The following is a 57671-nucleotide window of genomic DNA, read 5'->3' as shown; positions in this document are numbered from 1 at the left end:
CCGTGCCGTTCGTGACTCGAACATCGAGCTGGAAGAAGTCGAGGCGGTGGTCATGGTCGGTGGTTCGACCCGTGTGCCGCGTGTTCGCGAAGCAGTGGCCGAGTTGTTCGCTCGCCAGCCGCTGACCAGTATCGATCCGGATCAGGTGGTGGCCATCGGTGCTGCGGTCCAGGCCGATACCCTGGCCGGCAACAAGCGCGATGGCGAAGAATTGTTGCTGCTCGATGTGATTCCGCTCTCGCTGGGGCTGGAAACCATGGGTGGCCTGATGGAAAAGGTCATTCCGCGCAACACCACCATTCCAGTGGCTCGCGCCCAGGAGTTCACCACCTACAAGGACGGCCAGTCGGCCATGATGATTCATGTCCTGCAGGGCGAGCGTGAACTCATCAGCGATTGCCGTTCCCTGGCGCGCTTTGAGCTGCGCGGCATCCCGCCTATGGTGGCTGGTGCGGCGAAGATTCGGGTCACCTTCCAGGTCGACGCCGATGGTTTGCTCAGTGTGTCTGCCCGCGAACTGGGTTCGGGTATCGAGTCGAGCATTCAGGTCAAGCCGTCCTATGGCCTGACTGATGGCGAGATTACCCGCATGCTCAAGGATTCGTTCGAGTACGCCGGTGACGACAAGGTTGCCCGGGTGCTGCGTGAACAGCAGGTCGATGCCCAGCGTCTGGTCGAGGCGGTCGAGGCGGCGCTTGAAGTTGACGGCGAGCGTCTGCTCGATGCCGAAGAGCGGATGGTGATCGAGCTGCAACTGAAAGATTTGCGTGAATTGATGCAAGGCACCGATGGCCCGGCCATCGAGCAACAGACCCGACGTCTGTCGCAGGTGACCGATGCATTTGCTGCCCGACGCATGAATTCGACGGTGAAAGCCGCACTCGCGGGGCGCAACCTGAATGATATTGAGGAATAAGTAATGCCGCAGGTGATTTTTCTGCCCCACGCCGAGCATTGCCCGGATGGGTTGGTTGTAGAGGTTGAGCCCGGTACGTCTATTCTTGAAATCGCTCACGATAACCATATCGAGATCGAGAGTGCCTGTGGCGGTGTCTGTGCCTGCACAACCTGCCACTGCATCATTCGCGAGGGTTTCAACTCGCTGAACGAGGCGGACGAGCTGGAAGAAGATATGCTGGACAAGGCCTGGGGCCTTGAAGTGCATTCTCGCCTGTCCTGTCAGGCAATCGTCGGAAATGAAGACCTGACCGTTGAAATTCCGAAGTATTCGCTCAACCATGCTGCCGAAGCGCCGCATTGATTCAAGGAACGCTCATGAGTCTGAAATGGGTCGATGTGCTGGAAATCGCGATTCAGTTGTCTGAAACCAGACCTGATGTCGATCCGCGCTACGTGAATTTTGTCGATCTGCGCAACTGGGTAGCCGAGCTGCCCGGCTTCGACGACGAACTCAATCGCGGCGGAGAAAAGGTCCTGGAAGCCATTCAGGCGGCCTGGATCGAAGAAGCTGACTGAACCTGTAACGCAAGCAGTTAGGCAATACACCAGAACCCGCGTATAATTCGCGGGTTTAATTTTTCGCTTTAATCACCGTTTCTGGAGTTTCACATGGCTGTTCAACGTACTTTCTCCATCATCAAGCCTGACGCCGTTGCTAAAAACGTAATCGGCGAGATCACCACTCGTTTCGAAAAAGCCGGTCTGCGCGTCGTTGCTTCCAAGCTGAAGCAACTGTCCAAGGCTGAAGCTGAAGGTTTCTACGCTGAGCACAGCGCTCGTGGCTTCTTCGGCGACCTGGTTGCCTTCATGATCTCCGGTCCTGTCGTTGTTCAGGTTCTGGAAGGCGAAAACGCTATCGCTCTGAACCGTGAGCTGATGGGCGCTACCAACCCTAAAGAAGCTGCTGCCGGCACCATCCGTGCTGACTTCGCTGATTCCATCGACGCCAACGCTGTTCACGGCTCGGACTCCGAAGCTGCTGCCGCTCGCGAAATTTCGTACTTCTTCGCAGCTACAGAGGTAACCGCTCGCTAAGTCCTGCCGACTAACGAGTGAAGGGTGAATTCATGATTGCATCGACTGGTAAAACCAACCTCCTGGGCCTGACTCAGCAGGAAATGGAGAAATTCTTCGACTCTATCGGGGAGAAGCGCTTCCGTGCCGGTCAGGTCATGAAGTGGATTCACCACTTTGGCGTCGATGATTTCGACGCCATGACCAACGTCAGCAAGGCATTGCGCGAAAAGCTCAAGGCCTGTTCCGAAATCCGTGGTCCTGAAGTCGTCAGCGAGGACATTTCCAGCGATGGCACCCGTAAATGGGTAGTGCGTGTGGAGTCCGGCAGCTGCGTCGAAACCGTCTATATCCCCCAGGGCAAGCGCGGCACCTTGTGTGTTTCGTCCCAGGCGGGCTGTGCCCTGGATTGCAGTTTCTGCTCCACCGGCAAACAAGGCTTCAATAGCAACCTGACCGCCGCCGAAGTCATCGGCCAGGTCTGGATTGCCAACAAATCCTTTGGCAGTGTCCCGGCAACCGTCGACCGTGCCATCACCAACGTGGTGATGATGGGCATGGGTGAGCCGCTGCTGAACTTCGACAATGTCATTGCCGCCATGCATCTGATGATGGATGACCTGGGCTATGGCATTTCCAAACGCCGCGTGACCTTGTCCACTTCCGGCGTGGTACCGATGATCGATGAGCTGTCCAAGCACATCGACGTGTCGCTGGCCCTGTCGCTGCATGCGCCCAATGACGCACTGCGCAACCAGTTGGTGCCAATCAACAAGAAATACCCGCTGAGTGTCCTGCTCGATTCCTGCCGTCGCTACATGTCCAGCCTGGGCGAGAAGCGCGTGCTGACCGTCGAGTACACCCTGCTCAAGGATGTCAACGACAAGGTCGAGCATGCCATCGAGATGATCGAGCTGCTCAAGGACACCCCGTGCAAGATCAACCTGATCCCGTTCAACCCGTTCCCGCATTCCGGTTACGAGCGTCCGAGCAACAATGCGATACGTCGTTTTCAGGACCTTTTGCATCAGGCAGGCTATAACGTCACTGTGCGTACTACTCGTGGCGAGGACATCGATGCTGCATGCGGCCAGCTGGTCGGGCAGGTAATGGACCGCACACGCCGTAGCGAACGCTATATTGCAGTGCGTGAGTTGCATGCCGACGCCGACGTGGCTCCAGGCACTGCTGCTCGAACCTGACCGAGAGGACTCCATGTCTGTGCGTGCCTTGTTGTTGTCATGCTTCGTTATCTTGCTGGTAGGGTGCGTTTCGACAGGGCATGTCGATCCCCTCAAGACCCCTCAGGGGCGTGACGAGGCTCGCAAGGCATATGTGCAGCTGGGGCTTGGCTATTTTCAGCAGGGCCAGACCGAACGCGCCAAGGTTCCGCTGAAAAAGGCGCTGGAGCTCGACAGCTCCGACCCTGCCGCCAATGCTGCGCTGGCGCTGGTGTTCCAGGCTGAAATGGAACCCGAACTGGCCAACCAGCATTTTCTCAAGGCACTTTCCGCAAGCAACAACGACGCCCGTATCGTCAACAACTACGGCAGTTTCCTCTACGAACAGAAGCGTTATCAGGAAGCCTACGAACGTTTCCAGCAGGCAGCTGCCGACAACCTGTATCCTGAGCGGTCACGGGTCTTTGAAAGCCTGGGCATGACCGCCCTGAAGCTGAACAAGCGCGAGGAAGCGCGGGAACACTTCACCAAGGCCCTGCGCCTTGATCGTCAACAGCCACGTTCCTTGCTGGAAATGGCTGAGTTGTCTTACGAAGACGGGCATTATGTGCCGTCGCGTGACTATTACGACCGTTTTAGCCAACTCAGCGAGCAGAATGCACGTAGTCTGTTGCTCGGCATTCGATTGGCCAAGGTCTATGACGACCGTAACAAGGCAGCCAGTTTTGGCTTGCAACTAAAAAGACTCTATCCCGGTACGCCGGAATATCAGCAATACCTGTCGGAGCAATGATGAAAGCGGCGCATCCCGAAGTTGTAGCAACCACTCGCGTGAATCCTGGTGAAACCTTGCGTCAGGTCCGTGAGAGCAAAAACTGGTCGCTGCCAGATGTGGCTTTGAGGCTGAATCTCACCGTGACTTCCCTGACCCATCTGGAGAACGGGAATTTCGACAAGCTGCCCGGCCATACCTTTGCCCGGGGCTATGTGCGTGCCTACGCCAAACTGCTGGAGCTCGATCAGGCCGCGCTGGTCGATCAGTTCGATCAATACACCGGTACCGACGGCAAGGGCAGCTCCGTGCATGCTCTGGGCCGTATCGAAGAGCCGGTGCGTCTTTCCCACAACATCCTGCGCATTGTCAGCCTTCTGCTGTTGATGGTTCTGGTCGGTGGTGGCTTCTTCTGGTGGCAGGATCAGACGTCCATGCGTGGCAAGGATCAGGCTGGTCTGAGTCTGGAGCATGTCGAGGTCGAAAGCGCCGATGGCACCACCCAGATCCATCCGCTGGATGAGGCGGAAGACCAGGCCGTTGCCGAGAACAAGCCGGCCAACGAAGCGCCACTGCCTCTGACGCCAAGCGCGCCAACTGAAACCCCGGCTACTGCGCCAGCGCCACAGGCTCAGGCACCGGTTGCCCCTGCACCGACTGCTCCGGCACCTGCTCCGACTCCAGCAGCGCCTGCGGTTGCCGCTACACCTGCGCCGTCTGTCGCGCCGGTTGCCCCGGTCGTGCCTTCAACGCCTGCCGAGCCTGTCGAATCAGCATCGATACCTGCCGGTTCCGGCCAGATCAAGGTGCAGTTCACTGCCGATTGCTGGACCCAGGTTACCGATGGCAATGGCAAGGTGCTGATGAGCGGCCTCAAGCGCAAGGGTGATAATCTGGACGTCGCTGGCAAGCCGCCGCTGACCTTGCGTCTTGGTTACGCACGGGGTGCGCAAGTCAGTTATAACGGCGAGCCTGTAGACGTAGCTCCCTTTACCAGCGGCGAAACTGCTCGCCTGAAACTAGGGCAATAAGTCATGCACGGCGAATCTCCCATCAAGCGTCGCGAATCCCGCAAGATCTGGGTCGGCTCCGTTCCAGTCGGCGGCGATGCGCCGATTGCCGTTCAAAGTATGACCAACAGCGACACCAACGATGTCGCTGCCACCGTTGCGCAGATCAATCGTCTTGAAGCCGCTGGCGTCGATATCGTGCGGGTTTCTGTCCCCGATATGGACGCTGCCGAGGCATTCGGCCGGATCAAGCAACTGGTCAAGGTTCCCCTGGTCGCCGATATCCACTTCGATTACCGCATTGCCTTGCGCGTGGCCGAGCTGGGTGTCGACTGCCTGCGTATCAACCCCGGCAACATTGGCCGCGAAGACCGTGTGCGCGCGGTGGTCGATGCCGCCCGTGATCGCGGCATCCCGATCCGCATCGGCGTGAACGCCGGTTCGCTGGAAAAGGATCTGCAGAAGAAGTACGGCGAGCCAACGCCCGCAGCCCTGGTCGAGTCTGCCATGCGCCATGTCGAGCATCTGGATCGCCTGGATTTCCAGGACTTCAAGGTCAGTGTCAAGGCGTCCGACGTGTTCATGGCCGTCGAAGCCTATCGCCTGCTGGCCAAACAGATTGTCCAGCCGCTGCACCTGGGTATCACCGAAGCTGGCGGATTGCGCTCAGGCACGGTGAAATCGGCGGTCGGCCTCGGTATGCTGCTTGCCGAAGGGATTGGCGATACTATCCGCATCTCGCTGGCCGCTGATCCGGTCGAAGAGGTGAAAGTCGGCTACGACATCCTCAAGTCCCTGCACCTGCGTTCCCGTGGTATCAACTTCATCGCCTGCCCGAGTTGTTCGCGGCAGAACTTCGATGTGGTCAAGACCATGAACGAGCTGGAAGGGCGTCTTGAAGATCTGCTGGTGCCGCTGGACGTGGCGGTCATCGGTTGTGTGGTCAACGGTCCCGGCGAAGCCAAGGAGGCGCATATCGGCCTCACGGGTGGTACGCCGAACCTGATCTACATCGACGGCAAGCCTGCGCAGAAACTGACCAACGACAATCTTGTGAACGAGCTTGAACGCTTGATTCGCGAGAAAGCGGCCGAAAAAGCTGAAGCCGACGCATCCGTTATCGTGCGTGGCTAATCAAGATTGCTAAGGATTTTTTGTGAGTAAGTCTCTGCAAGCCATTCGTGGCATGAACGACATCCTGCCCGAGCAGACCCCGCTGTGGCGTCATTTCGAGGGCACTGTTGCGCGTTTGCTGGATAACTACGGTTATCGGCAGATCCGTATGCCGATCGTCGAGTTCACCGACCTGTTCAAGCGCTCCATCGGCGAAGTCACCGATATCGTCGAAAAAGAGATGTACACCTTTGCCGACCGCAACGGTGATTCCCTGACCCTGCGCCCCGAAGGCACTGCCGCGTGCGTGCGTGCGGTTCTTGAGCACGGCATCACCGGTGGCGGTCAGGTGCAGAAACTGTGGTACATCGGCCCGATGTTCCGCCACGAACGTCCTCAGAAAGGCCGTTATCGCCAGTTTCACCAGATCGGTGTCGAAGTCTTCAACCTCGACGGTCCCGATATCGATGCCGAGCTGATTGTCCTGACCTGGCGCCTGTGGGGCCTGTTGGGTATCCGCAATGCCGTCAAGCTGGAGCTCAACAGCCTGGGCACCAGCGAAGCGCGTGCGCGCTATCGCGATGCGCTGGTGGAGTTCCTGTCGGCGCGTCTGGAGCAACTGGACGAAGACAGCCAGCGTCGCCTCAAGACCAACCCGCTGCGGGTGCTGGATACCAAGCATCCGGATACCCAGGCCGTACTGGTCGATGCGCCGAAGCTGGCCGACTATCTGGACGACGAGTCGCGCATTCACTTTGAAGGCCTCAAGGCGCGTCTGGATGCTGCCGGTATTCCTTATGTCATCAACCCGAAACTGGTGCGTGGCCTGGATTACTACAGCAAGACCGTTTTCGAGTGGGTGACCGATCAACTGGGCGCTCAGGGCACTGTATGTGCCGGTGGCCGTTACGACGGTCTGGTCGAGCAGATGGGCGGCAAGCCGACGGCAGGCGTTGGTTTCGCCATGGGCATCGAGCGTCTGGTGCTGCTGCTGGAAACCCTTGAACAGGTCCCGGAAGAAATCTCCCGCCAGGTCGATGTCTACCTGTGTGCCTTCGGTGAAGCTGCCGAACTGGCTGCACTGACACTGGCCGAGCGTGTGCGTGACCAGTTGCCGAATCTGCGCTTGCAGGTCAATGCCGGGGCTGGCAGCTTCAAGAGCCAGTTCAAGAAGGCCGACAAGAGCGGTGCGCTGTATGCGCTGATCCTCGGTGACGAAGAACTTGCCCGGCAGCAGATAGGCGTCAAGCCGCTGCGTGGGCAGGGCGAACAACAAGATATTGCCTGGGATGCTCTGTCCGAGCACCTGGCCTCCTGCGTCGTGCAGGGTTGAAGCTGATTAACAGCCGATTTAGCGAATAGGAGTATTGGGGTGTCGCGTACCGAAGATGAAGAGCTGGCGGTAATGAAGGACTGGTGGCAGCGTAACGGCAAACCCCTGGTAACTGGCGGTCTGCTGGCGTTGGTCGTGGTCTTTGGCTGGCAGGCATGGCAGAAGTATCATAGCAACCAGTCGCAAGGCGCCTCGATGCTTTACCAGCAACTGCTGGAAACCTCGCTGACGCCAAGTGGCCAGGCCGATACTGCTCAGGTTGCCGAAATTGCCGGCAAGCTCAAGAGCGAATTCGGTGGCACTGCCTACGCCCAGTTCGGTAGCCTGTTCGTCGCCAAGGTTGCGGTCGATGCCGGCAAGCTCGACGATGCCGCGGCCGAATTGAAGACCGTGGCCGACAAGCCTGCCAGCGAGACACTGGGTGAAATCGCCCGTCAGCGTCTTGCCCGTGTGCTGGCTGCCCAGAACAAGGCCGATGATGCACTGAAGCTGCTTGCAGGCGATGCCCAAAAGGCGTTCCTGGCCAGCCGCGAAGAACTCAAGGGTGACCTGCTGGTGCAACTGGGTCGTACCGACGAGGCACATGCCGCATACCAAAAGGCCAAGTCCGCTTTGTCTGAAGACGCAGCGGTAGGTGGCCTGCAAATGAAGCTCGATGACCTGGCGAAAGGGGATGCGTGACGTGATTCGTTGGAAACATGCAGCATTGCTGGCTCTGGCCATTCTGGCCGCGGGTTGCAGCAGCAACAGTAAAAAGGAATTGCCTCCGGCCGAGCTGACCGACTTCAAGGAAGAAGTGGTTCTGCAAAAGCAATGGAGCCGCTCCATCGGTGACGGCCAGGGCAAGACCTACAACATGCTGGTTCCAGCTGTTGACGGTGACCGGATCTACGCTTCGGATGTGACCGGGATCATCATGTCCCTGGATCGCCTGAACGGTGACGTGATCTGGAAGAAGGATCTCGAGCTGCCTGTTTCCGGCGCTGTCGGCGTCGCCTATGGCCTGGTCACGATCGGTACCGAGAAAGGTGAAGTGGTTGCCCTGGATTCCTCCACCGGTGAGGAAAAATGGCGCGCCCATGTGACCAGCGAAGTCCTGGCTCCGCCTGCGAACAACGGCGATGTAGTCGTGGTTCAGACTCAGGACGACCGTGTCATCGGCCTGGATGCCGTTACCGGCTCCCAGCGCTGGATCTACGAAAGCACGCCAGCGGTCCTGACCCTGCGCGGCACCGGTGCTCCGGTGGTGACCAACCGTCTTGCCGTTGCAGGCCTGTCGACCGGTAAGGTCGTGGCCCTGGACATCAGCAATGGCGTGCCGGTCTGGGAGCAGCGTGTTGCTATCCCGCAAGGCCGTTCCGAACTGGATCGTGTAGTCGACATTGACGGCGGCCTGCTGCTGTCGGGCGGTACTCTGTACGTTGCCAGCTATCAGGGCCGGGTTGCCGGTCTGGATCTGGAAAGCGGCCGTGTGCTTTGGCAGCGCGATGCGTCAAGCTACGCGGGTGTTGCTCAGGGTTTCGGTAGCGTTTACGTGAGTCTGGCCTCCGGCACTGTCGAAGGTATCGACGAGCGTTCGTCCACAGCACTGTGGAGCAACGAATCGCTGGCTCGCCGTCAGTTGGGCGCGCCGGAAGTGTTTTCCAGCTACGTGGCGGTTGGCGACCTGGAAGGTTATCTGCACCTGCTGAGTCAGGTAGATGGCCGTTTCGTAGGGCGTGAGCGCATCGACAGCGATGGCTTGCGTGCGCGTCCGCTGGTGGTTGGTGACATGATTTATGTGTTTGGTAACAGTGGCAAACTGGAAGCCCTGACCATCAAGTGATGATTGTCCAAGCCCGCGGCCAAGGCTGCGGGCGACCTTGCTTCGGCAAGGCTGCGGCGCCCGCGGGCGCTGCTCCGAACTCCGGCCGCTGCCCTGCAGCGGCTTTTGTATTTTCTGAAATAACGAAGTGGAGAGCCGCATGGTTCCCGTAATTGCCCTGGTGGGTCGACCGAACGTCGGCAAGTCCACCATGTTCAACCGCCTGACCAGGACCCGCGACGCCATTGTCGGCGATCTGTCCGGTCTGACCCGTGATCGCCAGTACGGCGAGGCGAAGTGGCAAGGGCGCTCTTATATTCTGATCGACACCGGCGGTATTTCCGGCGACGAGCATGGCATGGATGAAAAGATGGCCGAGCAGTCGCTGCTGGCCATCGAAGAAGCCGATGTCGTGCTGTTCCTGGTAGACGCCAAGGCGGGTTACACCGCTGCCGACCAGATGATCGGTGAGCACCTGCGCAAGCGCAACAAGCGTTCCTACGTGGTTGCCAACAAGATCGACAACATCGACGAAAACCTGGCCCGCGCCGAGTTCAGCCCGATGGGCCTGGGCGATGCGATCCCGGTTGCCGGTGCTCATGGTCGCGGCATCTCCCAGATGCTGGAAATCGCCCTGAAGGATTTCCCCAAGGACGATGACGAGATCGAAGAAGGCGAAGCCGAGGACGTCGCAGAAGGCGAGGAAGCCAAGCGCATTCCTGGCCCGAGCGAAAAGGACGGCATCAAGATCGCGATCATCGGTCGCCCGAACGTCGGCAAGTCGACACTGGTCAACCGCATGCTCGGTGAAGACCGGGTTATCGTCTATGACCAGCCGGGCACCACGCGCGACAGTATCTACATCCCGTTCGAGCGTAACGACGAGAAGTACACGCTGATCGACACCGCGGGTGTGCGCAAGCGCGGCAAGATCCACGAGGAAGTCGAGAAGTTCTCGGTGGTCAAGACGTTGCAGGCCATCAAGGACGCCAACGTGGTGATCTTCGTGATGGACGCCCGTGAAGGTGTGGTCGATCACGACCTCAACCTGCTGGGTTTTGCACTGGAAGCCGGTCGGGCAATGGTTATCGCACTGAACAAGTGGGATGGCATGACGCCGGGCGAGCGTGACTACGTGAAGACCGAGCTGGAACGCCGGCTGTTCTTCGTCGACTTCGCCGACATTCACTTTATCTCGGCCTTGCACGGCACGGGCGTGGGTAACCTGTATCAGTCGGTACAGAACTCCTTCAAGTCGGCGGTTACCCGCTGGCCGACCAGCCGCCTGACCCAGATTCTCGAAGATGCGGTCAGCGAGCACGCGCCACCGATGGTGGGCAGCCGCCGTATCAAGCTGCGCTATGCGCACTTGGGTGGCGCCAACCCGCCATTGATCGTGATCCACGGTAACCAGGTCGAGAAGGTACCCAAGTCCTACGTCCGTTACCTGGAAAACACTTATCGCCGGGTTCTGAAACTGGTCGGTACGCCGATCCGGATCGAATTCAAGGGCGGTGAGAACCCGTACGAAGGCAACAAGAACACGCTGACCGACCGCCAGGTCAACAAGAAGCGTCGCTTGATGTCGCACCACAAGAAGGCTGACAAGAAGCGCCGCGACAAGCGCTGAGTCTTCTTCAGAAAAAGGCACCTTCAGCGGTGCCTTTTTTTATGCGCACTCGATGGGCTATCCTGCTGGACCCGCGCCGCCGTGATGCCGGGGGTATTGCAGGGAAGGGCCCTATGATCGACAGCAAGTTGCCTAATGTTGGCACCACCATTTTCACCGTCATGTCTCAGCTCGCCGCCGAAACCGGCGCAATCAATCTGTCCCAGGGCTTTCCCGATTTCGATGGGCCGCAGGCGCTGCGCGATGCCTTGAGCCGCCACGTCGCAGAAGGCCATAACCAGTATTCACCGATGACCGGCCTGCCAGCGCTGCGTCAGCAGGTTGCCGCCAAGATTGCCTGCAGTTACGGGTGCCAGGTTAGCCCGGACAGTGAAGTCACGATTACGCCGGGGGCGACCCAGGCGATCTTCTGTGCGATTCAGGCCGTGATTCGTCCCGGCGATGAAGTGATCGTCTTCGACCCGTGCTACGACAGCTATGAACCCGCTGTGGAGCTGGCCGGTGGCCGTTGCGTGCATGTGCAACTGGGCCTGAACGATTTCTCCATCGATTGGCAAAAGCTGGGCGATGCCTTGAGCCCGCGTACGCGGATGATCATTCTCAACAGTCCGCATAACCCAAGCGGTGCCCTGATCAGCCGTGCCGAGCTGGACCAGTTGGCCGCGCTGATCGCCAGTCGCGACATCTATCTGATCAGTGACGAAGTGTACGAACATCTGGTGTTCGATGGCGTCCGGCACGTCAGCGTATTGGCCCATGAAGAGCTCTATCAGCGTGCCTTTGTGGTCAGTTCGTTCGGCAAGACCTATCACGTGACGGGCTGGAAGACCGGTTATGTCGTCGCACCACCGGCCTTGAGCGCCGAGCTGCGCAAGGTCCATCAGTATGTGAGCTTCTGTGGCGTCACGCCGTTGCAGTGGGCGCTGGCTGACTTCATGGCCGAGCATCCCGAACATGTCGAGGAACTGCCGGCGTTCTATCAGGCCAAGCGTGATTTCTTCTGCGACCAGTTGGCGTCGTCGCGTTTCAGTTTCGAGCGCGTTGGCGGCACTTATTTCCAGTTGGTGGATTACTCGCAGATCCGTCCGGACCTCAACGATGTCGATATGTCGTTGTGGATGACCCGTGAGCACGGTGTGGCCAGCATTCCGGTATCGGTGTTTTACCAGACCCCGCCCGAAGGCCAGCGGCTGATTCGCCTGTGCTTCGCCAAACGAGAGGAGACGCTGCGTCAGGCAGCGGAAAAACTATGCGCGATTTGAGCCAGTTGCCGGATCTGAATCTGGCATTGATCCAGACCACCCTCGTCTGGCATGACCGGCAGGCCAATCTCGACCATTTCAGTGCGTTGCTGGAGCCGGTAAAGGATGTCGATCTGGTGATTCTGCCGGAGATGTTCACTACCGGATTTTCCATGGACTCCGAAACCCAGGCTGAGCCCGAGGGCGGCCCGACTTCAGAGTGGATGGTGGAGCAGGCCAGGCGCATTCAGGCGGTGATTACCGGCAGCGTGATCATTCGTGCCGCCGATGGCAGCCATCGCAACCGTCTGCTCTGGGCGCGTCCCGATGGCGAGGTGCTGTATTACGACAAACGCCACCTGTTCCGCATGGCCAATGAGCATGAGCATTACAGCCCTGGCGAGCGGCAGGTGATGTTCGAGTTGAATGGCTGGCGGATTCGCCCGCTGATTTGCTATGACCTGCGCTTTCCGGTCTGGAGCCGTGATGCGCAGGACACCGATCTGTTGCTCTACACCGCGAACTGGCCGGGTGCGCGGCGTCAGCACTGGAATCGTCTGCTGCCGGCTCGTGCAATCGAAAACCTTTGCTATGTGGCGGCAGTGAACCGGGTTGGCAGTGATGGCAAGGGCTTTACCTATACCGGTGATAGCCAGGTGCTGGATTTCGAGGGTGAAAGACTGCTCGACAGCGGCGATGCCGATGGAGTCTTTCAGGTATGCCTGAGTGCTGCGAAGCTGCGCGAATATCGCACGCGCTTTCCGGCCAATCTGGATGCCGATACATTCGAGATACAATAAATTCATAAAGTTGTGTGTAAATGTGTCGATATCGGTCTCATATAGCCAGGAGTTCGTCATGACTACTATCAACACTGCATCACTGAGTGCCTATTCAAGCGCTTTGACGCTGACCGTCAAGAGCAAGGACGCCGAGAAGGTGACTTCGACTGCAACCGACAGTGCGCAAGAGACAGGTGTAAGCGTTTCGTTTGAGGGGGCCAAGGTGGGTGGTGCTGCTTCGGCGGGTGGTGCAGGTGGTTCTTCCAGTGCTACTGGGGTTGATAAAACCATCGAAAGGATCAAAGAGCAGATCAAGCAGGCCCAACAGCAACTGGTTCAGCAGCAGGCTCAACTGGCTGCCGCTCAGAACAGCAAAGGCTCGGCAGAGGAAAAGGCTGCACGTATTCTGGCCATTCAAGGACAGATCGCCCAGACCTCCTCAACGATACAGACCCTGCAGGGGACCTTGATTGAGCTGACAACCAGTGGCGGTATCAAAACCACGGCCTGACAGCACAGAAAATAAAGCCTCCATCCGGAGGCTTTTTTATCGCTTCAATTGGTCAGTACAGCGCTCTCACTCGTTCACGTTCATGAACTTTTTGGCCCACTCAACATAATCTTCAGGTTGGGTGTAAGTGTGGGTCAGTTCTGTGGCGTTCATGTCGCTGGTGCTGCTTAGAATCTGGCGCTGTTCTCTCAGGCAATCGTAGGTTGCCTTGATCGATGCGAAATAGGCTGCATGGCCATGCACGCAGATTCGCACGCCCATCTCGGCCAGACGCTTGTTGTCGTGCAGCTCCGGGTTGCCGTAAGTCACCAGCATCAAGGGAATGGTCAGCCCTTCGGAAATCTGTTCCAGGTGCTCGAAGTCACGCACGCCGACGATGGTAATGCCGTCTGCACCTGCGCTCTGATACTGCTGAACCCGGCTGATGGTTTCCTGCACGGGAATGATGGCAGCGTTGGTACGGGCAAAGATCGACAGTTCAGGATCGACGCGAGCTTCCAGGGCTGCGCGGATCTTGCCGACGCCTTCTGCAGTGGAAATCAGGTCGGTGGACTTGCGGCCGAACTGCGCGGGCAGCAGGGTATCTTCGATGGTCAGTGCAGCAACGCCTGCTCGTTCCAGTTCGGTGATGGTGCGCATGACATTCAGCGCGTTGCCATAACCGTGGTCGGCATCTGCGATGAAGGGAAGCTCTGCGACACGGCCGATGCGGGTGGCCTGTTCTACGAATTCGCTGAGGGTAATCAGCGCGAAATCGGGGGCTGCCAGTACTTGCAGCGAGGCGACGGAGCCACCGAGGATGCCCACTTCAAAACCCAGGTCCGCGGCGATGCGTGCAGACATCGGGTCGAACACAGAGGCTGTGTGGTAGCAGGAAGTCGAGGAAGTCAGCGCGCGAAAGTTGCGGCGCAGATCTTGATGGGAAGCCTTAGGCATAATCGCTCCAAATATGATTGGATCAGCTCAGCGTTACCGAGGCCGATGGTTTTTCAATGCACGGTTGGTCTGCCCGTGCATTCTTTTCGTCCGAAAATCAATGCAGTAGTCATCATGGTTTGTAGGAAAGAGTATTGCTTGGCAGGCAAATACGATCAGGTCCCGATAGCGAAAAGTTGCTATCGGCAAAAGGGCCGGATCATTTAAAGGCAGCATGCTACCACAGCATAAATGAAAAGATTATGCCGAATATGCGCATGGTTATGCGCATATTGAAAGGCGCAAGGGGAGAGGTTTTTCGAGCAAATGCAGTGTGTTACAGCCTGTTGGAGCATGACGGGCAGGGTGCCCGTCATGCTCCTTCCTGGGGTCAGGCGGCCTTGGCTTGTGCCTGGCTCAGCGAGCGGTTCAGGGCGCTGAACAGGGCGCGGAAGCTGGCGGTGGTGATGTTCTCGTCGATACCGACGCCATGCACGGCGCGATCACCGTTGACGCGCAATTCGATGTAGGCAGCGGCCTTGGCCGTGGTGCCGGAACCGATGGCGTGTTCGTTGTAGTCCATGATCTCCACGGAAACAGGCAGGCCGGCAACCAGGGCTTCCAGTGCGCCTTTGCCCTTGCCGCGCCAGTGCTGGGTCTCACCGTCGACATGCACTTCGGCATCGACCGAACTGTTGCCGTTTTCTTCCTGCAGCTTGTGGCTGATCAGTGCATAAGGCGTGTTGGCTTGCAGGTATTCGCGGCGCAGCAGGGAGTGGATCTGCTCGGCGCTCATTTCCAGGCCCAGACGATCGGTTTCACCCTGAACCACCTGGCTGAACTCGATCTGCATGCGACGTGGCAGCGAGATACCGTATTCCTGCTCCAGCAGGTAAGTGATGCCGCCCTTGCCCGACTGGCTGTTGACGCGAATCACTGCCTCGTAGCTGCGACCGATATCGGCCGGGTCGATCGGCAGGTAAGGCACTTCCCACAAGGCGCCGTCTTTCTGCTGGGCGAAGCCCTTGCGGATGGCGTCCTGGTGCGAGCCGGAGAACGCGGTGTGGACCAGATCGCCGACATACGGAGCGCGTGGGTGGACCGGAATCTGGTTGCACTCTTCGACGACCTTGCGCACGCCGTCGATGTCCGAGAAGTCCAGGCCAGGGTTGATGCCCTGGGTGTACATGTTCAGAGCCACGGTCACCAGATCCACGTTACCGGTACGCTCGCCGTTGCCGAACAGGCAGCCTTCGACACGGTCTGCACCGGCCATCAGGCCCAGTTCGGTGGCAGCAACGCCAGTGCCACGGTCGTTGTGGGTGTGCAGGCTGATGATGACGCTGTCGCGGCGGGTGATATTGCGGCCGAACCACTCGATCTGGTCGGCATAGACGTTGGGAGTCGCGACCTCAACAGTGGCTGGCAGGTTGAGGATTACCTTGTTCTCGGGTGTCGGGTTCCATACCTCGATTACCGCGTCGCAGACTTCCTTGGCGAACTCCAGCTCGGTTGCGCTGAAGGTCTCTGGCGAGTATTCAAAGGTCCACTGGGTTTCCGGCTGCTGGGCTGCGTATTTCACGAACAGCTTGGCGGCGTTCACGGCGATTTCTTTTACGCCGGACTTTTCCTGATTGAAAACGATGCGGCGGAACGACGGGCTGGTGGCGTTGTACAGGTGAACGATGGCTTTTTTCGCGCCGCGCAGGGATTCAAAGGTACGGGCAATCAGGTCTTCACGCGCCTGGGTCAGTACCTGAATGGTGGTGTCGTCCGGAATGTGGCCGTCTTCAATCAGGGTGCGCACGAAGTCGAAGTCGGTTTGCGATGCTGCCGGGAACGATGCTTCGATTTCCTTGACGCCGACCTTGACCAGCGTGTTCCAGAAACGCAGCTTCTTGACCGAATCCATTGGCTCGATCAGCGATTGGTTACCGTCGCGCAAGTCGGAGCTGCACCAGATCGGCACTTCAGTAATGGCTTTGGAAGGCCAGGTACGATCAGGCAGGTCGATGGTCGGAAACGCACGGTACTTCTTCGAGGGATCTTTGAGCATGGTCATGTGTTTAGTCCTTTGTACTGAATCGGCCGAAAAAAGGCGGCCAGCCATTGACGCGCTAGACAGGGGCGAGGCACCGCAATCTAGCCTGGCAGTCGAGAACTGACCAGGCGCAGACACCGATGTTGGCGCAGCAGGATGAGGGTTTGAGAGGTTTTCATGAGGCCAACCGTAACCATTGAGGTGAAAGTTGGCAAGTACCTGGAAAAAATTGAGATAAGTTCTCGTATTCAGGTTTTTTGCGAGTTTTTATCGCTGTTTAAAAGTGTTTGGCGCTTGGTTATTGTTCGGAAATCTCCGGGAGCGAATTCATTCGCAAAGAGGGCGGTACATCCACAAGCAATTCATTGTTCGCAATATCGTCTTCGCGGATGAATCCGCTCCCACAGAGTTTGCACTTTGGGGAGGCTTGCCGGCGGCGGGGCAAGACGGTATTCACATTCTGGTTACGGCTGAAAGGCGCCGATGAAAATGGCCGGGTCTACCCGGGCATCGTTCAGGCTGACGTTCCAGTGCAGGTGCGGGCCGGTGGCGCGGCCGGTTGAGCCGACTTTACCCAGCACTCCGCCGCGTGGAACCAGATCGCCGGTCTTCACGTCGATTTTCGACAGGTGACAGAACATGCTGATCAACCCCTGGCCGTGATCGACATACACCGTATTGCCATTAAAGAAGAAATTGCCGGTCAGGATCACCTTGCCCGCTGCCGGGGCTTTGATCGGTGTGCCTGTCGGGACCGCGAAATCCAGGCCCGAGTGCGGATTGCGCTCTTCGCCATTGAAGAATCGACGCACGCCGAACTTGCTCGATAGCGGGCCGTTCACCGGCTTGTCAAAAATCAGGTTGCTGGGCGTGCCCGGGCTGAATACGGCATAACCGCCCAGCAGTTTCGGTGTTTCGCTGTTGATGCGCTTGGTGTCCTCGGGGTTCGGGTTGACCTGACGCTTGTTCTGCAACTTGATGTGCTGTTCCGGGTATTTCTTGCTGCCGACCGTGAAGCTCAGGTTGCGTCCCCCCGATACCAGTTGCTGCGTGCCGGGCTTGGTGGTCAGCGGCAAACCTACGATGGCCAGCCAGCGAATGCCCTGTTCCTTGACCACCAGCACCGGTTTGCCCTGAAACGTGGCTTTGGGTGGCTGGTTACTGTTGCCCAGATCGATCACCGCAACGCCGCCGGGTACCGGTTTGTTGAGGGCGCGGGTGATGTAGCTATCGGCATGCGCAGGCAGGCACAGGAGAAGGGCGAACAGCGGGGCGATAAAACGTAGCATCGATCGGTCAGTCCAGAAGAGAAAGGGTCACGGGCGTCAGGTGGTTATCCTCGACGCGCACCTGCAATTCGCCTTCGCCCAGCCGGGCAGTGAGGCGTTGACCGGGCCGGGTCTGTGAGGCGTTGCGGATTGCATGGCCGCGTTCGTCGAGCAGGATACTGTAGCCGCGTCCCAGTGTTGCCAGGGGACTTACTACATGAAGTGTCTGAATCTGGCTTTGCAGTTGTAGCTTGCGAGTCTTGATCTGTTCGCGCATGGCTCGCGGCAAGAGTTCGGCCAGCACGTCCAGTCGCTGGCGCAGGAACGCCAGGGTGCGGCCCGGATGCTGGGCGGCGAGGCGGCTTTCCATATGCGCCAGACGTACCAGACGCTGATGCATGCCTTGCTCGAAGGCGCGGCGCATGCGCATGTCCAGATCGTCGAGACGCTGGGCCTGCTGGCGCAAGCGTTCGCCGGGATGACGCAGGCGACGGGAAACACCTTCAAGGCGCAAGCGCTCGCGCATCAGTCGGTCGCGCATGCGGCTGATCAGGCGACGATTCAGGTTCTCGACCCGGCGATGCAGATCGCTGGAGTCCGGAGCCAGCAACTCGGCAGCCGCAGACGGCGTTGGTGCCCGCACATCGGCGACGAAATCGCTGATGGAAACGTCGGTTTCATGGCCTACCGCGCTGACGATAGGCGTCACACAGGCATCAATGGCCCGGGCCACCGCTTCTTCGTTGAAGCACCAGAGGTCTTCCAGCGAGCCGCCACCGCGGGCGAGTATCAAGGCATCGAAGCCTCTGGAATCGGCCAGCTTGAGGGCGCGCACGATCTGCGCGATCGCCTCGCGACCTTGCACGGCAGTGGGGATCAGGGTCAGTTCGACTTGCGGTGCACGCCGGCGGAATACGCTGATGATGTCGCGTATCACCGCGCCGGTCGGAGAACTGATAATGCCGATACGTTGCGGATGCAACGGCAGCGCCACCTTGCGCTCGGCACTGAACAGGCCTTCGTCGCTGAGCTTGGCCTTGAGGGCATCGAAGGCCAGACGCAACGCACCGTCGCCTGCGGGTTCGACGGTGTCGAGAATCAGTTGATAGTCGCCACGTCCCTCGAACAGCGAAACCTTGCCGCGAACCTTGACCTGCAAGCCGTCCTTGAGTGCCTGGCGTACCCGCGCCGCGCTCTGGCGAAACAGCGCGCAACGTACCTGCGCGCCGGAATCCTTGAGCGTGAAGTAGACATGCCCGGAGGCCGGGCGCGAAAGATTGGATATCTCGCCCTCGACCCAGATGCTGCTGAACACATCTTCCAGCAACACTCGGGCGCGGCCGTTGAGCTGGCTGACAGTGAGGACTTCCCGGTCGAGGCCGAGTCTTGCGAAGGGATCTTTAATCATGGCGGCATGATAAAGGGATTTGCCCGGCCACCACCACTGGCGGTTTTCAGGTGACGCAGCTATATAAGCTGCGCGAAGTGCATTCAGGGAGAGGCGTGTGGCTGCAGTCGAATGGTTAAACCAGTTGGGCTTTGCGCCGCTGGAGCTGCTGTGGATCGAGCTGGCGGTGGTGGCAGCTTATATAGTGTTTGGCATTGCCGGTTTCGGTACGGCACTGGTGGCCGGGCCGATCCTGATTCATTTCATGCCGCTGTCGAGGATCATCCCGCTGCTGGTGATGCTGGATTTCCTGGCGGCCTTCGGCAATCTGCTGCCTTCCCGACAGTCGGTGGTCAGGGCGGAGCTGTTGCGTCTGTTGCCGTGCATGGCCGTGGGCTGCACCATGGGCGTGCTGTTTCTGCTTAATCTGAAATCCGACGTGCTGCTCTTGTTGATGGGGCTGTTTGTCACCGCTTATGCGCTTTACAGCCTTGTGGTCAAGGTACGGCCGACGCAACTGGCGGCTGGCTGGGCGATCCCGATGGGCACGATTGGCGGTCTGTTCGGGGCCTTGTTTGGCAGCGGCGGCTTTCTCTACGCGATCTATCTCAACAGTCGCCTGACCTCCAAGGAGCAGGCGCGTGCTACGCAAAGTGCCCTGATCAGTTGCAGCACCGTGGTGCGGCTCGGCCTTTTTTTGCTGGCTGGCGTCTATGCCGAGATTCCGCTGCTGCTTCTGGCCGCTTGCCTGTTGCCTGCGATGTTGCTGGGCTCGTGGATCGGCAGGTCGCTGGTAATGAAGCTGTCGCGCGAGACGTTTGTGCGACTGGTGACCTGGCTGGTGCTGGTCAGCGGGCTGGCGCTGATCGCCCGCTACATGGCCGGATGATGGTCCGGGATTTGTCCCTGACCTGTTAAGCTGCCGCCCTCGACCAGCTTTCAGCGACACATTGCCATGAACACCCAAAGCATCATCGTCCCGCAAATCTCCAGTTTTCCCGGACGCGAGGCCAGGGCGCGCCTGATCCTGCGCTGGCTGGTGAAGCTTGATGTGGTCGAACCCGAGCTGAGCACCTGCGGCCGCACCGGCAACCGAATGGCCTACGCCATTGCGCCGGGAGCCCGACGAGTCGTGGCCAGGCCTGAAGCTTTGCCGTTCGGGCAGGCGGTCAATGGTCTGGAAATCGTCACCAAGCGCTGCATTTTCACGCCGCTGAGCAATTTTGCCGAAGAGGCCGGTTGCCCGGAATGCCGCCGGGAAATCGGTGAGGCGCTGTTCGACAGCCTGGAAGACTGGATGCCCGGGCATACCGATAACTTCATGTGCCCGGAATGCCGTCATGAGGACGATATCAACGGCTTTCTGTTTCTCGATGCCTGCGGTTTTTCCAATCTGGGATTCATCTTCAACGACTGGCTGGATGCCTCGTTCACCCAGAGCTTTCTGGATGACTTCGCCGAACGTCTGGATCGCCCGGTTTCACTGGTCAAGGTGCGACTCTAGGCTCGTTTGATATTAGGCTGAGGTTTGCATTGAGCCTGTGCGGGTGTATAGGTATAATGGCGCGCTTCCAATTTTCCCGCCCGGGAGCCCCCGCGATGCTGCGTATCAGTCAAGAAGCCCTTACATTCGACGACATTCTCCTTGTGCCCGGTTATTCCGAGGTACTGCCCAACGAAGTCAGTCTGAAAACCCGTTTGACCCGTGGCATTGAACTGAATATCCCTTTGGTTTCCGCTGCAATGGACACCGTCACTGAAGCCCGTCTGGCCATCGCCATGGCTCAGGAAGGCGGTATCGGTATCATCCACAAGAACATGACCATCGAACAGCAGGCTGCTGAAGTTCGCAAGGTCAAGAAGTTCGAGGCCGGCGTCGTCAAGGACCCGATCACCATCGAGGCAGATGCCACGGTACGTGACCTGTTCGAGCTGACCCGCCTGCACAACATCTCCGGCGTACCGGTACTGCATGATGGCGACCTGGTCGGCATCGTGACTTCCCGCGACGTGCGCTTTGAAAACCGTCTGGATATCCCTGTCCGCGAAGTGATGACGCCAAAAGAGCGTCTGGTCACCGTGCGTGAAGGCGCCGACAAGAACGAAGTGCGTGAGCTGCTGCACAAACACCGCCTGGAAAAAGTCCTGATCGTCGACGCCAAGTTCGCGCTCAAGGGCATGATGACCGTCAAGGACATCGAAAAGGCCAAGGCTTATCCGCTGGCTAGCAAGGACGACCAGGGTCGTCTGCGTGTCGGCGCTGCAGTCGGCACCGGCAAGGACACTGGCGACCGCGTCAGCGCACTGGTTGCTGCCGGTGTTGACGTGGTCGTAGTCGATACTGCCCACGGTCACTCCAAAGGCGTGATCGACCGCGTTCGCTGGGTCAAGGAAAACTTCCCTGACGTGCAGGTCATCGGCGGCAACATCGCCACTGGCGCTGCTGCCAAGGCACTGGCTGCCGCTGGCGCCGATGCGGTCAAGGTCGGTATCGGTCCTGGCTCTATCTGCACCACCCGCATCGTTGCCGGTGTCGGCGTGCCGCAGATCAGCGCCATCGCCAACGTTGCCGCAGCCCTTGAAGGCACAGGCGTTCCACTGATCGCCGACGGCGGCATCCGTTTCTCGGGTGACCTGTCCAAGGCCATCGTTGCCGGCGCAAGCTGCGTGATGATGGGTTCGATGTTTGCCGGTACTGAAGAAGCGCCTGGCGAAATCGAACTGTTCCAGGGCCGTTCCTACAAGGCTTATCGCGGCATGGGTTCGCTGGGCGCCATGTCCCAGGCCCAGGGTTCTTCGGACCGTTACTTCCAGGATTCGTCCGCAGGCGCCGAGAAACTGGTGCCGGAAGGTATCGAAGGCCGTGTGGCCTACAAGGGTTCGCTGTCAGCCATCATCCATCAACTGATGGGCGGCCTGCGTTCTTCCATGGGCTACACCGGTAGCGCCGATATCGAAGAAATGCGTACCAAGCCCGAGTTCGTGCGTATCACCGGTGCCGGCATGGCCGAGTCTCACGTCCACGACGTGCAGATCACTAAAGAAGCTCCGAATTATCGCGTCGGCTAAGGCCGCCAGCTACGAGCCTCAAGCTACAAGCGGTAGCTGCCCCGAGCAGCTACCGCATGATCCCGACAACTTGCAGCTTGCAGCTTAAAGCTTGCAACTGCTCTTTAGAGCTTCCCCCCATGGCCCTCGATATTCACGCCCACCGTATTCTGATCCTCGATTTCGGTTCCCAGTACACCCAGTTGATCGCCCGTCGTGTGCGTGAAATCGGTGTTTACTGCGAGCTGCATCCGTTTGACATGGATGACGAAGCGATTCGCGAATTCGCCCCGCGCGGGATCATCCTCGCTGGCGGCCCCGAGTCCGTGCACGAAGCCAACAGCCCGCGTGCTCCGCAGGCCGTATTCGACCTCAACGTACCGGTCTTCGGCATCTGCTACGGTATGCAGACCATGGCCGAGCAGTTGGGTGGCCGTGTTGAAGGCTCCGACCTGCGCGAGTTCGGCTACGCCCGTGTCGATGTGGTCGGCAAGAGCCGCGTACTCGACGGCATCGAAGACCATATAGACGCCGATGGCGTGTTTGGCCTTGATGTGTGGATGAGCCACGGCGACAAGGTTACCGAAATCCCGGACGGCTTCCACGTCCTGGCCAGCACCCCGAGCTGCCCGATTGCCGGCATGGCTGACGACACCCGTGGCTACTACGGCGTGCAGTTCCACCCGGAAGTGACCCACACCAAGCAGGGCGGCCGCATCCTGTCGCGCTTCATCCTCGACATCTGTGGTTGTGAAGCTCTGTGGACGCCTTCGCACATTGCTGACGATGCGATTGCCAACATCCGTGCCCAGGTCGGCACCGACAACGTTCTGCTGGGCCTGTCCGGCGGCGTTGACTCCTCGGTTGTTGCCGCTTTGCTGCACAAGGCCATTGGCGACCAACTGACCTGCGTCTTCGTCGACAACGGCTTGCTGCGTCTGCACGAAGGCGAGCAGGTCATGGCCATGTTCGCCGAGAACATGGGCGTCAAGGTGATCCGCGCCAACGCCGAAGAGCAGTTCCTGAACAACCTGGCTGGCGAAAGCGACCCGGAGAAAAAGCGCAAGATCATCGGTCGCACCTTCATCGACGTGTTCGATGCCGAATCCTGCAAGCTGGACAACATCAAGTATCTGGCGCAAGGCACCATCTACCCGGACGTGATCGAGTCGGCTGGCGCGAAAAGCGGCAAGGCTCACGTCATCAAGTCGCACCACAACGTGGGCGGCCTGCCGGAAGAAATGAACCTCAAGCTGGTCGAGCCACTGCGCGAACTGTTCAAGGACGAGGTCCGTCGCCTCGGCCTGGAACTCGGCCTGCCATACGACATGGTCTACCGCCACCCATTCCCGGGCCCGGGCCTGGGCGTGCGGATCCTCGGTGAAGTGAAGAAGGAATACGCCGACCTGCTGCGTCGCGCCGACCACATCTTCATCGAAGAGCTGCGCAAGGCCGACTGGTACCACAAGGTCAGCCAGGCATTCGTGGTATTCCAGCCGGTCAAATCGGTTGGCGTCGTAGGCGATGGCCGCCGCTACGCCTGGGTCGTCGCCCTGCGCGCCGTGGAAACCATCGACTTCATGACCGCACGTTGGGCACACCTGCCTTACGAACTGCTGGAAACCGTCAGCGGGCGGATCATCAACGAGATCGATGGGATTTCGCGGGTGACTTATGACGTTTCGAGCAAGCCGCCGGCGACGATTGAGTGGGAATGATCCCGCGTCCGGCACTGCCCGGCACGATCTAGCAAAAAATGCCCTGAAGCCCGCGTAATTGCGGGCTTTTGGCTTTCCTAAGAAACACCCTCCGTTGGCTGAAGAGTGAAACCAAATTCGGCAGCACAGCGATGTAGACACTTTACGACCCGCTCCCGATATCTCTGTTCATACTGGTCTGCTCCGGGGTCTTGATAGCTCATACCGAAACGCATCGCGTTGTAGTACAGAACCGCAATTTTTCGGGCGGTCGCGGTGACTGCTTTGGCTTTTCCGATTCGAGCGGCAAGGCGTCTATAGAAGGCCCCAAGCGCAGTACTCGTTTTCCCTACTGTGACAGCAGCCAAGCGCAACTGGGCAGTAACTCGATTCTTGGTTTTCCGAGTATGAGCGGAAAGCACCTTACCGCCGCTGATCCTACATCCCGGCAAGCGTCAACCACGAAGTAAAATGATGATAAGTGCGCCATCGGCTCAGATCTGTACCGTATTCGGCGACCAGCCGCAGTGCCAGAAAGGGGTCAATGCCATGTATTTGCGTGAGGTTTACGCCGACCAGTTGATAGAGCAACGTGCGAACATCGAAGTTAAGTGCATTCGGTTGCCGGGTTTTATGACGTGGTTTAGGCAATGGTTCTGACGGACGCAACTTTTCCTGTGAAAGCTTGATGAGCACTTGTGCAATTTGCTGATCGCAGATGAGGAGCTGCGCTTGGTAAGCGTCATACATTGTCAGTGCTTGTGACAGGGCAAATATGTGCTCCGGCTGATAATTGCCGACTAGCGCAGCTTCAATGACATTGATACCGGCTTTACAGCGGGTATCGCTCATGGCAGCCAGTACTGACGGGCTTCGCTCACTGGCCACAATGGCCCGAATTATTCGCATGCCGGTCACTCCGGTGACATTCGCCACGACATGGTGCGGTTGCAAATTCATATGGGTGAGCGCTTTTTGCATGTGCTGAATATGTGCGGCCGCGTAGTCAAGGTGGCGCTCTCGTAATCTTAAATAGCTGCGTAAAGCCGAGATTTCGTGATCTGGACGGAAGCTAGCTCGAAGCAATCCGGCAGGAATGGAGTCGTTGAATCCACTGCGCATCATTCACGTCGGTTTTACGCCCTGGCACTGCGCGAGCATCTCGGGCATTAGCAAGTACTACATGAAGCCGTGCGTTTCGAGTATCTCGTAAACCGGAATCCAATAAACGCCGGTCGACTCCATGGCGACTGTCGAGATGCCGAGGCTCACCAGCCAATTAGCCATCCGCTCAGGATCAGCGGTGAAGGCATTAAAGGTTTGAATCGGATCGTGCGCGAGATCAGCTGGAACGGCGACAACATGAAAGCGTGAATTAATATCAATGCCGGCCGCTCGAATATTAATTACCGGTAACCCTCTGCTTTTTAAGTCAGACTTTTTCATACGCACCTCCAGTCAAGGGCAGGACTGGACGGGGACTCGGATCAAATCACATTCCTAAACGGGTTCATGAAAGCGCCACCACTAACGGGTCCGCAGCTTCCCCTGGGTCAAGTTTTTTGACGGAGACTTAGCCTCCAAAAAGCCAGCGACCACTGTCCAGAAATGTAAATGTAGTACGTAGTGTTTCTAGCCCAATGGGCCGCGGAGTGCCGGGGAGGCGGTTTTTTAAAATGGATTTCTCCCTTTCAAGAGGAGCGATCCGGGCTTCCAGCTCCTGGATCTTCTGCTGCTCGGGCGTCAGAGCCTTGCTTTGAGGCGTAACGCCAGCGCGTTCCTGCTGAAGCTGGTTGACCCAGCGGCGCAGTGCAGACTCGACAACCCCGAGTGAACGACTGGCTTCGATATGGCTATAGCCTTGATCGAGCACGAGGCCTGCGGCCTCGCGTTTGAATTCAGCGGAAAAGGAACGACGTTGTTTGGTCATCAGACACCTCTATCTGGCGATATTCTCGCCTAAATGGGTGTCCGGAATCATTAGACCACTACACTAGATATGAACCGTTCGCAAAGATACGCATGTATTTGCGTCGAATCGGACGGCAAGATGTGTGTTGGTAGGGTACGGGTAAGCCTGCACCCTACCAACACGTCCCCTCATTCGCCTTCGGCTCAACGGTTCTTGGTCTGCGAGGTATACAGTTGCCACCGCGAAATTGAGAAATGTTAAAGCGAAGTTTGCATAATGCTGAAACAGCATGTAAGTGCTGTGGGCGCTTTTCTGAAAAATAGTAAAGATTGGAAGTTTAGCCGATTTATTTAATTGTTTCGATTAAATATTTTTTGAAAGAAAAAATAAGCGCATATGCAACAGAATTAAGTTGATGGTGTGTATTGATACAGGGATATCGAGGTGTTATGAGTTTTTTGGTAAGTGGTAATGAAGTATGGGGAGCGAATTAAATAATATTATGATAGTGTCGTTCACTTGCCAGTAGTGTCGACTGAAATGAGTAACAGATTGTCTTTCTGTCCTGTTGTTGGGTTACGTGCCGTTTACTGAGTTTTTGGATTAGAGTGGATTTGAATATCTTGAGCTCACTAAGCTGTTTAAGTTTTAAGTCAGTATTTTATTTTGCTCTTTTTGATTAGGTATTTTCAGGTTTGGAGGGGCGGCCCTCAGTTGGGCCGCCGCTTCGTACTTAGCAAAAAAGTGAAGTGATATGGTTGTGATAAGTATATATCCAACCCAGTAGCACGGTTGCAACGATTATGCCCAAGTATGTTTCATACCAACGAAAAATTGACGTAAAGGTTACTGGTGACCTTTTTTTACCGTGGACCGCAACCTCGATTTCTGATTCATCCTTTCTATATTTTAGCCACGATGCAACGCCTCCTATCAAAAGCGTTAGTATTAATGTGCTAAGTGCAATTATCATTGCTAAAAGGCAGCTGGAAAAAAAAGAAGCGAGTTCTTTTGTTATGGTTAGACCTCTCCAAAGGGTAATTACGTTGTATTGCCCTGCGGCGAGCGCTAAGAGAAGCACTTGATATATGGCGGCAATCTTAAAAGTTGCTTCATTTAAGTGCTGTTTTCTTAGAAGAATGTATTTGTAGCGTTCCAGTAAAAAAATATTTTTGTCGTACATTTTAAATCCTTTTAATTTTCTTCGGATGATCCACGACGTTTCCAAGCGAATGGATTAAATACTTTGTCTTTACTTAAGCTGATTGCTTCGACAATTTTATTTAAGTCGATAAACTCTTCGATGAATTCATAGTTGCTATTGATTATTATTCTTTCAATTAGCTCGATTGTGTATTGGTCTTTTTTTATCCCGTATCCTCTTAGTAAATCAAAGATAGAGGCATAGCCAAGAACTACCTTTTCATAGTTGTTAACTTGTGAGGTCCAGATGTTTTTTAAGAATTTAGATACGGAGTCGTTGGGTTGAAGGAATGTATGCTTGTCTGATATGACGGCGCTGTACTCATCTAAGTTATTAACTAATATATCATCGATTGCAAATAGTGTAGGGCGAACCTCAATGCCTCTCCTGTCCCTATGATGCGAGCCAATTACCCAAAATCTTCTGTCCTGTAGTCCTACACTTGTCAATAATTTTTCGGTATTTATCCATTTTTCTTTTTCAACTATTTTATCCCATCGCATCGTAACGTTTCGTGCGCCTTCATTTGCTTCAATAAGTGCTGGTTCAAAAGTCTTTCTGATAGCTTCGTCTAAATGGGGTGTGTTTCCAAAATTGCAAAATATTGCTCCGTTGGGCATAGATAGAGGACCATCCTGCAAACTTTCTAGAATTGTTGCTGCAGTTATATCTTTTGGTGCCTCTCGGACGAAATATTCGATTGATGAGTTTAGAGAGGAGTTTATAGTCCAAAAAGAATCTTTTTTGCAGAGTTCCATAAAGGAGATGTTGGTGCGTTTTCCAAGATCTTCTATGATAATAAATGGCACTTGCTCCAGTTTCTCTGATAGGAGGTTGGGCCGAATTGCCGCCACATTGTCGTGCACAAGCGGTGATGCTATATAAGGTGCTTGTTCTACTGCCCTAGAGAGAGAGTATTCATTAGTGCTGGAAAGTCTATCTATTTCTGTGTGAATGTGTTTGGTATAGAGCCCATATATTTTTTGTAATGAGTCTTTATATTCTGCCGTATCCTCAATTGCGGATCTAGCTACGTTGGTTTTTGGTGCATTACTTCCTACGATGTTAGCGATTGCTAGTATTCCCGGAGCCCTAAAGCCAGGTGTGTTGAAATCGACTCCAACACCTTCAATGCATGTCGCTACAAAGCTGTTTTCTTCTTCTTGAGGTTCAAAGCGCAGCTTTTCACTCCTCATAACAAAACTCCAGTCTTTATAGAGTTCGTCTCGGATAACAGCATAGGCTAATGTTACTCCTCCATCCATTAATTCTCTAACCTCAACTCGTTCACTCGCTCTTACGGAGGTGTAGCTAAGGTTTTTCAGTTGTTCTTCTACAGCTTCTTTTGGTGATTTATATCCGATAGATACTGGTTCATGATCGTCGACCTTGACTGTCACTTTGCAACGAGGAAATAGCAGCCACATTTTAGCTATATCTAAAACATTATCGATTGATGCAGTTGTTCGTAATGTTAGTTTTACTCTCGATCCATGAGGATGAACACCAATCTGATCGCGCTCCCTGATTTTATCCAGTAGTTTAATTAGATACTTACCATGAACAGATCTGAGCGAAATTTGTCTGGCCTCGGGATCCTCGACGCTGCACGTAGTTATTTCGACTTGGTCTGCTACCATGAAGGCTGAAAGAACACCAATACCAAAGCGACTTATTGAAGAAAAATTAGGGTGCTCCTCTCGAAATTTTGGGTCTTGATATCGTGATGAGCCAACCTTAAGCAGGTGGGCTTCAATAACTTCTTGAGACATACCTGTCCCGTTGTCCCTTACTTCTAATGTGCGATCTTTAGAGTTCCAGATTATATCAATTTTTCCAAAGTTATCAGAGTTATCTTTTATTAGCTCTGCTTGGAGTCGCACTGCATCTAATGCGTTTTGGGTAAGTTCCCTAATTACCACATTAGTGTCATTATACAACGTGTGTCCGGTTAGTAAGTCAAGGATTTTTTGCTGGTCTAACTTGAAGCCAAATGCTTTTGTTAAAAAACCCTCTGCTTCTACTCCAGTATCATCAATATGTTTCCAAGGAAATAAAGGCGGATCAGGGATGGTTTTGGATGTTTGTTTCAGTGCATCTTGACATGCTTGGAGTTGGCTTTTGGCGTAGGCGATATAACTGGTTAATCCAAAAAAGCCATCCGACTTTTCAAATCTCGCGTGAATTTCTATTGTGTCGGACACTGCCTTAGTAGATGCCTGACCGTCTCGATCAATTCCTGGTGCTGCCCTTACTGTTCGTACAGCACCTTGTTTTTGCCACTCAAGCTGGCTGATAGGGTCTTGGGGATTGATTATTTTATATAATATTGACGGCGCTCGTCCTTGTGTGATTTGAAGAAGATCAACTGTACGAAGGATTACTGCTAAATACTGAAGATTAGCTGTCTCAGTAGGATTATTGCCGTAAGGCATTGATACCTTATATTTGTGGGCGTCGGCAATGTCATCTATAGTGTGACTCTCACATAAAAGTGCTAAGTCACGCTTTACAATTATATCAAGTTTTCCAATTAGACCTTGAATGGCTTCCTTTGTTTCTGCTGTGGTATCGTCACTTCTATCCTTCCCAAGTATCCACTCTTTTACTCGCGCTCCATGTGTACGCCTTACAAATTCTTGATAGTTTATTTTGTCGCGCATCTCCTCTGAGAGCATAGCTATTTTTGCGCTATACTCATCATCTGCGCTATTAAATCGTTGCTCTCTCATGTAACTTTGAAAGTCGGTATTTTTATATCTTAGGTTAAATTCATTTTGAGTAACCAGTAAGCCTAGGTCGTGAAAATAAATACTCAAAGTCAAAAGAAGATAGTCAGCAGGTTGTAGTCTTGCTTTAGTCTGCTCTGGTATTATCCAGTCGGCCATATTTAGCATGGATTCGACATGATCGAAATTGTGATTGGTGTACTCGTTAAAGAAACCATATCGTTGCACTTCGTTTAGCAGTAATCTAACTTGTTCTCTGATGTCATGTATGTTTATGGGGAAAGCAGATAGTTTCGTAGCTTCTTCTGCACGTAACTCAATTTTTGTTAATTCTGCCACTATGATATCCCTTCATTTTTAAAAAAACTGAACCAGAGTTATAAAATATTGCGCAGTCCGAATGGCTAATGAATTCGCAACGCCTAAATATCTCATTAGTGATGGCAAAAGGCAATCACGGTAAAGCTGCTAAGAATGGACATCGATGTCACGCCGAGGATCGTTGCACGAATATCTTGGTCTACGCTAATTTCACCAGATTATCGACCGCGATCATTCATCTAGCGAGGAGTCGGCATGGAGCCTAAAGGGCGATGTGAAATACGACCTTCGGATACCCTCATGGAACAGGCTATTTCTGCATTGAAGCTTTACAGAGATGCTGAATCTGCGGGCCGACCAAATGAAGAAATCGAGCGGCTGCGACGATCCGCTGAGTTTTCATTTCAAGCCATCTCAGACTGGAATCTGTGGATGCTTTGACGAGAGACGCCTGAGGAGGCGAACTGACCGATCTCCTATATAAAGGCACCCATATGAAGGTGATTCTTAATCTCTCAAGTGCTGGCATGAGCTACTTGGCACTGCGGGATCTGGTTGATTGGTTTGCATGCGTTGGCGGGGCTGTTTCATCATTGGATGAAGGACAATCGCTGGAAAGGATGTTGATTGAGCGAAATTCATCAAGGACAGCTATTGGCCGATTCTGTCGGAGAAGTCGGACATGGTTTTCACGGCAGAAAAGTACGCGTCTGAGATTGAAGTCTTGAATCACCACACAGGTATTTATACTCGGGTTTCACGCCGCAGCTTGCTGAACGGCGCTTTCATGAGTCAATCCGCTGGCGGTTTGAGAAAATCGACGTTTTCAACAGAATAGGCCGATTTCTGTCAGTCGTCACAAGCAGTACAGGCCAGAAACTGACGGATTTGTAATGCCCTGAGCAGCTATTCTTGAGGCTGAGGGCATTTACGAACAGGGGGCGATTGATGAAAGACCGTAGTCACGATGAGGCAATGGTAGAGCTTTTCCATGCCGATCCGTCTTTTGCGGCGGAGCTGCTGGCAGAGGTTGTTCGTGATGGTAATGCGGATGAGTTGGCCATCCTAGAGAGGCATCTATCGGCAGCCTTTGCCACGAAAGAGGCTAAGCCGACTTCTTGAACGTTTTACTTTGCGTGGCTTTTTTCATGGTTGTTTCCTAAGACTCTGTTTTATAAGTTTTTTCTGACCAATTGATAATAGAGTGGGAATATCCCGCGTCCGGCACTGCCCGGCACGATCTAGCAAAAAATCCCCTGAAGCCCGCGTAATTGCGGGCTTTTGGCTTTTTGGGTCTGGCAAATTCTGGCAGCGTTCTGCCTCCCACAGCCTTACCAGCGCTATACCAGAGACACCACACACTTAACGAGTACAGAGCCATGACATTCGCAAGGGTACGAAGTTGAATCAGGGGCTGTTGCCGGGGCACAAGCGCGAGTTGCGCCTTGCCCTGTCGGCGGATTAAACCGCCTGCACCCTGGCCAGTTGCTCGCTTTCAAGCCAGGTGCTGATGTCGCTGGCGCGCATGGGTTTGGAGAACAGGTAGCCCTGGGCCCATGCGCAGCCAAGGTTTTTCAGGGCGTCGAGTTCTGCGGCGGTTTCCACGCCTTCGACGATGCATTCCAGCTGCATGTCCTGGCACAGGGCAATCAGCGACTTGACGATCTTGAAGCTGGCCGGGTCGAGGTGGATGTTGGTGACGAAGGTGCGGTCCACCTTCAGTTTGGTCAGCGACAGCGCGTGGATCTGGCTCAGGCTGGAATAGCCGGTGCCGAAGTCGTCGAGGGAAATGCCGCAGCCCAGTTCGCGAAACCGGCTGATCGCTCGCTGGGTCTGCGGCAGGTCCTGGATGACCGCGGTTTCGGTGATTTCCAGATCGAGACAGGTCGGGTCGAAACGGCTGTTCTTGATCAGTTCGACGATCTGCTGGGTGGCGTCCTCCGAACCACAGTCGTGGGCGGACAGGTTGAATGACAGGCGCATACCTGCAGGCCAGTTCGCGGCAGCGTCCAGTGCCTTGCTCAGCAACGGCACCGTGAGGCGATTGACCATGCCGACGCGCTCGGCAATCGGGATGAAATCACTGGGCGGCACGTTACCCAACTCCGGGCTTTCCCAGCGTGCCAGTGCCTCGAACGCAACTGTTTGCTGACTGTGAATATCCACGATGGGCTGGAACACCACGTGAAACTCACAATCCAGATCGGCCCTGCGCAGGGCCTGTTCGGTCAGTCCTTCGCGATTGAGCTGCTGGCGATGGGCTGCGCTGAACAGGCTGACCGTGCCGGGGCGGTGGCGCTTGCTCTGATACAGGGCATAGTCGGCGTATTCATACACTTGCGTGGCGTCGGATGCCTGATCCGGGAAGGTCGCGATGCCTAGTGATGCACTGATCTGAATAGGGATGTCCACCAGCAGAAACGGCTCGCGCATGCTTGCGCAGATTTTCTCGCCAAATGCCCGCAACTGATCGTCGCTCATGGCCTGAGTGATGATCAGGCCGAACTCGTCGCCTCCCAGTCGGGCCAGGTGCACATCTTCGTCGAGTAGCCCGGTCAGGCGCTGGCCAACCTGACAGAGCAGCTTGTCACCAATGCTATGGCCATACAGATCGTTGACCGGTTTGAAGCCATCCAGGTCGATCAGCCCCACGGCGAGGCGAATCTCCTGCTCGCGGGCGCGGGACAGCAGCGTATCGAGACGGGAAAAGAACTGCCGCCGATTGGCCAGTCCGGTCAGGCTGTCCTGATTGGCCAGGTGAAGGTTTTCCTCGCTGAGCTTTGCCGTATGTGCCTGCATGTTCACCAGCCGGGTGAAGTCGGCGTACTGCGCCTTGAGAATGATCAGCATGGCGATGGACACCAGCAGGACGTCAATCGCAGTGGCAATAAAGGTAATGATATTGGTGGACGCGAAGAACACCACGAATGCGGTGTTGACCACTGCTGTGGTTGCCAGGGCTGCTGGCAGCAGGTGCATCATGCAAAAAATGCAGCCGATGACGGTGATCGCCATATAAAAGGCGACATGCGCCTGGGTATAGCTGTCGCCATAGGGAAACAGCGCCAGCGACCAGGCAGTGAACGCCACGGCGACAAATGGCGCGAGCATATTGGTGCGTTTCAGCGCCGCCAGCATCTGTGCCGGGCTGCGCGTCCGCCCGCGCGTGCGCATCCATTCCGCCGCACGAATCACTCCGAACAACGTCATGATCAACGGGCAATACACTACCAGCCAGCGCGGCGCGACCGCAAAGTGGGTGCCCGCCAGCATCAGGGTGTTGATCAGCAGGATGAAATACATCATGGGCAATTGGCGAGACAGCGCGATGTATTGCGCCTTGACCAGACCAGGATTGTCCTTGGGGACAGACATTAATGCTCGCACGCCGAGCAGTGTTTTTTTCATCAGGCGACGCTCTGAAAATACAACCAGATAAATAACTGAACGGATTATCCTTTCCAGACCGGACCGAGTAGAGCCAAGCACTCCTCTCATGGGACCGTGTCGGCCAGACACTCTGGTTTCTACAATCTTTACGACTAGTGGCACTTTGATTTCGTTCCGTCAGTCGGCCGTAATAATTAGAGCGAGTCAAGCGCCGTCGAACAGCATCGACAGTTAACGCCCAGTGGGCTGTCATCTACGACGATTGGCGCTTTTTTCCGGAGGCGATGCTTGCCGCAATGAAAAACGTTGAAGAGGAATTAGGCACCGAGGAGTTTGGTTCGTGGTCCGGCTTTGAGTGAGTGATGATCAATGGCTACGTGGGGCTCAGATGGCCGACTCGCCTGGGAGATGCGCAGATCTGTTTACGAGAGCGAATTATCAATGGCGTTTTTAATGACGCACATTGCATGTATGTGAGAGAGCTACCTCGATACCATGTCACGGATAAGGAATGCCGGTATGGTATCGAGAACGCTAAGCAGCGCAGATGTCAGCAGCAACTGTTTTCCAGTCTCTACTATGGCCTTGAGCGCGCTGGATCAAATGCTTATCCGCTCACGTGGTCGTTGCCACCATGCGCCGCGATGAACATGGCGACGGCCGACCGGCAATAGGATTCGATTTCGTTGTCGTTCTCTGCTCTCGCTTCATCGAAGCGGGCGATGATCAGGAGATCGGATCCTTTGATAAGCGCGGCAAACAAGCGGGCGGACTGGATAGGGTCGGGTACGTTCAAAACGGCCTTCGCATGCAACTGACGCAACAGTGCCTCGATTTGGGCCATGACGTGGGCGGGGCCGGCTTCGTATTGGCGTTTGCTTAACGACTTTTGATTGGTCTTGTCGGCCATGATCATGACTTCGACACTACGGACGTCCGGGCTTAACAGCGTGCGAAGCAGAGATGACCCCACCGCCATGAGCTGATCTTCGGCCGAACCGTCGAAGCTTTCAAAAAGAGCCTGTGGTGCAAACTGATGGCAGCGGGCCGCGATGGTCGCGCTGAACAGCGCCTCCTTGTTCTCGAAGTGCCGATAGATGCTTAGCTTGGATATCTTCGCCCGCTGGGCGACCTTGTCCATGGTCGTTGCTTGAAAACCCAATTCCACAAAGAGTTCGTATGCGGCGTCGATGATCGTTTGGCCTAGCGCCTCGTTGGCGGGCCGGCCGCGCCGGCTCTGGCTGTCTTCGGTCATAAAAATTCCAGTACTTGACAGTATTTTAATTCTTTAATTATGGTACTTAAGAGTATCTTAAATCTGCAAGCCAATCTCTCTTCATCCATAGCGCGGAGCCTATCACCATGAATGACGTCATCATCATCGGCGGCAGCTTTGCCGGTCTTGCCGCCGCCCTGCAGCTTGGTCGTGCCCGGCGCAAAGTCATCGTTCTCGATACCGGTCTGCCGCGCAATCGTTTCGCTGGCCACTCGCATGGGTTGCTCGGTCACGATCACAAGCCTCCGCTGGACATCCTGGCCGAGGCGAGGCAGCAACTGGCGCGTTATCCCTCCATCAGGCTCATCAATGCCCGGGCCGAAAGCGTCTCCGGTGCCATTGATAATTTTTGCGTACTCACTGGCGATGGTGAGGACCTTGGGGCGCGCCGCCTGATCCTGAGCTATGGCGTCGCCGACCAGATGCCTGATGTTCCGGGCTTTGCAGAAGGCTGGGGCACATCCATCGTACCCTGCCCATATTGCGACGGCTTTGAAGTCTCCGGCCAGCATTGGGGGCTCGTCTGGTCCGGCCCGCAGTCGCACAACTATGTCAGGCTGTACCACGACTGGACCGACGCGTTGACGGTTTTCGCCGATGGTCACGACATTCCGCCCGACATCCAGGCTGATCTGGCGCGCCGCCACATACCTGTTATCGATGATCGGATCACCGAAATCGTCCATCACGGGAGCCATGGTGCCACCGTCAGGCTCGATACCTGTCCCGATGTCGCGGTCGACATCCTGTTCGCGCATCCGCGCAACAAACCGTCCGCAAACCTGCATGAATCACTGGGTCTCGCCACCGTCAATACGCCCTTCGGCATCGCTCTCAAGGTCGACGAGCGCCGCGAAACCAGCGTGCCAGGCGTCTATGCCGCGGGCGACCTTGCGAACCCTCTCATGGCCTCCGTCACTCTGGCAATATCGCATGGAGCAACGGCGGGTATCTCCGCCCAGCAGTCGATGCTGGTTTGAAAAACGGCAAGCAAACCAAAGGCCGGATAACCCCAACGCTCCCATCCGGCCTTACACCTTCACACCTCAAGAAACATCCTTCATCCCCATCAACTTGAGCGATGTCGCCAACTCCCCCAGATTGTCAAAACGTCGACCGCTGATGGCCGGCCACCTCGGGCGTTCGATAAAGATTTTGCTGCGGCTGGTTTTGATGGCCGTGCGCACCACAGTGCCGTCCGAGGCGCGGTGGATCAGTAGCGGGCTGCTGGTGTTTTTATCGATGACGAACATTCCCGGAAGTATCAGGCGGCTTTCTATCGTCGGGCGTGGATACACCTTGTTGATGGCCGTCTGCATCCTGAAGTCGCTTTTGACCAGCGTGGGCAGGGTGCCGATTTCGCCTTCCATGACTCGTCCGGGATCAACCGAAAAGCCTTCGGGCTGGCCCAGGCTGACGTCTTCGGCGCGTATGCCGATGGCGCCTTCCAGTTCGCTGATGCCTGGGATGTCCTTGTAGGTATTGGCGTGGGCATTGCCGACCAGCGCCACCCATTTATCGGTCGGGCCAAGGCTGGGTATATCGCTCTGGATGGTGGTGTGGGCGAAGTAGTTCATCATTTTGATGCGCAGCAGGCGGTTCGAGTCTTCCATGCCGATAATCCGATAGCTGGCCATACAATCGATGGGCTGGATCCGGATGTGGTTTTCAGCTGCGGCTTTCACCAGTTCGAGAAAGGTGTATTGCCCCATGGGGTCGGTGTTGTGGCCAGCGTCGAGGCTTTTCAGATAGGTTTTCAGAGTGCTGGGCATGCGTCCTGACTGGGCAAGTTTTCTCAGGTCCTGCAGGTGAAAGTCGTTGAGCAGATGTTCCATGTACAGCGTTTTGACGTTGAGCTTTCTCAACAGACGCATGTTCTCGATGAGGAATTTCTTGCTGCCCAATTCGGCGTGGCTTTCCCCGATAACCAGGCCCGGAGCATTGGCCAATATTTTCTGCAGTGTGGATTTGCAGGTGTCAGAAGCTTCGAGTCGCGGCATTTTGGGTCTGGCCGGCACTTCCAGTTGCCTGAAGAACTCGAAGGCATCGCTACGCAATCGCTCCCGGATGACTCTGAATTCGATATAGGGATCTCTCCAGGTATCGTTCCTGACCCAGTCACCCTGCAAAACCCTGCGGTCTTCACCGTTGGCTGCATCGAGCAGGCTTGGCTTCATGCTTTCGGGAACATCGTAGACGCTGGCCCTGAGTGGATAATTGATGCGTGACAGGTTCAGGCGTGACGCCACCGGCCCGCCGCCCCTTAGGCCATTGTTATTGAGCGCTTCCCATTCCCCTGCTGCGTTGATGCGTATCGGCACATTCCGGTAGAACGAGAAAGGATTGTTGGGATCGATAATGGCCCAACCGTTCAGTTCGTTGATGTAGCGAACGCGATAAGTCTCGCCATGCATCGACACGTAGGTACTGCCGTCAGACAGTTGATAAATACCCCGCATCCGGCCACTTTTCGCCACCTGAGAGCCGCTGAGCGGGATTGAGGCATTGAAGTACTCGGGCAACTCCGGTGGGTCGGCAAGCTCGGGACTTGCATCAAGTGCCGTGACAGGGTCCATCGCTGCTTCAGCCTCGGCAGGAATGGGCGGTGCTACTTCGGGATCAATATGGGGCGGGTCTGTTTCCGGAAAGCCGCTGACCAGAAACAGGCTGTTGAACAGCACGTCGATGCCACTGGTGATAGCTCCGATAACCCCCGCCTTGCGCTCGGCGGTGCTATGGCCGTTGACTGCCTGATCGATGTTCAGGCCCATGTCCGCCAGCCCGGCACCCACCACAGCCAGTGCAATGGGCCAGTCGATTGCCGCCAGGGGGCCAAGAACATGGGAGAACGCATTCAGATAGCCGATCCACATCTGTTTGCGCAGGTCGGCATTGGAGCGCATGGACAGTTCGGCGTCGGCATGCATGCGGTTGCGGGCGCTGTCCCTGAGCCAGGTGAAGGCATCCATGCCCAGATCGCGATCATTTTGATTGATCAATGAGGCGCTGGCGGTAGGCATCAGGTCCATCAGGTGGTTGAGGCCGATGTCATTGCTGATTTCATGGCGCATTGAAAGCGGGAAGTGCGAGAGAAACCGCGCCCGGTCTTCGACTTTCGCTGTTGCGCTGATCAGCCATTCCATCAAGTGGTCATGGGTATCGAAAACCTGAATCGGCGATATTTCCCCGGGTATGTAGATAATCTGTCGGCCCCTGGGAGTAACGATGCGCAGGATATCGCTGGCTTCATGACCGCCGATATCAAAGCTTGTGACGCGCATTCTGGCAGGCGCGCTCGCGGTGGCGGTCAGCATCGACAACTGAAGCGGGGCGTGAATATTGCCCGCGACGGCCTGGATCAGCGACTGGAAATCCATGACGGACAAATGACCGCTGTGCCGATCATCCAGGGCCTTGGAGAGGAAGTTGGCTTTGGCGAGAGTACGAAAGTCCTCGGCGCAGTGTTGCCAGAAACTGGCAAGTTTCTCTTTGTATTGCGCGCTGAAATCGATAGCCCACAAATCGTTCATCACATCTGCAACGAGCATTTTTACTTCAGTGCGTTGATCGTAGGTACCGGCTTGCGGATCTGCTCTGTAAAAGCCGCTCATGGTGTCCAGCTCGTCTGCATTGTCCTGATCCCCTGCATTGAATCGATGCAGAATCAGCTGTGGCAGGGTCATGGACTCACTCGGCGGCCCATAATGTTGCCAGCCATTGAAGGTAACGCTGCTGCTGACCGAAGAGGGGAAGCGATGCCAGTAGATCGTGTCGGGAGAAACATCCTGGCCGGTATGTTTCTTGAGGATATTCCTGGCGTTTTCCAGGGCCTGTTGGCGCATGTCGGGGCAGCTTTCGGCCAGACGCCGGGCAATGGCTTCCAGGGTTGTCTGATCGCGGGAAGGAGGTGGCGCGGTTATGGAATTACTGGTCGGGCTCACAGGATTTACCTCGTGTATGGAATCCTGTGAGCGTGTCGCGACTTGTTGCAGGAGAAGCGCTAAATAGTTAATGCAGAATCAATACTTCCAGGTAACGGATGCCGTGAGATTGCGCGGTGCGCCATAGTTGGTGGAACCCGCCGATTGATACAGCGACAGCAGGTATTTGCGGTCGGTGACGTTGTTCATGTTCAGCGATGTGCTCCAGTGATCGTCGAAGTCGTAGCTGGCCATCAGGTCCACCAGAGCGTAGGCCTCTTGCCGGACATTACTGTTGGTATCCAGCTCGGTTGCGCTTTGCCATTGGATGCGCGTGCCGACTTTGGCCTGGGGCAGGCCGGGCAGGCGGTAAGTCAGGCTGCCGCGCAAGCTATGAGTGGGGATGTACTTGCGAGCGTTGTCCCCGTCGTCGTCTTCGATTCGCACAAAGGTATAGCCGCCAGACAGTTCCAGGTCCGGCAGTACCTCGCCGGAAGCACCCAGCTCGACGCCCCGGCTTTTGACGTTGGTGCCGCGATACACGTATTGGCCTCCGACTATCTCGCCGGTGAGTTCGGCGACGTTTTGCTGATCGGTCTTGAATACCGCAGCGGTGACAGTCAGTCGTTCATCGAGCAGAAGTCCTTTCACTCCGGCCTCGATGCTTTTTCCTTCAAGTGGCAGGATTATTCCGCCGCTGGTGCTGCGCACGTACTGGGGTTTGAAGATCTCGGTCCAACTGGTGTAAAGGCTCCATTGCGGGGTGAGGTCATAAACCAGGCCGGTGTATGGCGTTACCTTGCCGTGTACTCGCGTGTTGTGCGGCGAACCGTAGCCAGCCCCCTCGCCATCGGCGCTGAGCATGCGTGCCCCGGCGATCCAGTGCAGTTCATCCATAAGGCTGAAGCGCGCTCCGGCGAATATGCTTTTTTGTCGGTCGGTGAACAGTTGGGTATTGAGGTCGTCGGTGTAGGTCAAGGCAGGCTGTACCACGTTACCGGCCAGTGCATCGGCGAGGCTGACAAGCTGGTTGCCCGATGCATCTCTATAGTGTCCGCGCTCGTCATGATGGGTACGTCCGTAATTGGCGCCCAGGGTCAATTCGTGTTCGCGTCCGAGCAATCTGAAAGGCCCGGATAATCTCGCCTCACCCGTCACCTGATGTTCCGTGCTGGTGGTGCGGTTGATATAGGCGTAGGCATCGCTGGCCGTTGCCGGTATGGCGTAGAGCATTTTGGTATCGGAATCCTGACTCATTCCGGCAAGGGTGAGGGTGCTGGCCCAGCCATTGTCGAAAGCGTGTGTCAGTTCGACGAATGCACGTTTGGTATGCACGTCCCAGTAGGTCCAGGGTTGACCGACGCTGGAGCTGCGGCTGCTGTAGTGAATGCGGTTGCCCGCGTAATCGGCGATCGGCAAGGCGCCCCAGGTGCTGCCATTCGAGTAGCTGTTTTGCTGGGTAAAGCCGACGGTCAGGGTGTCGGCATCGGACAGGTCAAAGGCCAGCAGGCCTGCTGCCACGTTGACCTCGTGGCTATAGTGGTCAAGGTAGGAGTTACCCTGGTCGTGCGAAGTGATGAAGCGTCCGCGAACGTTGCCGCTGTCAGTCAGGGGGCCGGATACATCCAGACCCAGCCGGCGGTTGTCCCAGGAGCCGATGCTGCTGTCGATTCTGGCCTGGAAGTTATCGGTAGGCCGCTTGCGGACAAGATTGACCGTGGCCGACGGATCCCCCGTACCGCTCATGAGCCCGTTGGCGCCATGCAGCACGTCAACCTGCTCGAATTCGGTCATGTCCTGATCGCCGACCAGCACGCCGCCCGAGAAAGGCAGGCTCATGCCATCGTATTCAAAGTTTTCGATCTTGAAGCCACGGGAAGTAAAGGCGGTGCGATCAGTTTCAAACTGCTCGACAGTAACTGAAGGCGCGTTGCGCAGCGCCTCTTTCACACTGTTGAGTTTGAAATCGTCCATTTGCTCGCGGGTAACGACCGTGATCGCCTGCGGTGTGTCCTTGTCGCTCAGCCCCAGGCGCGTTGTGCTGGAGGAGGGTTTGCCTTGATAGCCCAGGCTCGAACCGTCGTCGTACATAGCCTGATTCTGAATCCGGGTAGGACCAAGGATGACCTGGTTGCCAGCATTCCTGTTGTCCACCGGGACAAGGTAGACCGTGGCCGCGTCGGTGCGGGCGAAGCTGTAACCGCTGTTTTGCAGTAACTTCAGCAATGCATCTTCGGCTGAATAGCTGCCGACGACGGCAGCGCTGCGCAAGCTCGCGTCCAGATTGCCGTCAAGCAGTACGTTCTGCCCGGACTGGCGACTGAAGTCCAGCAGAGCCTGACGCAGTTGTTGCGCAGGAATATTGAGCGATAGTTTTTCCGCTGTGGCCACAGTCGCGGGAGCTGATTCAGCATGAGCCTGAATGGCACCGGCAAGCAGGGTACACGCGAGTGCGGCGCTCAGGGCGGTGCGCTGCCAGCGTGTATCGATTCCGGGGCGTTGGTTGGGTTGCTTTGCCATTCAGGTGGTTCCTACGAGAGGTGCACAAGCGTGCGAATATCAATCAGTCTCGTTAAGACGCACGAGCAATCGCGATTCCTGATGGCGTTGTGAATTATTTGCGCGCTGGGTCTTGTTGCGGTTCAGACGGGATAGATCAGGGTAACCAGATCGGTATAGCGAGTGGTGCGCACCGGCAGGGCGCGGGCCAGCACGTCGAGCATCTGTTCGGGCTTGTTCAGATTGAGGATCAGGCTGACCCGGCGCGCAGCCAGTTGCTTGTCCATGATGAAGATCTTGCCCTCTCGCCAGCGCTGCAATTCATCGATCACCGTGAGCAGCGGGGTGTCGAAGAATGCCAAACGGCCATTGCGCCAGGCGAGTATCTGATCCAGTTCTGCGTGCTGAATGCTGCCGGTCTGGCTGGCGCTGAAACGCAACGACAGACCCTCTCCCAGGTCCGTCTGCTGTGTGGCGGTGACCACGCGCGCGGTTTTGCGACTGACTGCCAGTCGTGTGCTTGTGCTGTCGCAGGTCAGACAGAACTCGCCCTCGCCAGCCAGCACCCGGCCTGCCTCGGTTGTGACGCCGAACTCACCGGCAGCGCCCGCAACCACGTTGAAGAAGGCTTCGCCCTGAAGCAGCTCCACCGAGCGTCGGTTAGCTGAAAAGTCCAGATTCAGGGCCGTGTTACCGGCCAGGTCGACGCTCGATCCATCCGGCAGTTTTACCGTGCGGCGCTCGCCCACGGCGGTGCGCACGTCGGCAAAGGGCGAGCCCATCCCCTTGAGCCATAAACCCGTTGCGCCAGTCGTAACTGCCACCGCGCTGGCGGCTACTCCCAAACCGACAAAGCGGCGTCGCGAGAGGCGGACGGGCGCGACGGGCGCAGCGGGTTGCAGCAATTGCGCCGATGCCGCCCACAGACTTTCCAGTTGCGCATAGGCCTGCGCATGTTCGGGTGCCGCAGCGAGCCAGCTTGCCAGCTCGTCGCGCTCGGCCTGGGTCGGCGAGCCGCCATGCATCAACGCAAACCAGGCGCTGGCCTGGTGATCTACATCACCTGTCCGACGTGCGGATGAATCGAAGTGGGGCGGTTCGCAATTCATGGGCTGATCAATTCAACGGCAAAGAAGACTGGCGGGTTATTGTAATCCAGCCTGCGCATATAAGTCGGCTGTTCAGGCCGATACAGGCAAGTGCAACATTCACCGGGACATGCCGAGTTTCAATAACTCCAGGGCCTTGACCATGCGGCTATAGGCGGTTTTCGGCGAAATTCCGAGCCGTTCGCCAATCTCCGCGTAGGTCAGACCTTCAACCCGCACCATCAGAAACACTTCACGACAGGGCGCAGGCATGTCTTGAATCACCCGGTTCAAGGTCGCCAGTTGCTGATTGGCGATGGCAGTCCGCTCCAGCGTTGGCGTTTTCTGCCCGGCGCTGCTCAGGTCCTGCACTTCCAGAGGCTCGCTCTTGCGATGCTCCTGGCGTCGGGTGTGGTCGATAAACAGATTGCGTGCACTGGAAAACAGATAGGCACGGAAGTTTTCTATTCGCGTGCGGCCCATCTGCTCGGACAGGCGGATGAAGGTGTCCTGAGTCAGGTCGGCAGCGGTCTCCTTGCAACGCAAACGACGATCCAGATAATCCTGAATTTCTTCACGATGGGCGAGATAGAGCGCCTTGAGATCTGAACCGGACATAAAGCTACCTTGACGGGCATGCAAGCGAGCGCGGGAAAATATCACAAACGAGAATCGTTTGTATTGAGTGCAGTATCAAAGTGCGTTTTTAGCCGGTTTATTTCGGGAGATCTGGGTATGGGAGGCTATCAATTGACTCCGCCACGTCAGCCTTTTGGGAAGAGGACGCTTGTTTCTGATGGTGGTAAAATTGCCATTCGGTTTCGGGAGGTATGTGCATGACCCTTGAAGAGAAAGTGCGCAGGGCCATCAGTCATAGTTCGGGCAGCATCGTTCTGCGAGCCGATATCTCTGATCTGGGCAGTCGCTCCCAGGTTTCACTTGTGCTTTCCCGCTTGCAGAAGCAGGGAGAGCTTGTCCAGATGGGACAAGGCGTTTATGCCAAGTCCTTCAGGGAGCCAGCCACAGGCGCCATCACTCCTGTTCAAGACCTTGAGCGTCTGGCATTGGAGGCTCTTGGCAGGTTGGGTCACCATGCCTGGGTCCCCACTACAAACCTGTATAGAGCAGTGTCGGAAGTCTCTTCCGACAGCCCCGTAGAAATCTGTATTTCCGGTCGTCGGCGTATACGTCGCAAGCTGTCTATAGGTGAAAGATCGGTAGTTTACATTTATGGCCAGGTGCCTCCTGCAGAGTGTTCAGGCACAAGTCTGCGTGATTTGAAGACCGGTGATTTGAACATTCCTACGACCGGTGTTGGCCATTATGTCGTGAAGCTTGCCGAGAGCTTTGAGGTTTCCTATGTGAAAACCTACGCGGACGAGTGGGCCGAGAATGTGTCCAGGTTGGCAGATGACGATGTAGACACAGATCCTGTAGAGCAATTGGTCATTGCCTTGAGAAAACAGAACAAAGTCACGGGCAGTGAGATGCGGAAATTGCTGACCAACTATTTGAGGGAGAAAGAGAGTGTTTGATCCTTTCAAGGACTTTGAAGACAAGGGCTATCTGCGAAATTACGAAGGGGAGAAAAACCCCAATATTGTGAAGCGTCTTGAGCACAATCTGTTTACTGCAAACCTCTCGGATGCCATGACTTATCTCGCAGGGCGCCGCGTTATTGGCTACAGCGATTTTCTTCAGGTTCACAAGATATTGTTTGGTGATTTCTACCCTTGGGCCGGGCAGGACCGAATGCGGGTAGCGCCCGATATTGCTATTTCAAAAGCCGACACGCTGTTCTGTCACCCTCGGGATGCTCAAAGAGCTGTGGAGGAAGGTCTGCGCCTTGCTCAGGATGGTGTGACTCTCAAGGAGTCTCCCGGCCTGGTCATGGGGTTGTTCGCTTATGGGCATCCTTTTCTCGATGGCAATGGTCGCACTATGCTCACTGTCCACACTGTGCTGTGTCATCGTGCAGGTTTCTCGATTGATTGGGGCGGCACCTGCAAGTCGGCATACCTTTCGGCGTTGAGTGGGGAAATCGAAACACCCGATAAAGGTATTCTGGACGATTATTTGAAAGCCTTCATAAAGCCGCCTCTTGAGCCAGCTCGCTGGGGGATGGCCATTCAATCCATTCAAGGCCTTGATGGAGTCGCTTCCTCTAATACGGTTGAGGGAGCATTCAGCGATCCATCCGTCTCGCAAAAGTATGAGCAGTTCGATGAGCGCAGAGGTTATCGGATCACGTGAGCCACTTGCTCTGACCTTACTGTTTCTCATCCGCACGTGTATCGTATTCGCCCCTCGCATCTGCTCTCAGGTGCATCCCGCAGTCGTTTTTGAGGTGTTTGTTTCATGTCCTTTACCCGTCGACAAATACTCGGAGGCCTGGTCGGTCTTGCCGTTGTGGGGCTGGGCGCGGGTGGGGCTTCGCGTTACTGGCTGGGCCGGCGTGGGCCGGGCGAAGGGCATGATTTCGAGTTGATTGCTGCGCCGCTGGATGTCGAACTGGTTGCCGGGCACAAGACGCCGGCCTGGGCGTTTGGCGGTTCTGCGCCGGGTACCGAGTTGCGTGTGCGTCAGGGCGAGTGGCTGCGGTTGCGCTTCATCAACCAGCTACCGGTCGAAACCACCATTCACTGGCACGGTATCCGCTTGCCGCTGGAAATGGACGGCGTGCCTTATGTGTCGCAGTTGCCGGTCAAGCCGGGCGAGTATTTCGATTACAAGTTTCTGGTGCAGGATGCCGGCAGCTACTGGTATCACCCGCACGTCAGCAGCAGCGAAGAGCTGGGGCGCGGGCTGGTAGGGCCGCTGATTGTCGAAGAGCGCGAACCCACGGGTTTCCTGCACGAGCGCACGGTCAACCTGAAAAGCTGGCATGTGGACGAAGAGGGCGCTTTTACCGAGTTCAGTGTTCTGCGCGAAGCGGCCCGTGAAGGGACGGCGGGGCGGCTCTCGACACTGAACGGCATTGCGCAGGCGGTCATCGATCTGCCTGCCGGGCAGATTACCCGGGTGCGCCTGCTCAATCTCGACAACACCGTGACCTATCGCCTCAACCTGCCGGACGCCGAAGCGCAGATCTATGCGCTGGATGGCAATCCGGTCACGCCTCGTCCGTTCGGTGAGGAATACTGGTTAGGGCCGGGCATGCGTATCTGTCTGGCCATCAAGGCACCGGCTGCGGGCGAGGAAATTGCCTTGCGCAACGGTCCGGTACGCCTGGGGACGTTCCGTTCGGTGGCCAATAACGATGCGCCAGGCCAGTGGCCGCCCGAGTTGCCGGCCAATCCGATTGCCGAGCCGGATCTGGATAATGCCGAGAAGATCAATTTCAACTTCGAGTGGGTCGGCTCCATGTCGGTCAATACCGACAATGGCAAGCCGCCGAGCCTCTGGCAGATCAACGGCGAGGCCTGGGACATCACCGACAAGACCTGCGCGGACCGGCCTATCGCCCGGCTGCAGTTGGGCAAGAGTTACATCTTCGAGTTGAAGAACATGACTCAGTACCAGCACCCGATCCATTTGCATGGCATGAGTTTCAAGGTGATCGCTTCCAATCGCCGCAAAATCATCCCGTACTTCACCGATACCTTCCTGCTGGGCCGCAATGAGCGGGCGCGGGTTGCGCTGGTCGCGGATAATCCCGGTGTGTGGATGTTCCACTGCCATGTGATCGATCACATGGAAACCGGGCTCATGGCCGCGATAGAGGTTTCCTGATGCGTCAGCCACCGATCATCGATCGCAGTCGCGATCAGGATTTCATGCGCGAAGCGCTGGCGCTGGCTGCCGAAGGTGCGCGGCTGGGCGAAGTGCCGGTGGGAGCGGTGCTGGTGCAGGATGGCGCGATCATTGGCCGTGGCTATAACTGCCCGATCAGCGGCAGCGATCCCAGCGCCCATGCCGAGATGGTCGCCATCCGCGATGCGGCCAGGGCACTCGATAACTATCGCCTGCCCGGCAGTACGCTGTACGTGACGCTGGAGCCATGCAGCATGTGCGCGGGGCTGATCGTTCACTCGCGTGTGGCCCGTGTGGTTTACGGTGCGCTGGAACCCAAGGCAGGTATTGTGCAAAGCCAGGGGCAGTTTTTCACCCAGGGATTTCTCAACCATCGAGTGTTGTATGAAGGCGGCGTGCTGGCGGAGGAGTGCGGGACGATGTTGAGCGAGTTCTTCAGAATGCGCCGGGCTGCGAGCAAGGGCTAGGCTTGGCGTCGGTCAGAGTGCCGGCGTCTGTTTCTGCTCATCGGCCTGTGGTGTTTGAGTGGGCTTGGTCTTGTCGACGCCGGGTGCATGCAGATTGCTTTCTGCCACCTGATTGCCTTCCAGTTGTGGCTGCGTGACCCAGGTCAGAATGTCGTAGTAGCGGCGGATGTTGGCGACAAAATGCACCGGTTCGCCGCCGCGGGCATAGCCATAGCGGGTCTTGCTGTACCACTTCTTCTGGGACAGGCGGGGCAGCATCTTTTTCACGTCCAGCCATTTGTTGGGGTCCAGCCCTTCGTTCTCGGCCAGTTTGCGGGCATCTTCAAGGTGACCGCCGCCAACGTTGTAGGAAGCGAGAGCCAGCCAGGTACGATCTGGCTCTTGTATCTCTTCATCCAGTTGATCTTTGACGTAGGCGAAGTACTTGGCCCCACCCTGAATGCTTTGCTTGGCGTCGAGCCGGTTGGTCACGCCCATGGCCTGTGCGGTGTTCTGGGTCAGCATCATCAGGCCGCGAACGCCGGTCTTGGAGGTGACAGTGGGCTGCCATAGCGATTCCTGATAACCGATGGCGGCCAGCAGTCTCCAGTCGACCTGCTCTTTCTTGGCCGAGGCCTGGAAGTGTTTTTCGTATTTGGGCAGGCGTTCCTGCAGGTGCTGGGCGAAGGTATAGGCGCCCACATAGCCCAGAACATCGACGTGGCCGTAGTAACGGTCCTTGAGACGCTGCAGGGTGCCGTTCTTTTCAACCTTGTCCAGATAGGCGTTGATTTCGTTCAGCAGGCTGTTGTCTTCGCCCGGTGCCACGGCCCAGCGCTGTTCCCGGGCTTCGCCCAGGTCGAAGGCCACGCGCACGTTGGGGAAGTAGACCTGGTTCATGGCCAGTTCGTTGGAGTCGACCAGTGTCAGGTCGATCTGGCCTTCATCGACCATGCGCAGCAGGTCGACCACTTCGACGGCATCCGACTCTTCATATTCCAGGCCGGGATTCTGTGCCTTGAGAGCCGCGAGTTGTTCGGCATGACTGCTGCCCTTGAGCACCATGATGCGCTTGCCTGCCAGATCGCCGGTGTCGGTAGGGCGTGACTGGCCGTTGCGGTAGACAACCTGTGGCGTGACTTCCAGATAAGGATGCGAGAAGCGCGCCTGTTGCTTGCGCTCAACGGTATCGATCAGCCCGGCAGCCGCCAGCACAGGGCCGCCCGGCTTGTTCAACTGCTCGAACAGGTCGTCCAGGTTGTCGGCGGTTTCGATCTTGAGTTCTACGCCCAGATCTTCGGCAAAACGCTTGACCAGCTCATACTCGAAGCCGGTTTCACCGTTGCGATCCTGGAAATAAGTGGCGGGGCTGTTACGGGTGACAACGCGCAGAACGCCATCCTCCTTGACTCGCTCCAGTGTGCTGGGTTTATCCACACAGGCGCTGAGCATCAGGAAGAGTCCGGTTGCGATGAGCCATCTGGCGCAACGAGGGCGGAAATCTGCTAGGGAGAACATCGGTGCAGTATACGCAAAGCACCGGTGCCGCCATATCTCGACAGCAAGGCTTGTGTCTGATAGGAGAGGGTATTTTGCGAAAAAAGAAGGTGTTTTCTGCAAAGAAGCGACATTCGGGCACATTCAGGGTCGCCGTTTTGAGTGCTCAAAGGGCCGCTTTAGGCTAGAATGCGTGGCCTCAAAGCACACCCCCTTCCCGAGGCTGTCCCGAAGATGTTGATCCTGCGCGGTGCTCCTGCCCTTTCTGCCTTCCGCCACAGCAAATTACTAGAACAACTGAAACAAAAGGTTTCAGCTGTCAGTGGCTTGTACGCTGAATTCGCTCACTTCGCTGACGTCACTGGCGTTCTGTCCAGCGAAGAACAGCAGGTTCTCGACCGTCTTCTGAAATACGGCCCAAGCGTGCCGGTTCAAGAGCCGAGCGGTCGTCTGTTCCTGGTGTTGCCACGTTTTGGCACTATTTCGCCATGGTCGAGCAAGGCCAGCGATATCGCCCGCAACTGTGGCCTGGCCAAGATCCAGCGCCTGGAGCGTGGTATTGCCTTCTATGTAGAAGGCCAGTTCAGCGATGTCGAGGCTCAGGCAATTGCCGACAGCCTGCATGACCGCATGACCCAGCTGGTTCTGGACAACCTCGAACAGGCCGCCGGTCTGTTCAGCCATGCCGAACCAAGGCCGCTGACTGCCGTGGATATCCTCGGTGGCGGTCGCGCCGCACTGGAAAAAGCCAACGTCGAGCTGGGCCTGGCCCTTGCTGAAGACGAAATCGACTATCTGGTCACCAGCTTCAATGGTCTGGGGCGCAACCCTCACGACATCGAACTGATGATGTTCGCCCAGGCCAACTCCGAGCATTGCCGTCACAAGATCTTCAACGCCAGTTGGGATATCGACGGTCAAAGCCAGGAAAAAAGCCTGTTCGGCATGATCAAGAACACCTACCAGATGCACAGCGAAGGCGTTCTGTCTGCTTATAAGGACAACGCTTCGGTGATCGTCGGTAACGTGGCCGGACGTTTCTTCCCGGATCCTGAAACCCGCCAGTACGGCGCGGTGCAGGAGCCTGTGCATATCCTGATGAAAGTCGAGACGCACAACCACCCGACCGCCATTGCTCCGTTCCCGGGTGCATCGACCGGTTCCGGTGGCGAGATTCGCGACGAAGGCGCAACCGGCCGTGGCGCCAAGCCGAAGGCTGGCCTGACCGGTTTCACCGTATCCAACCTGCAGATTCCGGGCTTCGTACAGCCGTGGGAAGTGCCTTACGGCAAACCCGAGCGCATCGTGACCGCGCTGGACATCATGATTGAAGGCCCGCTGGGTGGCGCGGCGTTCAACAACGAGTTCGGCCGTCCGGCGCTGACCGGTTACTTCCGTACTTTCGAGCAGTCCATCAGCACCCCGCACGGCGACGAAGTTCGCGGTTACCACAAGCCGATCATGCTGGCTGGCGGTATGGGTAACATTCGTGCCGAGCACGTCCAGAAAGGCGAGATCGAGGTCGGTTCCAAACTGATCGTCCTCGGCGGCCCGGCGATGCTGATCGGCCTGGGTGGCGGCGCAGCTTCGTCCATGGCGACCGGCACCAGTTCCGCCGACCTCGACTTCGCGTCCGTTCAGCGGGAAAACCCGGAAATGGAGCGTCGTTGCCAGGAAGTCATCGACCGTTGCTGGCAACTGGGCGACAGAAACCCGATCAGCTTCATCCACGATGTGGGCGCGGGCGGTCTGTCCAACGCTTTCCCTGAGCTGGTCAACGATGGTGGCCGTGGCGGTCGTTTCGAGCTGCGTAACGTACCCAACGACGAGCCGGGCATGGCCCCGCTGGAAATCTGGAGCAACGAGTCTCAGGAACGTTACGTCCTGGCCGTTTCCGCCACAGATTTCGAGCGTTTCAAGGCAATCTGCGAGCGCGAGCGCTGCCCTTTCGCGGTGGTCGGCGAAGCCACTGCCGAGCCGCAACTGACCGTTACCGACAGCCATTTCGGCAACAGCCCGGTGGACATGCCGCTGGAAGTGCTGTTGGGCAAGGCGCCACGCATGCACCGTTCGGTCGAGCGTGAAGCCGAGCAGGGCGATGATTTCGACCCGAGCACGCTGAGCATCGAAGACAGCGTGCAACGTGTCCTGCGTCACCCGGCGGTAGCCAGCAAGAGCTTCCTGATCACCATCGGCGACCGCAGCATCACCGGTCTGGTGGCCCGCGATCAGATGGTCGGTCCGTGGCAGGTGCCTGTGGCCGACTGCGCCGTGACTGCAACCAGTTTCGACGTCAACACCGGCGAAGCCATGGCCATGGGCGAGCGTACTCCGCTGGCGCTGCTGGATGCTCCGGCGTCCGGTCGTATGGCCATCGGTGAAACCCTCACCAACATCGCTGCCTCGCGCATTGAAAAGCTGTCCGACATCAAACTGTCGGCCAACTGGATGTCGGCTGCCGGTCACCCGGGTGAAGACGCGCGTCTGTACGACACGGTCAAGGCCGTTGGTATGGAACTGTGCCCTGAGCTGGGCCTGACCATTCCGGTGGGCAAGGACTCGATGTCCATGAAGACCCGCTGGAGCGATGAGGGCACCGAGAAGAGCGTGACCTCGCCGCTGTCGCTGATCGTGACCGGCTTCGCCCCTGTTTCCGATATTCGCAAGACCCTGACTCCAGAGCTGCGCATGGACAAGGGCGAAACCGACCTGATCCTGATCGACCTGGGTCGTGGCCAGAACCGCATGGGCGCCTCGATCCTGTCCCAGGTTCACGGCAAGCTCGGTCGTGTTGCGCCGGATGTCGATGACGCCGAAGACCTCAAGGCGTTCTTCGCCGTCATCCAGGGCCTGAATGCCGACGGTCACCTGCTGGCTTACCACGACCGTTCCGACGGTGGTCTGCTGGTCAGCGTGCTGGAAATGGCCTTTGCCGGTCATTGCGGCCTGAACCTGTACCTCGACAGCCTGGCTGAAACCTCTGCCGAACTGGCCTCGATCCTGTTCAACGAAGAACTGGGTGCGGTCATCCAGGTTCGTCAGGACGCGACTCCACTGGTTCTGGCCCAGTTCAGCGCTGCCGGTCTGGAAGACTGCGTATCGGTCATCGGCAAGCCGGTGAACAACGACGAAGTTGCCATCAGCTTCGCCGGCGAGTCGGTATTCAGCGGCCAGCGCCGTCTGCTGCAGCGTCAATGGTCGGAAACCAGCTACCAGATCCAGCGTCTGCGCGATAACGCCGAGTGCGCTGATCAGGAGTTCGATGCTCTTCTCGAAGAAGACAATCCGGGCCTGACCGTCAAGCTGGGCTTCGACGTCAACGATGACATCGCGGCACCGTACATCAAGAAAGGCGTTCGTCCTCAGGTTGCCGTGTTGCGCGAGCAGGGTGTCAACGGTCAGGTCGAGATGGCGGCAGCGTTCGACCGCGCCGGCTTCAATGCCATCGACGTGCACATGAGCGACATCCTGGCCGGTCGTGTCGACCTGAACGACTTCAAGGGCATGGTTGCCTGCGGCGGCTTCTCTTACGGCGACGTACTGGGTGCCGGTGAGGGCTGGGCCAAGTCGGCCTTGTTCAACAGCCGTGCCCGCGATGCGTTCCAGGGCTTCTTCGAGCGTACCGACAGCTTCACCCTCGGTGTCTGCAACGGCTGCCAGATGTTGTCCAACCTGCACGAGCTGATTCCGGGCAGCGAGTTCTGGCCGCACTTCGTGCGTAACCGTTCCGAGCAGTTCGAGGCGCGTGTTGCCATGGTCCAGATCCAGGAGTCGCCATCGATCTTCCTGCAAGGCATGGCCGGTTCGCGTATGCCGATCGCCATCGCTCACGGTGAAGGTCATGCCGAGTTCCAGCACGACGATGCACTGCTCGAAGCCGATATCTCCGGCACCGTTGCTCTGCGCTTCGTGGACAACCACGGCAAGGTCACCGAAACCTATCCGGCCAACCCGAACGGCTCGCCGCGCGGTATTGGCGGCATGACCACTCGCGACGGGCGCGTCACCATCATGATGCCGCACCCTGAGCGCGTGTTCCGTGCCGTGCAGAACTCCTGGCGTCCGGAAGAGTGGAGCGAAGACGGCGCCTGGATGCGCATGTTCCGCAACGCTCGGGTCTGGGTTAACTAAGCGGTCATGTACAAGCTCGCCTTTTTTGTTCCTGCGAGCCATGTAGAGCAGGTCAAGAGTGCCGTATTCGCTGCTGGGGCAGGGCGAATCGGCGCTTATGATCACTGTTCATGGCAAGTGCTCGGTCAGGGCCAGTTCCGCCCGCTGGATGGCAGTCAGCCATTTATTGGGCAGGGTGGCGTGGTCGAGACGGTCGAGGAGTGGAAAGTCGAGATGGTCGTGGCCGATGAGTTGATTCATCAGGCAGTGGTGGCTCTCAAGCAAAGCCACCCGTATGAAACGCCAGCTTATGAAGTGTGGCGGTTGGAAGCGTTTTAGAAGAAGTTGCCTCTATGTTCGCGAATGAATTCGCTCCTGCTGTAGGAGCGAATTCATTCGCGAAAATGTATCTACGGCCTGATCTCGATCATCGTGCCGTCCTTCACCAGATTCCAGACTTCGCGCATGTCGTTGTTCTTCAGCGCGATGCAGCCATTGGTCCAGTCCAGGGTATGGAAATACCACTCCGGATACTCTTCATCCACGGGCGTGCCGTGCAGCATGATCATGCTGCCAGGCTTGACGCCTTCGCGACGCGCGCGCGCTGCATCGGAAATGTTCGGGTAGGAGATATGCATCGACAGGTTGTAGTTGTTGCTGGGCTTGCGCCAGTCGATCCAGTAGAAACCTTCCGGCGTGCGTTGGTCGCCTTCCTGCAGCTTGGTCCCCTTGGGGTTTCGGCCCAGGGAAATGCGATAGGTCTTGAGCGCTTCGCCATCGCTGATCAGTTGTAACTGACGTGCCGATTTCAGGACCAGCACCTTGTCGATTTTCCGGTCGGCAATGCTTTGTGTGTTGATGACCTTGTTATCGATGATTTTCTGTTCGCTGCCCTTGGGCACGATGGTCTGGGTAAAGGCCGCTTGCGACAGCGGAACGAACGTCATGCAGAAGAAAGCGAACAGCCAGCGCATTGCGATATCCCTGAAAGCATTGAGGTACAGGTTCGATCAGTTTTCTTGTATCGGTCGCGAGGCTGGCAGGGCGCTGGTATGCACCGGGTAAGCCTGCTGGCGTCTGTCCGCGAAGAAGTATTCTAGGGTACGCCTGACTGTCATGAAAGCCAGGTCCTGCCATGGAATGTCTGCTTCGTCGAATAATTGCACTTCCAGGCTTTCGACCCCGGCGGCGAATTCTGCAGTCGCGAGCTCGCTACGGTAGAACACATGCACCTGATTGATATGCGGTACGTCGATCAAGGCATACAGATGTAGCTCGGTCAGCGTGGCGCAGGCTTCCTCGATGGTTTCGCGGCGCGCCGCCTGCTCGATGGTTTCGCCGTTTTCCATGAACCCGGCCGGCAGCGTCCAGAACCCGTGGCGCGGCTCGATGGCGCGGCGGCACAGCAGGATCTTGTCGCCATGCGTGACCAGGCAGCCAGCAACGATATTCGGGTTCTGGTAATGAATGGTGTGGCACTGTTCACATACATGCCGCAGGCGACTGTCGCCTTCGGGAATGCGCAGGATGACCGGGTTACCGCACTGACTGCAGAATTTCATGTTTTCGTTCAATCCGTTAAAGCCGACGCTATCTTGGCTTGCGGCAAGGCAGATCGGCAAGTTTTGCGATTGTATGACAGTCCTGCATGGGGGTTGGGCAGTTCGTCGCTTTGGTGCATGATGCCTGGAGTGCAACAGATCGAGACTTCCCATGCTGGATGAGCTACTTCTGCGGGTAAGCAGTCATACGCCAGATACTCTTGAGACGGATCGTCAATTCCCCGAGGCGGCGGTGTTGCTGCCCGTCACCCGCAATGACGAACCCGAGTTGATCCTGACCCTGCGCGCCAGCGGGCTTTCCACCCATGGCGGGGAAGTGGCCTTTCCTGGCGGGCGGCGCGATCCGGGAGATCCCGATCTGGTCTTTACGGCCCTGCGCGAGGCAGAAGAGGAAATCGGCTTGCCGCCGGGGCTGGTCGAGATTGTTGGCCCGTTGAGCCCGCTCATTTCCAAGCATGGCATCAAGGTCACGCCTTATGTCGGAGTGATTCCCGATTTTGTCGAATACCGGCCCAATGATGCGGAAATCGCTGCAGTTTTCAGCGTGCCTCTGGAATTCTTCCGCCAGGATACTCGCGAACACACCCACCGGATCGACTATGAAGGTCGCAGTTGGTATGTGCCGAGCTATCGTTATGGCGGATACAAGATCTGGGGGCTGACGGCAATCATGATCGTCGAGCTGGTCAATGTGCTGTATGACGCGAAGATCAGCCTGCATCACCCGCCCGAGCGTTCTACCACCTGAGTGGCCATTCATAACGAACCGTGCCGTCGAGCACGGTCATCAGCCTGAGGAAACACCATGAAATATCGCCTGGGAGACTCCCGTGTCGAGACCGATCCGCAAAGCTGGGTCGCGCCCAATGCGGTGCTGATCGGCAAGGTCAGGCTGGAGGCCGGGGCGAGTGTCTGGTTCAACGCCGTGCTGCGCGGCGATAACGAATTGATTCATATCGGCGAGAACAGCAATGTGCAGGACGGCACGGTGATGCACACCGATATGGGCTCGCCGCTGCAGATAGGCAAAGGTGTCACTATCGGCCACAACGTCATGCTGCATGGTTGCAGCGTCGACGATTACAGCCTGATCGGCATCAACTCGGTGATTCTCAACGGCGCAAGGATTGGCAAATACTGCATCATTGGCGCCAATTCGCTGATTGGTGAAGGCAAGATCATTCCCGATGGCTCTCTGGTGATGGGCTCGCCGGGCAAGGTGGTGCGTGAACTCACCGATATCCAGAAGAAAATGCTCGAAGCCAGCGCCGCGCATTATGTTCACAACGCCCAGCGTTACGCCCGTGACCTCGCGGTGCAGGAAGATTGATGAGCACTGAATCGATAACTGAAAAGCCCGTCCGCTCACCTTGCGTCAGCATCTGCGCCCTGGACGATGACGATATCTGCACCGGCTGCCAGCGGACAGTAGGCGAGATCACTGGCTGGAGCCGCATGAGCAATGAAGAGCGGCGCGCTGTGCTGGGGTTGTGTGAGGAGCGGGCCCGGGCCAGCGGAGTGGTCTGGAGCGTTGGCTGAGGTGTTTCTCTACCCGGTGGGAGCCAGTTCATTCGCGAAGAGCCGGTACATTCAGTAGAAAATCCAGCGCCTGGAATACTGTCTTCGCGGATAAACCCGCTCCCACGCAGCTATGAAGCGCCCTTTGCCTGGGCATTCGCCAGTCCGCCATTCTGCTACCATTGCCGTCTTTTCTCTCCAAGACCTTGCCCCATGCTTTTCCTGATCGCCTACATCAGCAGTGTCGTGCTGATCAACTTCGCCTTTTCCACCGCTCCGCATCTGGACATCATCTGGTCGGCCTGGGGCGGGCTGGTGTTTGTCCTGCGCGATATGGTGCAGACCCGTTTCGGGCATGGCGCGATTCTCGCCATGCTGGTGGCGTTGATGCTGTCCTACGTCACCAGCGAGCCAGCCATCGCCCTGGCCAGCGCCACGGCCTTTGCCGTTTCCGAATGCATCGACTGGCTGGTGTTCAGCATCACCAAGCGCCCGCTGCATGATCGCCTGTGGATCAGTTCCGCGCTGAGCATTCCGCTGGACACCTTTATTTTCTTTGGCATGATCGACGCCCTGACGGCGCCTGTGCTGTTGACTGCGCTGGGCTCCAAGTTTGCTGGCGTGACGGCTGTCTGGCTGATCATGGCCTGGCGTATCCGCAAGAACGCCTGTCCGGGTTGAGCCCCCATTTGCAGGGCTTCGTGGTAAATTGCGCGCCTTTCTTCCTAGCGGTCGCTCGCATACGGCGGGCTGCCATCGATATCTGCTTCACGAGGACCTGAGATGACTCAAATCGGAACTCCACTTTCGCCTACCGCGACCCGCGTACTGTTCTGCGGCAGTGGCGAGCTGGGCAAGGAAGTCGTGATCGAGCTGCAACGCCTGGGCGTCGAAGTGATCGCCGTTGACCGTTATGCCGATGCGCCGGCCATGCAGGTCGCGCATCGCAGCCATGTGATCAACATGCTTGACGGTGCAGCGCTGCGTGCCGTGGTCGAGGCCGAGAAGCCGCACTTCATCGTTCCGGAAATCGAAGCCATCGCCACTGCGACCCTGGTCGAGCTGGAGTCTGAAGGTTTTACCGTCATCCCGACGGCCCGTGCTGCACAGCTGACCATGAACCGTGAAGGCATTCGTCGTCTGGCCGCTGAAGAGCTGAAGCTGCCGACGTCGCCGTATCACTTTGCCGATACCTTCGAGGACTACAGCAAAGCGGTCCTTGACCTGGGTTTCCCTTGCGTGGTCAAGCCGGTCATGAGTTCGTCGGGCAAGGGCCAAAGCCTGCTCAAGAGCGCCGATGACATCCAGAAAGCCTGGGATTACGCGCAGGAAGGCGGTCGTGCCGGTAAAGGTCGGGTTATCGTCGAAGGCTTTATCGATTTCGATTATGAAATCACTCTGCTGACCGTGCGCCATGTCGGTGGCACCACGTTCTGTGCGCCGGTTGGTCATCGCCAGGAGAAGGGCGATTATCAGGAATCCTGGCAGCCACAGGCCATGAGCCCGGTTGCGCTGGCTGAGTCCGAGCGGGTTGCCAAGGCGGTGACCGAAGCTCTGGGTGGTCGTGGCATCTTTGGTGTCGAGTTGTTCATCAAGGGTGATCAGGTATGGTTCAGCGAAGTTTCGCCGCGCCCGCATGACACCGGTCTGGTGACCCTGATTTCCCAGGACCTGTCGCAGTTCGCCCTGCATGCCCGCGCCATTCTCGGCCTGCCCGTGCCGCTGATCCGTCAGTTCGGGCCATCGGCTTCGTCGGTGATTCTGGTTGAAGGTCAGTCCACGCAAACCGCCTTCGCCAATCTGGGCGCTGCCCTGGCCGAGCCTGATACCGCCTTGCGTCTGTTCGGCAAGCCCGAAGTCAACGGCCAGCGCCGCATGGGCGTAGCCCTGGCTCGCGACGAGTCCATCGAAGCTGCCCGCGCCAAGGCAACCCGTGCTTCGGCGGCGGTTAACGTTATTCTGTAAGCAATTAGTCTCTGTGGGAGCGAATCGGACGGCGCTCCGCTCATTCGCGAAGTTTTCGCGAATAAATAGCTCCCACACAGTCTCCACCTTTCGCGAAGATTACAGCTCCTTGTCCCGCGTCTCTTTCAGGCACAGCACAGCCAGCAGGCTGATCAGCGCTGCTGCCGACACGTAACCGCCGACCCAGCTCAAACCGCCCATTGCCACCAGTTTCTGTGCGAAGAAAGGCGCAACCGAGGCGCCGACTATTCCGCCCAGGTTGTAGGCTGCCGATGCGCCGGTATAGCGCACGTGGGTCGGGAACAGTTCCGGCAGCAGCGCGCCCATTGGGGCGAAGGTCACGCCCATCAGGAATAGCTCGATACACAGAAACAGCGCAACGCCCCAGGTCGAGCCCTGGGTGAGCAGGGGCTCCATGAGAAAGCCGGAGATAATCGCCAGTATGCCGCCGACAATCAGCACCGGCTTGCGCCCGAAGCGATCACTTGCCAGTGCCGACAGCGGCGTTGCTGCCGCCATGAACAGCACCGCGAAGCACAGCAGGCCAAGGAAGGTTTCCCGGCTGTAGCCCAGGGTGGAAACCCCGTAGCTCAGCGAAAACACCGTCGATATATAAAACAGCGCGTAGCACACCACCATCGAGGCGGCCCCCAGCAGCATGGGTTTCCAGTGCTGGCTGAAGGTTTCCACGATCGGCATCCTGACCCGTTCATGACGCGCAATGGCCTTGGCGAAGACCGGGGTTTCCTCCAGTTTCAGGCGCACATATAAACC

At 56.9% G+C, this 57671-nt stretch carries 50 protein-coding genes and 2 pseudogenes (1 of these 52 running past the window's edge); 33 read left to right on the top strand and 19 right to left on the bottom strand.

The genetic code is table 11. From position 1 onward, the window contains the following. The 15 genes from hscA to ALQ04_RS23910 form a co-directional block, all read left to right on the top strand. On the top strand, positions 1-916 hold the end of the coding sequence (hscA, locus tag ALQ04_RS23980) for a Fe-S protein assembly chaperone HscA (RefSeq protein ID WP_122318197.1). 947 nt of this gene lie to the left of the window's left edge; 916 of the gene's 1863 nt are visible here — the last part of the coding sequence; the start codon falls outside the window, past its left edge; the stop codon is at positions 914-916. A 3-nt stretch (positions 917-919) separates the two neighbouring features. Continuing rightward, positions 920-1261, top strand: coding sequence for an ISC system 2Fe-2S type ferredoxin (gene fdx, locus ALQ04_RS23975; protein ID WP_025258837.1), 342 nt, complete (start codon positions 920-922; stop codon positions 1259-1261). A gap of 14 nt (positions 1262-1275) precedes the next feature. Further along, positions 1276-1476, top strand: coding sequence for a Fe-S cluster assembly protein IscX (iscX, locus tag ALQ04_RS23970; RefSeq protein ID WP_025258838.1), 201 nt, complete (start codon positions 1276-1278; stop codon positions 1474-1476). A 93-nt stretch (positions 1477-1569) separates the two neighbouring features. Beyond that, positions 1570-1995, top strand: coding sequence for a nucleoside-diphosphate kinase (gene ndk / locus ALQ04_RS23965; protein WP_002552482.1), 426 nt, complete (start codon positions 1570-1572; stop codon positions 1993-1995). A gap of 32 nt (positions 1996-2027) precedes the next feature. Next, positions 2028-3176: a 23S rRNA (adenine(2503)-C(2))-methyltransferase RlmN gene (gene rlmN, locus ALQ04_RS23960; protein WP_122318196.1), complete on the top strand. Its 1149-nt coding sequence runs from the start codon at positions 2028-2030 to the stop codon at positions 3174-3176. 13 nt (positions 3177-3189) lie between these two features. Beyond that, a complete protein-coding gene (gene pilW / locus ALQ04_RS23955) occupies positions 3190-3948 on the top strand; it encodes a type IV pilus biogenesis/stability protein PilW (protein ID WP_122318195.1) in 759 nt (252 codons plus the stop codon). Beyond that, the gene (locus tag ALQ04_RS23950; protein ID WP_122318194.1) at positions 3948-4958 is read left to right on the top strand and encodes a RodZ family helix-turn-helix domain-containing protein; all 1011 of its coding nucleotides are present in this window, start codon (positions 3948-3950) and stop codon (positions 4956-4958) included. The genes pilW and ALQ04_RS23950 overlap by 1 nt, the downstream gene beginning before the upstream one ends. 3 nt (positions 4959-4961) lie before the next feature. Next, complete coding sequence (gene ispG, locus ALQ04_RS23945; RefSeq protein ID WP_122318193.1) at positions 4962-6071, top strand: flavodoxin-dependent (E)-4-hydroxy-3-methylbut-2-enyl-diphosphate synthase; 1110 nt, start codon at positions 4962-4964, stop codon at positions 6069-6071. Between the two features lie 22 nt (positions 6072-6093). Then, the gene (gene hisS, locus ALQ04_RS23940) at positions 6094-7383 is read left to right on the top strand and encodes a histidine--tRNA ligase (protein WP_122318192.1); all 1290 of its coding nucleotides are present in this window, start codon (positions 6094-6096) and stop codon (positions 7381-7383) included. A 72-nt stretch (positions 7384-7455) separates the two neighbouring features. Then, a complete protein-coding gene (locus tag ALQ04_RS23935; protein WP_183142268.1) occupies positions 7456-8064 on the top strand; it encodes a tetratricopeptide repeat protein in 609 nt (202 codons plus the stop codon). Continuing rightward, positions 8057-9208, top strand: coding sequence for an outer membrane protein assembly factor BamB (bamB, locus tag ALQ04_RS23930; protein ID WP_122318190.1), 1152 nt, complete (start codon positions 8057-8059; stop codon positions 9206-9208). Before ALQ04_RS23935 ends, bamB begins: the two co-directional genes overlap by 8 nt. 139 nt (positions 9209-9347) lie before the next feature. Next, positions 9348-10817, top strand: a complete 1470-nt coding sequence (der, locus tag ALQ04_RS23925) for a ribosome biogenesis GTPase Der (protein ID WP_122318189.1) — start codon at positions 9348-9350, stop codon at positions 10815-10817. A gap of 113 nt (positions 10818-10930) precedes the next feature. Next, the gene (locus ALQ04_RS23920; RefSeq protein WP_122318188.1) at positions 10931-12079 is read left to right on the top strand and encodes a pyridoxal phosphate-dependent aminotransferase; all 1149 of its coding nucleotides are present in this window, start codon (positions 10931-10933) and stop codon (positions 12077-12079) included. Then, positions 12067-12858: an amidohydrolase gene (locus tag ALQ04_RS23915; protein WP_122318187.1), complete on the top strand. Its 792-nt coding sequence runs from the start codon at positions 12067-12069 to the stop codon at positions 12856-12858. Before ALQ04_RS23920 ends, ALQ04_RS23915 begins: the two co-directional genes overlap by 13 nt. 58 nt (positions 12859-12916) lie before the next feature. After that, positions 12917-13351 (top strand): hypothetical protein, encoded by a 435-nt coding sequence (locus ALQ04_RS23910; RefSeq protein WP_122318186.1) that lies wholly within the window; start codon positions 12917-12919, stop codon positions 13349-13351. Positions 13352-13417: 66 nt separating this feature from the next. Here ALQ04_RS23910 and ALQ04_RS23905 read toward each other — a convergent pair whose 3' ends face one another. From ALQ04_RS23905 to xseA, 4 genes are all read right to left on the bottom strand, one after another. Further along, complete coding sequence (locus ALQ04_RS23905; RefSeq protein WP_122318185.1) at positions 13418-14287, bottom strand: oxaloacetate decarboxylase; 870 nt, start codon at positions 14285-14287, stop codon at positions 13418-13420. 370 nt (positions 14288-14657) lie between these two features. Further along, positions 14658-16328 (bottom strand): 2-isopropylmalate synthase, encoded by a 1671-nt coding sequence (gene leuA, locus ALQ04_RS23900; RefSeq protein WP_122318184.1) that lies wholly within the window; start codon positions 16326-16328, stop codon positions 14658-14660. Between the two features lie 443 nt (positions 16329-16771). Further along, on the bottom strand, positions 16772-17596 hold the full coding sequence (locus ALQ04_RS23890; RefSeq protein ID WP_122318183.1) for a M23 family metallopeptidase: 825 nt from the start codon (positions 17594-17596) through the stop codon (positions 16772-16774). 7 nt (positions 17597-17603) lie between these two features. Beyond that, complete coding sequence (xseA, locus tag ALQ04_RS23885; RefSeq protein ID WP_122318182.1) at positions 17604-18983, bottom strand: exodeoxyribonuclease VII large subunit; 1380 nt, start codon at positions 18981-18983, stop codon at positions 17604-17606. A gap of 97 nt (positions 18984-19080) precedes the next feature. Here xseA and ALQ04_RS23880 point away from each other — a divergent pair, with 97 nt between their 5' ends. From ALQ04_RS23880 to guaA, 4 genes are all read left to right on the top strand, one after another. After that, entirely contained in the window at positions 19081-19851 is a 771-nt protein-coding gene (locus tag ALQ04_RS23880; protein ID WP_122318181.1) for a sulfite exporter TauE/SafE family protein, read from the top strand. A 66-nt stretch (positions 19852-19917) separates the two neighbouring features. Beyond that, complete coding sequence (locus ALQ04_RS23875) at positions 19918-20466, top strand: sugar ABC transporter ATPase (protein ID WP_122318180.1); 549 nt, start codon at positions 19918-19920, stop codon at positions 20464-20466. Positions 20467-20561: 95 nt separating this feature from the next. Next, positions 20562-22031: an IMP dehydrogenase gene (guaB, locus tag ALQ04_RS23870; RefSeq protein WP_122318179.1), complete on the top strand. Its 1470-nt coding sequence runs from the start codon at positions 20562-20564 to the stop codon at positions 22029-22031. A 119-nt stretch (positions 22032-22150) separates the two neighbouring features. Next, positions 22151-23728: a glutamine-hydrolyzing GMP synthase gene (gene guaA / locus ALQ04_RS23865; RefSeq protein WP_122318178.1), complete on the top strand. Its 1578-nt coding sequence runs from the start codon at positions 22151-22153 to the stop codon at positions 23726-23728. Between the two features lie 417 nt (positions 23729-24145). Here guaA and ALQ04_RS27405 read toward each other — a convergent pair whose 3' ends face one another. The 5 genes and pseudogenes from ALQ04_RS27405 to ALQ04_RS23845 form a co-directional block, all read right to left on the bottom strand. Further along, positions 24146-24832: a transposase gene (locus ALQ04_RS27405; protein WP_259645084.1), complete on the bottom strand. Its 687-nt coding sequence runs from the start codon at positions 24830-24832 to the stop codon at positions 24146-24148. A gap of 54 nt (positions 24833-24886) precedes the next feature. Then, on the bottom strand, positions 24887-25153 hold the full coding sequence (locus ALQ04_RS27400; RefSeq protein ID WP_259645083.1) for a hypothetical protein: 267 nt from the start codon (positions 25151-25153) through the stop codon (positions 24887-24889). Between the two features lie 223 nt (positions 25154-25376). Then, positions 25377-25637 (bottom strand): annotated as a pseudogene (locus ALQ04_RS23855) (transposase); the annotation flags it as partial. 715 nt (positions 25638-26352) lie between these two features. After that, on the bottom strand, positions 26353-26802 hold the full coding sequence (locus ALQ04_RS23850) for a hypothetical protein (RefSeq protein WP_122318177.1): 450 nt from the start codon (positions 26800-26802) through the stop codon (positions 26353-26355). Positions 26803-26813: 11 nt separating this feature from the next. Then, a complete protein-coding gene (locus tag ALQ04_RS23845; RefSeq protein WP_122318176.1) occupies positions 26814-29891 on the bottom strand; it encodes an ATP-binding protein in 3078 nt (1025 codons plus the stop codon). A gap of 499 nt (positions 29892-30390) precedes the next feature. On the opposite strand from ALQ04_RS23845, the pseudogene ALQ04_RS27395 reads away from it, so the two are divergent. Beyond that, positions 30391-30482: pseudogene (locus tag ALQ04_RS27395) on the top strand (cytochrome B); the annotation flags it as partial. A 339-nt stretch (positions 30483-30821) separates the two neighbouring features. Then, positions 30822-30995: a hypothetical protein gene (locus ALQ04_RS26990; protein ID WP_183142267.1), complete on the top strand. Its 174-nt coding sequence runs from the start codon at positions 30822-30824 to the stop codon at positions 30993-30995. Between the two features lie 339 nt (positions 30996-31334). Here the strand turns inward: ALQ04_RS26990 and ALQ04_RS23830 are convergent, their stop codons facing one another. Continuing rightward, on the bottom strand, positions 31335-33281 hold the full coding sequence (locus ALQ04_RS23830; RefSeq protein ID WP_122318174.1) for a bifunctional diguanylate cyclase/phosphodiesterase: 1947 nt from the start codon (positions 33279-33281) through the stop codon (positions 31335-31337). 589 nt (positions 33282-33870) lie between these two features. Beyond that, the gene (locus tag ALQ04_RS23825) at positions 33871-34518 is read right to left on the bottom strand and encodes a TetR/AcrR family transcriptional regulator (RefSeq protein WP_122318173.1); all 648 of its coding nucleotides are present in this window, start codon (positions 34516-34518) and stop codon (positions 33871-33873) included. 107 nt (positions 34519-34625) lie between these two features. On the opposite strand from ALQ04_RS23825, the gene ALQ04_RS23820 reads away from it, so the two are divergent. After that, positions 34626-35519 carry an NAD(P)/FAD-dependent oxidoreductase gene (locus tag ALQ04_RS23820; RefSeq protein WP_122318172.1) on the top strand — a complete coding sequence of 298 codons (894 nt, stop codon included), beginning with the start codon at positions 34626-34628 and terminating at the stop codon, positions 35517-35519. A 66-nt stretch (positions 35520-35585) separates the two neighbouring features. On the opposite strand, the gene ALQ04_RS23815 is transcribed toward ALQ04_RS23820, so the two are convergent. From ALQ04_RS23815 to ALQ04_RS23800, 4 genes are all read right to left on the bottom strand, one after another. Then, positions 35586-38480, bottom strand: a complete 2895-nt coding sequence (locus ALQ04_RS23815) for a membrane-targeted effector domain-containing toxin (protein ID WP_122318171.1) — start codon at positions 38478-38480, stop codon at positions 35586-35588. Positions 38481-38558: 78 nt separating this feature from the next. Then, a complete protein-coding gene (locus tag ALQ04_RS23810) occupies positions 38559-40979 on the bottom strand; it encodes a TonB-dependent receptor (protein ID WP_122318170.1) in 2421 nt (806 codons plus the stop codon). Between the two features lie 122 nt (positions 40980-41101). Next, positions 41102-42067, bottom strand: coding sequence for a FecR family protein (locus ALQ04_RS23805; protein WP_122318169.1), 966 nt, complete (start codon positions 42065-42067; stop codon positions 41102-41104). A 99-nt stretch (positions 42068-42166) separates the two neighbouring features. Beyond that, positions 42167-42664 carry an RNA polymerase sigma factor gene (locus ALQ04_RS23800; protein ID WP_122318168.1) on the bottom strand — a complete coding sequence of 166 codons (498 nt, stop codon included), beginning with the start codon at positions 42662-42664 and terminating at the stop codon, positions 42167-42169. A 218-nt stretch (positions 42665-42882) separates the two neighbouring features. Between ALQ04_RS23800 and ALQ04_RS23795 the strand changes: the two genes are divergently transcribed. The 4 genes from ALQ04_RS23795 (at position 42883) to tadA (ending at position 46266) form a co-directional block, all read left to right on the top strand. Continuing rightward, the gene (locus ALQ04_RS23795) at positions 42883-43581 is read left to right on the top strand and encodes a DUF6088 family protein (protein ID WP_122318167.1); all 699 of its coding nucleotides are present in this window, start codon (positions 42883-42885) and stop codon (positions 43579-43581) included. Further along, a complete protein-coding gene (locus ALQ04_RS23790; RefSeq protein WP_122318166.1) occupies positions 43574-44299 on the top strand; it encodes a Fic family protein in 726 nt (241 codons plus the stop codon). Before ALQ04_RS23795 ends, ALQ04_RS23790 begins: the two co-directional genes overlap by 8 nt. 105 nt (positions 44300-44404) lie before the next feature. Further along, complete coding sequence (locus ALQ04_RS23785) at positions 44405-45778, top strand: multicopper oxidase family protein (protein WP_122318165.1); 1374 nt, start codon at positions 44405-44407, stop codon at positions 45776-45778. Next, on the top strand, positions 45778-46266 hold the full coding sequence (gene tadA / locus ALQ04_RS23780; RefSeq protein WP_122318164.1) for a tRNA adenosine(34) deaminase TadA: 489 nt from the start codon (positions 45778-45780) through the stop codon (positions 46264-46266). The genes ALQ04_RS23785 and tadA overlap by 1 nt, the downstream gene beginning before the upstream one ends. A 12-nt stretch (positions 46267-46278) precedes the next feature. On the opposite strand, the gene mltF is transcribed toward tadA, so the two are convergent. Then, complete coding sequence (gene mltF, locus ALQ04_RS23775; protein WP_122318163.1) at positions 46279-47763, bottom strand: membrane-bound lytic murein transglycosylase MltF; 1485 nt, start codon at positions 47761-47763, stop codon at positions 46279-46281. A gap of 213 nt (positions 47764-47976) precedes the next feature. On the opposite strand from mltF, the gene purL reads away from it, so the two are divergent. Together purL and ALQ04_RS23765 are read left to right on the top strand one after the other, a co-directional pair. Then, the gene (gene purL, locus ALQ04_RS23770) at positions 47977-51873 is read left to right on the top strand and encodes a phosphoribosylformylglycinamidine synthase (RefSeq protein WP_122318162.1); all 3897 of its coding nucleotides are present in this window, start codon (positions 47977-47979) and stop codon (positions 51871-51873) included. A 6-nt stretch (positions 51874-51879) separates the two neighbouring features. Continuing rightward, entirely contained in the window at positions 51880-52191 is a 312-nt protein-coding gene (locus ALQ04_RS23765; protein ID WP_122318161.1) for a YqfO family protein, read from the top strand. A gap of 71 nt (positions 52192-52262) precedes the next feature. Here the strand turns inward: ALQ04_RS23765 and ALQ04_RS23760 are convergent, their stop codons facing one another. Both ALQ04_RS23760 and ALQ04_RS23755 read right to left on the bottom strand, forming a co-directional pair. Next, on the bottom strand, positions 52263-52730 hold the full coding sequence (locus tag ALQ04_RS23760) for a murein L,D-transpeptidase family protein (RefSeq protein ID WP_409077288.1): 468 nt from the start codon (positions 52728-52730) through the stop codon (positions 52263-52265). A gap of 132 nt (positions 52731-52862) precedes the next feature. Next, positions 52863-53414 carry an NUDIX hydrolase gene (locus tag ALQ04_RS23755; RefSeq protein WP_122318159.1) on the bottom strand — a complete coding sequence of 184 codons (552 nt, stop codon included), beginning with the start codon at positions 53412-53414 and terminating at the stop codon, positions 52863-52865. A gap of 151 nt (positions 53415-53565) precedes the next feature. Here ALQ04_RS23755 and ALQ04_RS23745 point away from each other — a divergent pair, with 151 nt between their 5' ends. The 5 genes from ALQ04_RS23745 to purT all read left to right on the top strand — a co-directional run bounded on the left by ALQ04_RS23745 (position 53566) and on the right by purT (position 56897). Then, positions 53566-54162 carry a CoA pyrophosphatase gene (locus tag ALQ04_RS23745; RefSeq protein ID WP_122318158.1) on the top strand — a complete coding sequence of 199 codons (597 nt, stop codon included), beginning with the start codon at positions 53566-53568 and terminating at the stop codon, positions 54160-54162. Between the two features lie 57 nt (positions 54163-54219). Next, positions 54220-54744: a gamma carbonic anhydrase family protein gene (locus ALQ04_RS23740; protein ID WP_122318157.1), complete on the top strand. Its 525-nt coding sequence runs from the start codon at positions 54220-54222 to the stop codon at positions 54742-54744. Next, the gene (locus tag ALQ04_RS23735; protein ID WP_122318156.1) at positions 54744-54953 is read left to right on the top strand and encodes a DUF1289 domain-containing protein; all 210 of its coding nucleotides are present in this window, start codon (positions 54744-54746) and stop codon (positions 54951-54953) included. Before ALQ04_RS23740 ends, ALQ04_RS23735 begins: the two co-directional genes overlap by 1 nt. A 192-nt stretch (positions 54954-55145) precedes the next feature. After that, complete coding sequence (locus tag ALQ04_RS23730; protein WP_122318155.1) at positions 55146-55613, top strand: preQ0 transporter; 468 nt, start codon at positions 55146-55148, stop codon at positions 55611-55613. 102 nt (positions 55614-55715) lie between these two features. Further along, positions 55716-56897, top strand: a complete 1182-nt coding sequence (gene purT, locus ALQ04_RS23725; RefSeq protein WP_122318154.1) for a formate-dependent phosphoribosylglycinamide formyltransferase — start codon at positions 55716-55718, stop codon at positions 56895-56897. A 99-nt stretch (positions 56898-56996) separates the two neighbouring features. On the opposite strand, the gene ALQ04_RS23720 is transcribed toward purT, so the two are convergent. Then, on the bottom strand, positions 56997-57671 hold a 675-nt coding region (locus tag ALQ04_RS23720; RefSeq protein WP_122318153.1), incomplete at its 5' end, for an MFS transporter.

It is taken from the genome of Pseudomonas cichorii, from assembly GCF_003700275.1.
Lineage (GTDB): Bacteria > Pseudomonadota > Gammaproteobacteria > Pseudomonadales > Pseudomonadaceae > Aquipseudomonas > Aquipseudomonas cichorii_B.
This window is presented reverse-complemented; position numbering and strand designations above follow the sequence as displayed.

Excerpts from the sequence above, each read along its gene's own strand:
- ALQ04_RS23920 (WP_122318188.1), top strand. The coding sequence starts at position 10,931 with ATGATCGACAGCAAGTTGCCTAATGTTGGCACCACCATTTTCACCGTC.
- ALQ04_RS23905 (WP_122318185.1), bottom strand. The coding sequence starts at position 14,287 with ATGCCTAAGGCTTCCCATCAAGATCTGCGCCGCAACTTTCGCGCGCTG.
- ALQ04_RS23820 (WP_122318172.1), top strand. The coding sequence starts at position 34,626 with ATGAATGACGTCATCATCATCGGCGGCAGCTTTGCCGGTCTTGCCGCC.
- der (WP_122318189.1), top strand. The coding sequence starts at position 9,348 with ATGGTTCCCGTAATTGCCCTGGTGGGTCGACCGAACGTCGGCAAGTCC.
- iscX (WP_025258838.1), top strand. The coding sequence starts at position 1,276 with ATGAGTCTGAAATGGGTCGATGTGCTGGAAATCGCGATTCAGTTGTCT.
- ALQ04_RS23765 (WP_122318161.1), top strand. The coding sequence starts at position 51,880 with ATGTACAAGCTCGCCTTTTTTGTTCCTGCGAGCCATGTAGAGCAGGTC.
- ALQ04_RS23795 (WP_122318167.1), top strand. The coding sequence starts at position 42,883 with ATGACCCTTGAAGAGAAAGTGCGCAGGGCCATCAGTCATAGTTCGGGC.
- leuA (WP_122318184.1), bottom strand. The coding sequence starts at position 16,328 with ATGACCATGCTCAAAGATCCCTCGAAGAAGTACCGTGCGTTTCCGACC.
- ALQ04_RS23875 (WP_122318180.1), top strand. The coding sequence starts at position 19,918 with ATGAACACCCAAAGCATCATCGTCCCGCAAATCTCCAGTTTTCCCGGA.
- bamB (WP_122318190.1), top strand. The coding sequence starts at position 8,057 with ATGCGTGACGTGATTCGTTGGAAACATGCAGCATTGCTGGCTCTGGCC.
- guaA (WP_122318178.1), top strand. The coding sequence starts at position 22,151 with ATGGCCCTCGATATTCACGCCCACCGTATTCTGATCCTCGATTTCGGT.
- ALQ04_RS23735 (WP_122318156.1), top strand. The coding sequence starts at position 54,744 with ATGAGCACTGAATCGATAACTGAAAAGCCCGTCCGCTCACCTTGCGTC.
- pilW (WP_122318195.1), top strand. The coding sequence starts at position 3,190 with ATGTCTGTGCGTGCCTTGTTGTTGTCATGCTTCGTTATCTTGCTGGTA.
- fdx (WP_025258837.1), top strand. The coding sequence starts at position 920 with ATGCCGCAGGTGATTTTTCTGCCCCACGCCGAGCATTGCCCGGATGGG.
- ALQ04_RS23730 (WP_122318155.1), top strand. The coding sequence starts at position 55,146 with ATGCTTTTCCTGATCGCCTACATCAGCAGTGTCGTGCTGATCAACTTC.
- ALQ04_RS23850 (WP_122318177.1), bottom strand. The coding sequence starts at position 26,802 with ATGTACGACAAAAATATTTTTTTACTGGAACGCTACAAATACATTCTT.
- ALQ04_RS23950 (WP_122318194.1), top strand. The coding sequence starts at position 3,948 with ATGAAAGCGGCGCATCCCGAAGTTGTAGCAACCACTCGCGTGAATCCT.
- ALQ04_RS23805 (WP_122318169.1), bottom strand. The coding sequence starts at position 42,067 with ATGAATTGCGAACCGCCCCACTTCGATTCATCCGCACGTCGGACAGGT.
- ALQ04_RS23740 (WP_122318157.1), top strand. The coding sequence starts at position 54,220 with ATGAAATATCGCCTGGGAGACTCCCGTGTCGAGACCGATCCGCAAAGC.
- ALQ04_RS23800 (WP_122318168.1), bottom strand. The coding sequence starts at position 42,664 with ATGTCCGGTTCAGATCTCAAGGCGCTCTATCTCGCCCATCGTGAAGAA.
- ALQ04_RS23810 (WP_122318170.1), bottom strand. The coding sequence starts at position 40,979 with ATGGCAAAGCAACCCAACCAACGCCCCGGAATCGATACACGCTGGCAG.
- ALQ04_RS26990 (WP_183142267.1), top strand. The coding sequence starts at position 30,822 with ATGAAAGACCGTAGTCACGATGAGGCAATGGTAGAGCTTTTCCATGCC.
- tadA (WP_122318164.1), top strand. The coding sequence starts at position 45,778 with ATGCGTCAGCCACCGATCATCGATCGCAGTCGCGATCAGGATTTCATG.
- ALQ04_RS23935 (WP_183142268.1), top strand. The coding sequence starts at position 7,456 with ATGAAGGACTGGTGGCAGCGTAACGGCAAACCCCTGGTAACTGGCGGT.
- ALQ04_RS27400 (WP_259645083.1), bottom strand. The coding sequence starts at position 25,153 with ATGAAAAAGTCTGACTTAAAAAGCAGAGGGTTACCGGTAATTAATATT.
- purT (WP_122318154.1), top strand. The coding sequence starts at position 55,716 with ATGACTCAAATCGGAACTCCACTTTCGCCTACCGCGACCCGCGTACTG.
- ALQ04_RS23825 (WP_122318173.1), bottom strand. The coding sequence starts at position 34,518 with ATGACCGAAGACAGCCAGAGCCGGCGCGGCCGGCCCGCCAACGAGGCG.
- rlmN (WP_122318196.1), top strand. The coding sequence starts at position 2,028 with ATGATTGCATCGACTGGTAAAACCAACCTCCTGGGCCTGACTCAGCAG.
- xseA (WP_122318182.1), bottom strand. The coding sequence starts at position 18,983 with ATGATTAAAGATCCCTTCGCAAGACTCGGCCTCGACCGGGAAGTCCTC.
- ALQ04_RS27405 (WP_259645084.1), bottom strand. The coding sequence starts at position 24,832 with ATGATGCGCAGTGGATTCAACGACTCCATTCCTGCCGGATTGCTTCGA.
- ALQ04_RS23785 (WP_122318165.1), top strand. The coding sequence starts at position 44,405 with ATGTCCTTTACCCGTCGACAAATACTCGGAGGCCTGGTCGGTCTTGCC.
- ispG (WP_122318193.1), top strand. The coding sequence starts at position 4,962 with ATGCACGGCGAATCTCCCATCAAGCGTCGCGAATCCCGCAAGATCTGG.
- ndk (WP_002552482.1), top strand. The coding sequence starts at position 1,570 with ATGGCTGTTCAACGTACTTTCTCCATCATCAAGCCTGACGCCGTTGCT.
- ALQ04_RS23745 (WP_122318158.1), top strand. The coding sequence starts at position 53,566 with ATGCTGGATGAGCTACTTCTGCGGGTAAGCAGTCATACGCCAGATACT.
- purL (WP_122318162.1), top strand. The coding sequence starts at position 47,977 with ATGTTGATCCTGCGCGGTGCTCCTGCCCTTTCTGCCTTCCGCCACAGC.
- ALQ04_RS23830 (WP_122318174.1), bottom strand. The coding sequence starts at position 33,281 with ATGAAAAAAACACTGCTCGGCGTGCGAGCATTAATGTCTGTCCCCAAG.
- ALQ04_RS23910 (WP_122318186.1), top strand. The coding sequence starts at position 12,917 with ATGACTACTATCAACACTGCATCACTGAGTGCCTATTCAAGCGCTTTG.
- ALQ04_RS23915 (WP_122318187.1), top strand. The coding sequence starts at position 12,067 with ATGCGCGATTTGAGCCAGTTGCCGGATCTGAATCTGGCATTGATCCAG.
- guaB (WP_122318179.1), top strand. The coding sequence starts at position 20,562 with ATGCTGCGTATCAGTCAAGAAGCCCTTACATTCGACGACATTCTCCTT.
- ALQ04_RS23890 (WP_122318183.1), bottom strand. The coding sequence starts at position 17,596 with ATGCTACGTTTTATCGCCCCGCTGTTCGCCCTTCTCCTGTGCCTGCCT.
- mltF (WP_122318163.1), bottom strand. The coding sequence starts at position 47,763 with ATGTTCTCCCTAGCAGATTTCCGCCCTCGTTGCGCCAGATGGCTCATC.
- ALQ04_RS23755 (WP_122318159.1), bottom strand. The coding sequence starts at position 53,414 with ATGAAATTCTGCAGTCAGTGCGGTAACCCGGTCATCCTGCGCATTCCC.